At 71.2% G+C, this 56,926-nt stretch carries 47 protein-coding genes and 2 pseudogenes (2 of these 49 only partly in view); 26 read left to right on the top strand and 23 right to left on the bottom strand.

Going from position 1 to position 56,926, the window contains the following annotated elements; all coding sequences use genetic code 11:
* A protein-coding gene (locus tag ACFW22_RS05620; protein WP_386399297.1) for a class II fumarate hydratase crosses the window boundary here: on the bottom strand, window positions 1-1,292 show its 5' portion. The gene continues 109 nt to the left of window position 1, outside the view; the window shows 1,292 of its 1,401 coding nt (coding positions 1-1,292); its start codon is at window positions 1,290-1,292; its stop codon lies off the left edge, out of view.
* 138 nt (window positions 1,293-1,430) lie between these two features.
* Between ACFW22_RS05620 and ACFW22_RS05615 the strand changes: the two genes are divergently transcribed.
* On the top strand, window positions 1,431-2,960 hold the full coding sequence (locus ACFW22_RS05615; RefSeq protein WP_386399294.1) for a ricin-type beta-trefoil lectin domain protein: 1,530 nt from the start codon (window positions 1,431-1,433) through the stop codon (window positions 2,958-2,960).
* 124 nt (window positions 2,961-3,084) lie between these two features.
* On the opposite strand, the gene ACFW22_RS05610 is transcribed toward ACFW22_RS05615, so the two are convergent.
* From ACFW22_RS05610 to ACFW22_RS05600, 3 genes are all read right to left on the bottom strand, one after another.
* The gene (locus ACFW22_RS05610; protein ID WP_386399292.1) at window positions 3,085-3,723 is read right to left on the bottom strand and encodes a lipoprotein; all 639 of its coding nucleotides are present in this window, start codon (window positions 3,721-3,723) and stop codon (window positions 3,085-3,087) included.
* A 156-nt stretch (window positions 3,724-3,879) separates the two neighbouring features.
* On the bottom strand, window positions 3,880-4,509 hold the full coding sequence (locus ACFW22_RS05605; RefSeq protein ID WP_386399289.1) for an HAD family acid phosphatase: 630 nt from the start codon (window positions 4,507-4,509) through the stop codon (window positions 3,880-3,882).
* A 226-nt stretch (window positions 4,510-4,735) separates the two neighbouring features.
* Window positions 4,736-6,403 (bottom strand): fumarate hydratase, encoded by a 1,668-nt coding sequence (locus ACFW22_RS05600; RefSeq protein ID WP_384885200.1) that lies wholly within the window; start codon window positions 6,401-6,403, stop codon window positions 4,736-4,738.
* Window positions 6,404-6,930: 527 nt separating this feature from the next.
* Here ACFW22_RS05600 and ACFW22_RS05595 point away from each other — a divergent pair.
* The gene (locus ACFW22_RS05595) at window positions 6,931-7,629 is read left to right on the top strand and encodes a DUF1707 domain-containing protein (RefSeq protein ID WP_386399285.1); all 699 of its coding nucleotides are present in this window, start codon (window positions 6,931-6,933) and stop codon (window positions 7,627-7,629) included.
* Between the two features lie 262 nt (window positions 7,630-7,891).
* Window positions 7,892-8,263: a WhiB family transcriptional regulator gene (locus ACFW22_RS05590; protein WP_386399282.1), complete on the top strand. Its 372-nt coding sequence runs from the start codon at window positions 7,892-7,894 to the stop codon at window positions 8,261-8,263.
* Between the two features lie 260 nt (window positions 8,264-8,523).
* Here ACFW22_RS05590 and ACFW22_RS05585 read toward each other — a convergent pair whose 3' ends face one another.
* Window positions 8,524-9,027: a hypothetical protein gene (locus ACFW22_RS05585; protein WP_386399280.1), complete on the bottom strand. Its 504-nt coding sequence runs from the start codon at window positions 9,025-9,027 to the stop codon at window positions 8,524-8,526.
* A gap of 248 nt (window positions 9,028-9,275) precedes the next feature.
* Window positions 9,276-10,310: a class II fructose-bisphosphatase gene (gene glpX / locus ACFW22_RS05580; RefSeq protein WP_384885203.1), complete on the bottom strand. Its 1,035-nt coding sequence runs from the start codon at window positions 10,308-10,310 to the stop codon at window positions 9,276-9,278.
* Between the two features lie 162 nt (window positions 10,311-10,472).
* On the opposite strand from glpX, the gene ACFW22_RS05575 reads away from it, so the two are divergent.
* On the top strand, window positions 10,473-10,970 hold the full coding sequence (locus tag ACFW22_RS05575) for a DUF4245 domain-containing protein (RefSeq protein WP_386399277.1): 498 nt from the start codon (window positions 10,473-10,475) through the stop codon (window positions 10,968-10,970).
* A gap of 101 nt (window positions 10,971-11,071) precedes the next feature.
* Here ACFW22_RS05575 and ACFW22_RS05570 read toward each other — a convergent pair whose 3' ends face one another.
* The 4 genes from ACFW22_RS05570 to ACFW22_RS05555 form a co-directional block, all read right to left on the bottom strand.
* Window positions 11,072-11,662, bottom strand: a complete 591-nt coding sequence (locus tag ACFW22_RS05570) for a malonic semialdehyde reductase (protein ID WP_386399275.1) — start codon at window positions 11,660-11,662, stop codon at window positions 11,072-11,074.
* Between the two features lie 142 nt (window positions 11,663-11,804).
* Window positions 11,805-12,041 (bottom strand): exodeoxyribonuclease VII small subunit, encoded by a 237-nt coding sequence (locus tag ACFW22_RS05565; protein WP_386399272.1) that lies wholly within the window; start codon window positions 12,039-12,041, stop codon window positions 11,805-11,807.
* Window positions 12,042-12,097: 56 nt separating this feature from the next.
* Window positions 12,098-13,315 carry an exodeoxyribonuclease VII large subunit gene (gene xseA / locus ACFW22_RS05560; RefSeq protein ID WP_386399269.1) on the bottom strand — a complete coding sequence of 406 codons (1,218 nt, stop codon included), beginning with the start codon at window positions 13,313-13,315 and terminating at the stop codon, window positions 12,098-12,100.
* Window positions 13,316-13,444: 129 nt separating this feature from the next.
* Window positions 13,445-14,797 (bottom strand): APC family permease, encoded by a 1,353-nt coding sequence (locus tag ACFW22_RS05555; RefSeq protein ID WP_386399266.1) that lies wholly within the window; start codon window positions 14,795-14,797, stop codon window positions 13,445-13,447.
* 54 nt (window positions 14,798-14,851) lie between these two features.
* On the opposite strand from ACFW22_RS05555, the gene ACFW22_RS05550 reads away from it, so the two are divergent.
* Window positions 14,852-15,895 carry a 4-hydroxy-3-methylbut-2-enyl diphosphate reductase gene (locus ACFW22_RS05550; protein WP_386399264.1) on the top strand — a complete coding sequence of 348 codons (1,044 nt, stop codon included), beginning with the start codon at window positions 14,852-14,854 and terminating at the stop codon, window positions 15,893-15,895.
* A gap of 30 nt (window positions 15,896-15,925) precedes the next feature.
* A complete protein-coding gene (gene ppgK / locus ACFW22_RS05545) occupies window positions 15,926-16,669 on the top strand; it encodes a polyphosphate--glucose phosphotransferase (RefSeq protein WP_386399261.1) in 744 nt (247 codons plus the stop codon).
* Between the two features lie 85 nt (window positions 16,670-16,754).
* On the opposite strand, the gene ACFW22_RS05540 is transcribed toward ppgK, so the two are convergent.
* Window positions 16,755-17,459: a DUF6542 domain-containing protein gene (locus ACFW22_RS05540; protein ID WP_386399259.1), complete on the bottom strand. Its 705-nt coding sequence runs from the start codon at window positions 17,457-17,459 to the stop codon at window positions 16,755-16,757.
* Between the two features lie 162 nt (window positions 17,460-17,621).
* On the opposite strand from ACFW22_RS05540, the gene ychF reads away from it, so the two are divergent.
* Entirely contained in the window at window positions 17,622-18,731 is a 1,110-nt protein-coding gene (ychF, locus tag ACFW22_RS05535; protein WP_386399255.1) for a redox-regulated ATPase YchF, read from the top strand.
* A 369-nt stretch (window positions 18,732-19,100) separates the two neighbouring features.
* On the opposite strand, the gene ACFW22_RS05530 is transcribed toward ychF, so the two are convergent.
* From ACFW22_RS05530 to ACFW22_RS05520, 3 genes are read right to left on the bottom strand one after another with little or no spacing between them, the layout of a single operon-like run.
* Window positions 19,101-19,928, bottom strand: a complete 828-nt coding sequence (locus ACFW22_RS05530) for an Ada metal-binding domain-containing protein (RefSeq protein WP_386399252.1) — start codon at window positions 19,926-19,928, stop codon at window positions 19,101-19,103.
* The gene (locus ACFW22_RS05525) at window positions 19,925-20,719 is read right to left on the bottom strand and encodes a 2OG-Fe(II) oxygenase (protein WP_386399249.1); all 795 of its coding nucleotides are present in this window, start codon (window positions 20,717-20,719) and stop codon (window positions 19,925-19,927) included. Before ACFW22_RS05525 ends, ACFW22_RS05530 begins: the two co-directional genes overlap by 4 nt.
* Window positions 20,716-21,225 (bottom strand): methylated-DNA--[protein]-cysteine S-methyltransferase, encoded by a 510-nt coding sequence (locus tag ACFW22_RS05520; RefSeq protein WP_386399246.1) that lies wholly within the window; start codon window positions 21,223-21,225, stop codon window positions 20,716-20,718. The genes ACFW22_RS05525 and ACFW22_RS05520 overlap by 4 nt, the downstream gene beginning before the upstream one ends.
* A 769-nt stretch (window positions 21,226-21,994) precedes the next feature.
* Here ACFW22_RS05520 and ACFW22_RS05515 point away from each other — a divergent pair.
* From ACFW22_RS05515 to ACFW22_RS05465, 11 genes are all read left to right on the top strand, one after another.
* Complete coding sequence (locus ACFW22_RS05515) at window positions 21,995-23,002, top strand: 50S ribosomal protein L11 methyltransferase (RefSeq protein ID WP_386399243.1); 1,008 nt, start codon at window positions 21,995-21,997, stop codon at window positions 23,000-23,002.
* 92 nt (window positions 23,003-23,094) lie between these two features.
* Window positions 23,095-24,513 (top strand): iron-containing redox enzyme family protein, encoded by a 1,419-nt coding sequence (locus ACFW22_RS05510; protein WP_386399241.1) that lies wholly within the window; start codon window positions 23,095-23,097, stop codon window positions 24,511-24,513.
* Window positions 24,504-24,848 carry a Rieske 2Fe-2S domain-containing protein gene (locus ACFW22_RS05505; protein ID WP_386399238.1) on the top strand — a complete coding sequence of 115 codons (345 nt, stop codon included), beginning with the start codon at window positions 24,504-24,506 and terminating at the stop codon, window positions 24,846-24,848. The genes ACFW22_RS05510 and ACFW22_RS05505 overlap by 10 nt, the downstream gene beginning before the upstream one ends.
* Window positions 24,849-24,934: 86 nt before the next feature.
* Window positions 24,935-26,200 (top strand): acetyl-CoA carboxylase biotin carboxylase subunit family protein, encoded by a 1,266-nt coding sequence (locus tag ACFW22_RS05500; protein ID WP_386399236.1) that lies wholly within the window; start codon window positions 24,935-24,937, stop codon window positions 26,198-26,200.
* On the top strand, window positions 26,197-27,531 hold the full coding sequence (locus tag ACFW22_RS05495) for an MFS transporter (protein ID WP_386399233.1): 1,335 nt from the start codon (window positions 26,197-26,199) through the stop codon (window positions 27,529-27,531). Before ACFW22_RS05500 ends, ACFW22_RS05495 begins: the two co-directional genes overlap by 4 nt.
* Window positions 27,509-28,441 (top strand): alpha/beta hydrolase, encoded by a 933-nt coding sequence (locus ACFW22_RS05490; protein WP_386399230.1) that lies wholly within the window; start codon window positions 27,509-27,511, stop codon window positions 28,439-28,441. The genes ACFW22_RS05495 and ACFW22_RS05490 overlap by 23 nt, the downstream gene beginning before the upstream one ends.
* Window positions 28,438-29,700: an ATP-grasp domain-containing protein gene (locus tag ACFW22_RS05485; RefSeq protein WP_386399226.1), complete on the top strand. Its 1,263-nt coding sequence runs from the start codon at window positions 28,438-28,440 to the stop codon at window positions 29,698-29,700. Before ACFW22_RS05490 ends, ACFW22_RS05485 begins: the two co-directional genes overlap by 4 nt.
* On the top strand, window positions 29,697-31,058 hold the full coding sequence (locus ACFW22_RS05480) for a hypothetical protein (protein WP_386399223.1): 1,362 nt from the start codon (window positions 29,697-29,699) through the stop codon (window positions 31,056-31,058). Before ACFW22_RS05485 ends, ACFW22_RS05480 begins: the two co-directional genes overlap by 4 nt.
* A gap of 10 nt (window positions 31,059-31,068) precedes the next feature.
* Window positions 31,069-31,983, top strand: coding sequence for an alpha/beta fold hydrolase (locus ACFW22_RS05475; protein WP_386399220.1), 915 nt, complete (start codon window positions 31,069-31,071; stop codon window positions 31,981-31,983).
* Window positions 31,984-32,112: 129 nt separating this feature from the next.
* The gene (locus ACFW22_RS05470; RefSeq protein WP_386399216.1) at window positions 32,113-32,754 is read left to right on the top strand and encodes a LysE family translocator; all 642 of its coding nucleotides are present in this window, start codon (window positions 32,113-32,115) and stop codon (window positions 32,752-32,754) included.
* Window positions 32,755-32,865: 111 nt separating this feature from the next.
* The gene (locus ACFW22_RS05465) at window positions 32,866-33,615 is read left to right on the top strand and encodes a 2OG-Fe(II) oxygenase (RefSeq protein ID WP_386399214.1); all 750 of its coding nucleotides are present in this window, start codon (window positions 32,866-32,868) and stop codon (window positions 33,613-33,615) included.
* Window positions 33,616-33,949: 334 nt separating this feature from the next.
* On the opposite strand, the gene ACFW22_RS05460 is transcribed toward ACFW22_RS05465, so the two are convergent.
* Window positions 33,950-35,119, bottom strand: coding sequence for a hypothetical protein (locus ACFW22_RS05460; protein WP_386399212.1), 1,170 nt, complete (start codon window positions 35,117-35,119; stop codon window positions 33,950-33,952).
* Window positions 35,120-35,296: 177 nt separating this feature from the next.
* On the opposite strand from ACFW22_RS05460, the gene ACFW22_RS05455 reads away from it, so the two are divergent.
* The gene (locus ACFW22_RS05455; protein ID WP_386399210.1) at window positions 35,297-37,465 is read left to right on the top strand and encodes a DEAD/DEAH box helicase; all 2,169 of its coding nucleotides are present in this window, start codon (window positions 35,297-35,299) and stop codon (window positions 37,463-37,465) included.
* Between the two features lie 100 nt (window positions 37,466-37,565).
* Here ACFW22_RS05455 and ACFW22_RS05450 read toward each other — a convergent pair.
* The 3 genes and pseudogenes from ACFW22_RS05450 to ACFW22_RS05440 all read right to left on the bottom strand — a co-directional run.
* Window positions 37,566-38,018: pseudogene (locus ACFW22_RS05450) on the bottom strand (DUF6000 family protein); the annotation flags it as partial.
* Between the two features lie 3 nt (window positions 38,019-38,021).
* Complete coding sequence (locus tag ACFW22_RS05445; protein ID WP_386399207.1) at window positions 38,022-38,753, bottom strand: HEAT repeat domain-containing protein; 732 nt, start codon at window positions 38,751-38,753, stop codon at window positions 38,022-38,024.
* On the bottom strand, window positions 38,750-39,136 hold the full coding sequence (locus ACFW22_RS05440) for a CPCC family cysteine-rich protein (protein ID WP_386399205.1): 387 nt from the start codon (window positions 39,134-39,136) through the stop codon (window positions 38,750-38,752). Before ACFW22_RS05440 ends, ACFW22_RS05445 begins: the two co-directional genes overlap by 4 nt.
* Before the next feature lie 586 nt (window positions 39,137-39,722).
* Between ACFW22_RS05440 and ACFW22_RS05435 the strand changes: the two genes are divergently transcribed.
* The gene (locus tag ACFW22_RS05435; RefSeq protein WP_386399202.1) at window positions 39,723-40,859 is read left to right on the top strand and encodes a Fic family protein; all 1,137 of its coding nucleotides are present in this window, start codon (window positions 39,723-39,725) and stop codon (window positions 40,857-40,859) included.
* 102 nt (window positions 40,860-40,961) lie between these two features.
* Here ACFW22_RS05435 and ACFW22_RS05430 read toward each other — a convergent pair.
* Window positions 40,962-41,111: pseudogene (locus ACFW22_RS05430) on the bottom strand (CPCC family cysteine-rich protein); the annotation flags it as partial.
* 501 nt (window positions 41,112-41,612) lie between these two features.
* Between ACFW22_RS05430 and ACFW22_RS05425 the strand changes: the two are divergent.
* From ACFW22_RS05425 to ACFW22_RS05415, 3 genes are all read left to right on the top strand, one after another.
* Entirely contained in the window at window positions 41,613-42,050 is a 438-nt protein-coding gene (locus ACFW22_RS05425) for an NfeD family protein (protein WP_386399197.1), read from the top strand.
* Between the two features lie 29 nt (window positions 42,051-42,079).
* Window positions 42,080-43,189: an SPFH domain-containing protein gene (locus tag ACFW22_RS05420; RefSeq protein WP_386399509.1), complete on the top strand. Its 1,110-nt coding sequence runs from the start codon at window positions 42,080-42,082 to the stop codon at window positions 43,187-43,189.
* 389 nt (window positions 43,190-43,578) lie between these two features.
* Window positions 43,579-44,166 (top strand): hypothetical protein, encoded by a 588-nt coding sequence (locus tag ACFW22_RS05415; protein ID WP_386399194.1) that lies wholly within the window; start codon window positions 43,579-43,581, stop codon window positions 44,164-44,166.
* 60 nt (window positions 44,167-44,226) lie between these two features.
* Here the strand turns inward: ACFW22_RS05415 and ACFW22_RS05410 are convergent, their stop codons facing one another.
* Both ACFW22_RS05410 and ACFW22_RS05405 read right to left on the bottom strand, forming a co-directional pair.
* Window positions 44,227-44,874, bottom strand: a complete 648-nt coding sequence (locus ACFW22_RS05410; RefSeq protein WP_386399192.1) for a response regulator — start codon at window positions 44,872-44,874, stop codon at window positions 44,227-44,229.
* Complete coding sequence (locus tag ACFW22_RS05405) at window positions 44,859-46,076, bottom strand: sensor histidine kinase (RefSeq protein WP_386399189.1); 1,218 nt, start codon at window positions 46,074-46,076, stop codon at window positions 44,859-44,861. Before ACFW22_RS05405 ends, ACFW22_RS05410 begins: the two co-directional genes overlap by 16 nt.
* 152 nt (window positions 46,077-46,228) lie before the next feature.
* Between ACFW22_RS05405 and ACFW22_RS05400 the strand changes: the two genes are divergently transcribed.
* Window positions 46,229-46,999: an ABC transporter ATP-binding protein gene (locus ACFW22_RS05400; RefSeq protein WP_386399186.1), complete on the top strand. Its 771-nt coding sequence runs from the start codon at window positions 46,229-46,231 to the stop codon at window positions 46,997-46,999.
* Between the two features lie 5 nt (window positions 47,000-47,004).
* Window positions 47,005-49,407, top strand: coding sequence for an ABC transporter permease (locus ACFW22_RS05395; RefSeq protein WP_386399183.1), 2,403 nt, complete (start codon window positions 47,005-47,007; stop codon window positions 49,405-49,407).
* 36 nt (window positions 49,408-49,443) lie between these two features.
* Here ACFW22_RS05395 and ACFW22_RS05390 read toward each other — a convergent pair whose 3' ends face one another.
* Complete coding sequence (locus ACFW22_RS05390; protein ID WP_386399181.1) at window positions 49,444-52,245, bottom strand: AAA family ATPase; 2,802 nt, start codon at window positions 52,243-52,245, stop codon at window positions 49,444-49,446.
* A 346-nt stretch (window positions 52,246-52,591) separates the two neighbouring features.
* Complete coding sequence (locus ACFW22_RS05385) at window positions 52,592-54,892, bottom strand: S8 family serine peptidase (RefSeq protein ID WP_386399178.1); 2,301 nt, start codon at window positions 54,890-54,892, stop codon at window positions 52,592-52,594.
* 772 nt (window positions 54,893-55,664) lie between these two features.
* Here ACFW22_RS05385 and ACFW22_RS05380 point away from each other — a divergent pair.
* Window positions 55,665-56,926: the start of a BTAD domain-containing putative transcriptional regulator gene (locus tag ACFW22_RS05380; protein WP_386399175.1), read on the top strand. It continues 1,384 nt past the right edge of the window; 1,262 of the gene's 2,646 nt are visible here — the first part of the coding sequence; it begins with the start codon at window positions 55,665-55,667; the stop codon falls past the right edge of the window.

The following is a 56,926-nucleotide window of genomic DNA, read 5'->3' as shown; positions in this document are numbered from 1 at the left end:
CGCTCGGCGAGGGACCTCTTCGCGACCTTGGCCGCCTCCTCGTAGCCGAGGTACCCGTTCAGCGGGGTGACCACGGAGGGGGAGGACTCGGCGTACTCGCGGGCGCGCTCCGCGTTGGCGGTGATCCCGTCGATCGTCCGGTCGGCCAGCAGCCGGGAGGCGTTGGCGAGCAGCCGTACGGACTCCAGCAGGTTCTTGGCCATCACCGGCAGCATCACGTTGAGCTCGAAGTTCCCGGCCGCGCCCGCCACCGCCACGGTGGTGTCGTTTCCGGTCACCTGGGCGGCGACCATGAGGACCGCCTCGGGGATCACCGGGTTCACCTTGCCCGGCATGATCGAAGAGCCGGGCTGGAGGTCGGGGAGGTTGATCTCGGCGAGGCCGGTGCGCGGGCCGCTGGCCATCCAGCGCAGGTCGTTGGCGATTTTGGTGAGACCGACGGCAATGGTCCTGAGCTGTCCGGACGTCTCCACCAGGGCGTCCCTGGCGCCCTGTGCCTCGAAGTGGTCCCGGGCCTCGGACAGCGGTAGCCCGGTGGTGCGGGCGACCTCCTCGATGACGGCCGCGGAGAAGCCGGTCGGGGTGTTGATGCCGGTGCCCACCGCCGTACCGCCCAGGGGGAGTTCGGCGAGCCGCGGGAGTGCGGAACGCAGTCGCTCCACGCCGTACCTGACCTGGGCCGCATAGCCGCCGAACTCCTGGCCGAGGGTGACCGGGGTCGCGTCCATGAGGTGGGTGCGACCGGACTTCACCACCCGTGCGAATTCGGCCGATTTTCGCTCCAGGGCGGTGGCCAGGTGGTCGAGCGCGGGGATCAGGTCGCGGGTGACGGCGGCGGTGGCCGCGATGTGGATGGAGGAGGGGAAGACGTCGTTCGAGGACTGGGAGGCGTTGACGTGGTCGTTGGGGTGGACCTCACGCCCCTCGGGGAGCCGCTCGGTGGCGAGCGTGGCGATCACCTCGTTGGCGTTCATGTTGGACGAGGTGCCCGACCCGGTCTGGAAGACGTCCACCGGGAAGTGTGCGTCCCAGCGCCCCTCGGCCACCTCGTCCGCGGCGGAGGCGATCGCTTCCGCGCGGTCCTCCTCGATCACGCCGAGCGAGGCGTTGACCTTGGCCGCCGCGGCCTTGATCCGGCCCAGGGCCTCGATGTGGGCGCGCTCCAGCCGCTGGCCCGAGATCGGGAAGTTCTCCACGGCCCGCTGGGTCTGGGCCCGCCACTTGGCGTGGGCGGGGACCCGCACCTCCCCCATGGAGTCGTGCTCGATGCGGTGTCCGTCGTCCTTGTTCATGGGGTCGACCTCCTGGCCGTGTCCGTCGGGGTCCCTCGAACCCCCCCGAAAAAGATGAGCACTTGTCTTGTTCGATGTATTCCCAAGGCGCTTACCGGCCAGTAAAAACCGTGGGTAACCCCACTTCCAGGAGGCGCAATGCAGCGCACCAGGTACAGACTCCGCTGGCCCGTCGCCGCCCTTGCCGCAGCCGCAGCGGCTCTCGGCAGCATGACCGCCGCGGCCCCCGCCGGCGCGGTCGACACGAGCGCCGCGGCCGGAATCACCTCCGTGCCGCTCCCTCCCGAGCTGGAGGCGGTCCGGGCCGCCGAGGCCACGAAGATCTACGGCAGCCCCGAGGAACGCCCGCTCGCCGAGCGCAAGACCGGTCTGATCTCGCTCGGCGACAGCGAGATCTCCGGAGAGGGGGTCGGCACCTACGAGTCCCCCACCAACGGGCCCACCAACTGGTGCCACCGCTCCCCGGACTCCGCCATCCACCGCACCGGGATCCCCGCGGACCTCACCTTCAACGTGGCCTGCTCCGGCGCGTACACCGGCAACATCCGGATCGGCGGCTCGAAGCAGTACGCCGACGAGCTCGTCCAGAGCGACAACCTCGCCGTCAAGGCCCGCAACACCCGCATCAAGATGGTCCTGCTCGTCGCCGGTGCCAACGACGACCTGCAGTTCGGTCCGGTCATGACCGACTGCGTCCAGCGCTACGTGCTCAGCCAGGGCACCTGCGAGCCGAAGTACGCCCCCGGCTGGCAGGCCCGCGTCGACGGCCTCGTCCCCAAGGTCGAGCAGACCGTCCGCGACCTCAAGACCGTCATGCGCGACGCCGGGTACGCCGACGGCGACTACAAGCTCGTCGTCATGGGCTACCCCAGCCCGATCGGCCCGGACTTCCGGGACAACCCGAACTTCCCCGGCAAGCTCGTCTGCGGCGGCATGGGCTACGACTCCGACACCGCGTGGGGCCGCAACACGGCCGTCCCCGCCTTCGAGCGCGGCATGCGCCGGGCCGCCGCCGAGACCGGGGCCGTCTACCTGGACAACTCGCGCCTCTTCCACGGCCACGAGGTCTGCATGGAGGACACCTGGGCCCGGGGCCTCTACGTCGACCTCTCCAAGCCCGGCGGCCTCGACGAGAACTCCGTGCGCCAGTCCTTCCACCCCAACAAGAAGGGCCACGCGGCCTTCGCGTCCTGCCTGACCCAGATCTACGCCTCCGGCCTGCGCGAGGCGAGCTGCGCCGACGTCGACTCCTCCGGCACGCCGACGCTCTTCCCGCTCGCCTGGGACGACGCCTACCAGCCGCTGAGGAACCGGGCGACCGGCAACTGTGCGGACGTGGCGGCGGCCGAGTCGGCCAACGGCACCGGGGTGCTCGGTTGGGACTGCCACGGCGGCCGGAACCAGGGTTGGTGGCACGACCCCGCCCGGCAGACCATCCACACCGAGCTCACCCAGGACCGCTGCCTGGACGTCCCCGCGTCCTCGTACCAGGCGGGCAAGGCGCTCCTCGTCTGGAACTGCCACGGCGGCACCAACCAGAAGTTCGTCCGTGACGGCGCCACGATCCGGCCCGCCGCCGCGACCGGGCTCTGCCTCACCCAGGGGGCGGCGAAGGAGCCGATCCGGCTCCAGAACTGCAACGGCTCCGCGAACCAGGAGTTCGTGTAGCCCCTACCCCCACAAGCGCCGTGGCCCCCTGTCCGGTGCGGGACGGGGGGCCACGGCTCCGCCCGGGAGGACTCCGCGCCCGCCACCGGGCCCCGGGCCGCCACTCCCGTGCGGAAGCGGTTCCTCAGCGGGGCTTCACCGTGGTGCGGGCCAGTTCGTAGGCCGGGAGCATCTCCCGGTGCTCCTCGGTGTCGAACCCGCCGAGGTGCACGATGACGGTCCCGGCCGGGACGGCGACGGCAAAGGCCCGTTCTTCCTTGGGCCAGTCCATCAGGTCGTTGTGGACGGTGTACGTCACTTCGACCACGGGCACCGCACCCGCCCCGGTCTCCCGGTAGGAGACGTCCGTGCTCTTCGCCTCCGCCCGGACGAAGCCTTCGAGGGCCGCGCGAGCCGGCTCCGTCCCGCTCGTCCACACGCGCAGGTAGCCGATGTGCCCGGCCGGTTTGGCGTCCACCTCGCAGCGGACGACCGCGGGGCCCTGGTGGGTGAGCTCGGCCAACTCCGGGTCCTCCGGGTCCTTGACCGCCTTCGGCAGCCAGCCCTCCGCGAGGGCGAAGGACACGGGCAGCGCACAGGCGGAACCCGGACCGCCCAGGGTCGTGGACGCCTCCGCCCCGCCGGCTGCTTCCCGCGTCGTCGAGGTGCCGCCCGGAGCGGGGGCCCCGGGCCGCGGGGTGGTTCCGCAGGCGGTCAGCAGCAGCCCGGCCGCCACCAGGGCGGCGGGGGCGGTCGTGCGCGGGGCGCGTGTTCCTTCTCGCATGACGCCATGATCCCCGACCCGGATGCGCGGGACGCGGCCGGGCGGGCGAACCCGTGACGACCGTCGGACGGGGTGAACCGGGCCGGGGCGTCCCACGGGGGCGGGACGTGGTCCGCGGCTTCGGGAGGGCCGGAGTCCGCGGCGTCGGCGCCCGGCTCAGGACAGCTTGCCGCCGTAGTCCGGGAGCTTGAAGGTGCGCTCGGCGTGACCGCCGACGAGGTCGGACGTGTTGTTGCCGATGTTCGCGATGATCGTGTAGCCCTTCGCCTCGATCTCGGCGCGCTTCTCGGTCTTGTACGCGCTCACCTCGCCGAACAGGTCGGGCAGCGAGCGCACGTACAACCCGTCGACCGGGTATCCGGCCCTCTTCAGGTTCCAGTCCGTCAGGGAGTAGATGATGCCCGGGCGGGCGGTCACGAAGAAGACGGCCACCCCGCGCGCATGGGCGTCCCGGACGAGGTCCCGGACGTCCGCGATGGCCGGGGTCGGCAGCTCCCAGAAGGGGTGGAAGTCCGTCTCCAGGGAGCTGTTGTCGATGTCGAGGACGAGGGCCTGCTTCTCGCGGCCGGCCTCCTCGGCGCGGGCCTCGACGTAGGGGCGGGCCTCGGCGACGACGGCCGCCACGTCACGGCGCCAGGTCGTGTAGTCGACGTCCGCGAACGCGGCGGCCGAGGTCAGGTGCGCGTCGGGGGAGGAGGCGGATGCGGCCGGCGCGGGACCGACGACGAGCAGCGCCGTCAGGCCGAGGACGGCAGAGGTGGCGGCGGTGGCCTTGGTGGAGGACATGGGGGGCTCCCGAGTGGTCGACCGGCTCAGTGGTTGACATGCTCGCGCCCCATACTGGCCAGTAGGCGACGGGAAGGCTACCGGTCGGTAGCGGATTTCTGAGCGGAGATCGACACGGCGGAACCGCGACGCCCCCGTTCCCTCGGGGGCACGGGGGCGTCGCGGGCCCCGCACGGACCTCGTGGGAGCCGCACGGGATCCGGGCCCCTCAAGGGGGCCCGCAGGATCAGGCGAGACCGGGGCCGCGCACCGGGATGTGCGTGAAGGTGGGCTCGGGCGCAGGGTTCTGGAAGAAGTCGTTCCCCTTGTCGTCGACGACGATGAAGGCCGGGAAGTCCTCGACCTCGATCTTCCAGACCGCCTCCATGCCGAGCTCCTCGTACTCGACGACCTCGACCTTCTTGATGCAGTCCTGGGCGAGGCGCGCCGCCGGGCCGCCGATCGAGCCGAGGTAGAAGCCGCCGTGCGCGCCGCAGGCGTCCGTGACCTGCTTGCTCCGGTTGCCCTTCGCCAGCATGACCTTCGAGCCGCCCGCCGCCTGGAACTGCTCCACGTACGAGTCCATGCGGCCGGCCGTCGTCGGGCCGAAGGAGCCGGAGGCGTAACCCTCGGGGGTCTTCGCCGGGCCCGCGTAGTAGACCGGGTGGTCCTTCAGGTACCGGGGCATCTCCTCGCCCGCGTCCAGGCGCTCCTTGATCTTGGCGTGCGCGATGTCGCGCGCCACGACCAGCGGGCCGCTGAGCGACAGCCGGGTCTTCACCGGGTACTTGGTCAGCTCGGCGAGGATCTCGTCCATCGGCTGGTTGAGGTCGATCTTCACGACCTCCCCGGCCTCCAGGTGCGCGTCCTCGGTCTCCGGCAGGAAGCGCGCCGGGTCGGTCTCCAACTGCTCCAGGAAGACGCCCTCGGCAGTGATCTTGGCGACCGCCTGGCGGTCGGCCGAGCAGGACACGGCGATGGCGACGGGCAGCGAGGCGCCGTGGCGGGGGAGGCGGACGACGCGGACGTCGTGGCAGAAGTACTTGCCGCCGAACTGCGCGCCGATGCCGATCTTCTGCGTGAGCTCGAAGACCTTCTCCTCCAGCTCCTTGTCGCGGAAGCCGTGGCCGGTCTCGGCCGAGCCCTCGGCGGGCAGCTCGTCCAGGTAGTGCGCGGAGGCGTACTTCGCGGTCTTGAGCGCGAACTCGGCGCTGGTGCCGCCGACGACGATCGCCAGGTGGTACGGCGGGCACGCGGCCGTGCCGAGCGAGCGGATCTTCTCCTCCAGGAACTTCATCATGGAGGCCTCGTTCAGAACCGCCTTGGTCTCCTGGTAGAGGAAGGACTTGTTCGCCGAGCCGCCGCCCTTGGCCATGAAGAGGAACTTGTACGCGCCGCCGTCGGTCGCGTACAGCTCGATCTGCGCGGGCAGGTTCGAGCCGGTGTTCTTCTCCTCCCACATGGTGACCGGGGCCATCTGCGAGTAGCGCAGGTTCAGCTTGGTGTACGCGTCGTAGATGCCCTGCGACAGGGCCTTCTCGTCCTCGCCCCGGGTGAGGACGTTCTGGCCGCGCTTGCCCATGACGATCGCGGTGCCGGTGTCCTGGCACATGGGGAGCACGCCGGCGGCGGCGATGTTCGCGTTCTTCAGCAGGTCGAGCGCGACGAACTTGTCGTTGCTCGACGCCTCCGGGTCGTCGATGATCCGGCGCAGCTGGGCCAGGTGCGCCGGGCGCAGGAAGTGCTGGATGTCGTGGATGGCCTCGGCGGCCAGCGCCCGCAGCGCCTCCGGCTCCACCGTGAGGAACGTACGCCCGTCGGCCTCGAAGGTGGAGACGCCTTCGGAGGTCACCAGGCGGTAGGGCGTGGTGTCCTCTCCCAGGGGGAGCAGATCGGAGTACGCAAACTCAGGCATGACGGCGGCCATTCCTCACTCGGCAGACAGCGGCGTCGCCTCCGTTGGCGGCGCGTCCTCCAGCGTAAGACGCGCGCGCGGCCCCGATCCTGTGAGGTAAGGCTCACTGGGGGGCGGCACCCCGCCGGAACGGAGTGTTTCCACGGGTCGGGCCGGTGTGTCGTCGGGGCGCCGGCCCGGTGTGCCGTCGGGGGCGGACGGGGACGTGCGCGCCGGTGTCGTGCGACGGTGCGCTGCGGCCGGGTGCGTGGCGGCCGGGTGTGCAGTGCGCGGACGGCGGGGCTCGGTCCGCGCCGCGCCCGACCCGGTGGCCGTCCCCGGGCGGGGGCCGTGGGGGGCACGGGACCCGTCGTGAGGGCCAAGGCCCCGGTGGCGCGGGCGCGTTCGGGAGCGGGCGCTCCTCCCGTGCCCCGTCCTCCTTCTGTCCTCCTCCGTCCTTCCTCGTCCGCCCCGGTCCCGTCCCCTAGGGGACGGGACCGGGGATCTCCCCCTGGTCGCGATCTATCGCGTTTCGCTAGGCTGGCTCCGTGGACCTCGAAAAGCAGCCCGAACCCGAGAAGAAGCCGCAGCGGTCGGCGGCCCCCGCCGAGCCCGCCTTCGCCGATCCGCAGGGCTCGCTGCGGGCCTCGGACGCGGACCGGGACCGGATCGCGGACATTCTCAGGGACGCCCTGGCGGAGGGGCGGCTCGACGCGGAAGAGCACTCGGACCGGATCGACGCGGTCTACCGGGCCAAGACCGTGGGGGAGTTGGAGCCGATCGTCCGCGACCTGCCGGGCGCCCGCACCCCTCACGAGCCCGAGCCCGTCTTCAGGAGCGAGCCGGGTCTTCCCGAGGGGCCCGCGGACAACCTCGTCGCGATCTTCTCCAGCACCACCCGCAAGGGGCGGTGGCGGGTGGGCCGCCGGACGAACGCCTTCGCGCTCTTCGGGAGCATCGAGGTGGACCTGACCGAGGCGATCTTCGCCCAGCAGCTCACCACCATCAACGCCACCTCCATCTTCGGCAGCGTCGAGATCCGGGTCCCGGAGAACATCAGTCTGCGCGGCAGCGGCAGCGGCATCTTCGGCAACTTCGAGGTCGTGACCCTGGAGGGGGTCGACCCGCAGGCTCCGCTCGTCGTCATCAACGGCTACTCGGTCTTCGGGAACGTCGAAGCGAGACCCAAGCGCGGCAAGTGGATCACCGACATCCAGGACAAGCTCAAGAAGCGTTCCGGGGACTGACCCCGGCCCCTCGGAGACGGAGCCCCCCGCACCGGTGCCGATGTCATCTCGGCTTGCAGCGGCGGGCGTTGGGCGCAACGCGGGCTCCGGTGCATCGAGGGGACGCGTCCGGGGGCATCGGTTGACCGTCGGGTGGTGACCGGAATTCGTCCCCGGGGCTCCGCAGTGCGGAACGGAACGGCACGCAGTGCATAGGCGCGCGCACAGCGGGTAGGGCTGGGGCATCGCCGCTCGCTCGCGAAGCCGTCGTCAGGAGTAGACCGTGCTGCAACTGCCGCATCAGCCCCTCCAGGTCGCTGCCGTGCCCCCTCAGCGCGCCCCTGCCCGGGAGGACGAGGCCGGTCCTTGGCATGCGGAGGCGGTGTGCCGCCGGGACGAGGCCGGACTCTTCTTCGCGCCTTCCAAGGAGCCGACCGCCGCGCGGCTCGCCCGCGAGGAGGCGGCCAAGCGGGTCTGTGCGCGCTGCCCGGTGATGGTCGAGTGCCGCGAGCACGCACTGCTCCAGCCCGAGCCGTACGGAGTGTGGGGCGGGCTCACGGCCGCGGAGCGCCGCGTCGTCCTCGCCCGGCGGCGGCGGCGTGAGGTGGAGCTGCGGAAGGCCGCCGCGACCGAGCGGGTCGCCCAGGCGGGCTGACGGGATCGCGGGGCCTTCTCCGGCCGGTGCAGTTGCTTGAAGGCGGTGACGGGGTCGGGGACGGCTTGAGCACGGGTCTTCCCGTCCGCCGAAGCCCGGTCGTGCTCGGCTGTCGCCGCGTCGATCAGCCCGGCGGTGAACACCTCCATCAAGATCCCGATCCGCACCCGTTCCCCGATACGGCCCTGCCCCTCCACACGAGGTCAACAGCACTTGACGCCCTGGGGGCACGGGCGCATCGGGGCGGTCGCTCCTTGGCCCTAGCCGGTGTCGAGCGCTGAGACGACGCCCTCAAGGATCCCGACGAACTCCTCCACCGGGATCTCCGCCACGAAGACCGCGCCCGCATCCTCAGGATGGTCGAGCAGGTGTTCCTGACGCCAGAACTCCAGCGTGATCACCAAACGGTTCTCTTCACGAAACAGGTGTGTCGTCACGTTGTCGGTGGTGGGCCCCCACAGCAGGGTTCGGAACCGGCTACGCAGCCCGTAGTCGGCCTCGGTCTCATCGTCACCGCCCGCACGGTGCATGAGGCGCCGGTGCGTGGCTTCGGCAGACATGCCGGTGAACGGCATGGGGGAGCCTTCGCCCGATCGCAGCCAGGCGGCCGTGTCCAGCACGTCGCGGCGGAACTGCGGGACGTACGCCATGTTGTCGTCACAGGTCAGCCACTTGCCAGCGGCCCAGAGATCCACGCGGCGCAGCCGGCCCTGCTCGCCGACCTCGGCGGCGAACCTGAGCTTGTCTCCCAGAACCACGTTCACGTCGGTGACCGTCGCAGGTTCGGTCCTTCACGCACAACCGAATACCCCGGCAGCATCCGTTCGCATGTCATGCGGGGCGCACCGCCGCCTGTTCCGTGCGCAAAGCCGCGTGACGCGAACAGCCGGAGCAACTGCATGGGCCGCAGCCGGGCCCCCCGGCCCGTACGAGGAGGGGCGCCCCCACCGCACATGGGGGCGCCCCTCTTCGTGCCGTCCGTCCGCGCCTCGGCGCCGTCCGGACCGGCGGGCTACTTCGCCCGGTCGAAGTCGATCGCGCTGTAGGCGCGCAGCTTCGAGAGCCGGTGGGTCGAGTCGATCTGGCGGATCGTCCCGGACTTCGAGCGCATGACCAGCGACTGGGTGGTCGCGGTCTCGGCGCGGTAGCGCACCCCGCGCAGCAGCTCGCCGTCGGTGATGCCGGTGGCGACGAAGAACACGTTCTCGCCGCTGACCAGGTCGTTCGTGGAGAGCACCCGGTCCAGGTCGTGGCCGGCGTCCAGGGCCTTCTGGCGCTCGGCGTCGTCCTTCGGCCACAGCTTGCCCTGGATCACGCCGCCGAGGCACTTGATGGCGCAGGCGGAGATGATGCCCTCGGGGGTGCCGCCGATGCCCATCAGCAGGTCGACGCCGGTGCCCTCGCGGACCGCCATGATCGAGCCGGCGACGTCGCCGTCCGAGATGAACTTGATCCGGGCGCCGGTCTCGCGGATCTCCTTGACGATGCCCTCGTGGCGGGGGCGGTCCAGGATGACGACCGTGATGTCCTCGGGCGAGGAGTTCTTCGCCTTGGCGACCCGGCGGATGTTGACCGAGACGGGCGCGTTGATGTCGACGAAGTCGGCGGCCTCGGGGCCGGTGACCAGCTTGTCCATGTAGAAGACGGCGGACGGGTCGAACATGGTGCCGCGATCGGCGGCGGCCAGGACGGCGATCGCGTTCGGCATGCCCTTGGCGTTCAGCGTGGTGCCGTCGATCGGGTCGACCGCGATGTCGACCTCGGCGCCGGTGCCGTCGCCGACCCGCTCGCCGTTGAAGAGCATCGGGGCTTCGTCCTTCTCGCCCTCGCCGATGACGACGACGCCGTTCATCGAGACGGTGGAGATCAGGGTCCGCATGGCGTTGACCGCCGCGCCGTCCGCGCCGATCTTGTCCCCGCGGCCGACCCAGCGACCGGCGGCCATGGCGGCTGCCTCGGTGACACGGACCAGCTCAAGGGCGAGGTTGCGGTCGGGGGCCTCGGGAGAAACGACAAGCTCGGGCGGAAGGTGGTGGTGCTCGGTCATCGGAACGCACCTTTCTGTACGGCGACGGCCGGAAAAAAGAGGGTGCTGCGACTCTATCGGTAGGTCGACAAAATGAGCAGAGGGGCCCACGTATGAGCACGGCACCGTGATGCGACCATGGTGGGCGTGGCAGGTATGCGAGGCAGGCAGACGGTACGCGGGATGTTCCAGTCCCTCGGTGTGATCATGGTCGCCGCGGGCGTGATGTATCTCTTCGTCCCGCACGACGAGGACGCGGCCCCGGTCCAGGCGAAGGACTACCGGGTGGAGCTCCTCACGGCGCAGCGGGCGGCTCCCTATCCGGTGCTGGCCCCGGAGGGGCTCGGCGACGACTGGAAGGCGACGGTCGTCTCGTACCGGCGCGAGGACGGCGACGCCTGGCAGCTCGGCTTCCTCTCCCCGGACACCCAGTACGTGGCCGTCCACCAGTCGACGGCGGAGCCGGGGAAGTTCGTGCCCCGGGTCACCCAGAAGGCGAAGGACACCGGGAAGACCGAAACGGTGGCCGGCCAGGAGTGGCAGCGCTGGGAGGGGCCGAAGTACGACGCGCTCGTGCGCACCGACGGCGGTGCGACGACGGTGGTGACCGGCACGGCCTCGTTCGAGCAGCTGGCCGAGATGGCGGGCTCCCTCCGGTCCGAGGCGCCGCCGAAGGCCTGAGCGGTTCCGAAGGCCCGGGCGGTTCCGGCGGGCCGCAGACATGCGGGAGGGGCCCCGCACTCCTCCTTGGAGTGCGGGGCCCCTCCCGTGCGCCGTCGGGCTCAGACGGTGGTGACGACCTCGTCGTAGGACAGGCGCGGGGAGCGCGGGAACCAGGCGTCCTCGCCCGGCTTGCCGATGTTGACGACCATCAGCGGGGTGTGGTCGGCGTCCAGGAACTCCTTCTGGAGGCCGGCGAAGTCCACGCCGGTCATCGGGCCGGCGGCCAGGCCGGCGGCGCGGACGCCCACGATGAAGTACGCGGCCTGGAGGGCGGCGTTCAGCAGCGCGGAGCCCTCGCGGACCGGGCGCTCGGAGAAGAACATGTCCTTCGCCTGCGGGAAGTGCGGGAGCAGGGCCGGGAGCTCCTCGTGGAACTCGTTGTCGGCGGAGAGGATCGCGACCAGCGGGGCGGCGGAGGTCTTGGCCTGGTTGCCCTCGGCCATGTGCTTCACCAGGCGCTCGCGGGCCTCGGGGGAGCGGACCAGGGTGATGCGCAGCGGGGTCTGGTTGAAGGCGGTCGGGCCGTACTTCACCAGGTCGTAGATCGCCTGGACCTGCTCGTCGGTCACCGGCTCGTCGGTGAACGTGTTGGCGGTGCGGGCCTCGCGGAAGAGGAGGTCCTGGGCTGCGGGGTCAAGGGCGAGGGACATGCTGCGTACCTTCCGGACTGCAAGGGGGGGCTCGCTCGTAAGGGGTGCGAGCGATGACTCGACGGTACGCCCTTGATTGATGAAAATTCAACAAATCTATCCGGATAGTGATCCGCTTCACTCGAAAGTGTAGCGCCGGCCGCTACCCCTCCCCGTCCTCGCCCTCCTGCTCCGCCGCCAGCACGGCATCGAGCCGGGCCCGCGCCCCCTCCAGACGCTCCCGGCACACCTTCGCCAACTCCTCGCCGCGCTCCCAGAGCGCCAGGGACTCCTCCAGGGTCGTCCCGCCGGCCTCCAGGCGCCGTACGACCTCGATCAGCTCGTCCCGCGCCTGCTCGTACCCGAGGGCCGCCTCTTCCGTGCCCGTACCCGCTGCCATGAGCCGCTCCATCCTCCGCATCCGATTTCCTGTCGTGACGTCCCGCCCCGGACCGCTCAGACCGGGTCGTCCGTGCGCCGCACGGCGAACTCGCCCTCGGCCACCCGGGCCCGCAGCTCCTCGCCTGCCGCAACCTCCCCGGGGGAGCGGACCACCGTCCCGTCCGCCCGCTGGAGCACCGCGTACCCCCGCTCCATCGTCGCGGCGGGCGACAGAGCCCTGACCCGCGCCCGGGTGTGCGACAGCTCGGAATCCGCCCGGTCCAGCAAGTGCCCGAGGACCCGGCGGCTCCGGGCGAGGAGCGCCACCAGCTCCTCCTCGCGGACCTCGACCATCCGCTGCGGATGCTCCATGACCGGTCGTGCGAGCGCGTGCGCGAGGCCGCGCTCCTCCCGGTCCAGCAGCCCCTGCACGGTCCGCAGGGCCCGGTCCCGCAATCCGCGCACCCGCTCCAGCTCCTCGCCGACGTCCGGAACGACCTTCTTGGCCGCGTCCGTCGGCGTCGAGGCGCGCAGATCGGCCACCAGGTCGAGCAGCGGCGAGTCCGGCTCGTGCCCGATCGCCGAAACCACCGGCGTGCGGCACCCGGCCACCGTCCGGACGAGCTGCTCGTCCGAGAACGGCAGCAGGTCCTCGACGCTGCCGCCGCCCCGGGCGACGATGATCACGTCCACGTCTCCGTGCGCGTCCAGCTCCTGGAGCGCCCCGACGACCTGGGGGACCGCCTTCACCCCCTGCACCGCCACGTTCCGCACCTCGAAGCGGACGGCGGGCCAGCGCCGGCGCGCATTCTCCAGGACGTCCCGCTCGGCCGCCGACGCCCGGCCGCAGATCAGGCCGATGCACTGCGGCAGGAACGGGAGCCGCTTCTTCCGGTCACGGGCGAACAGCCCCTCGGTGGCCAGGCCCCGCTTCAGCTGCTCCAGCCGGGCGAGCAGCTCGCCGATCCCGACCGGCTTGATCTCCACCGCCCGCAGCGACAGCTGCCCGCGCGGCGCGTACCACTCCGGCTTGGCGTGCACCACGACCCGGGCGCCCTCCGAGACGACGTCCGCGACCGCGTCGAAGACCTTGCGGTAGCAGGTGACGCCGATGGAGACGTCGTGGGAGGGGTCCCGCAGCGTCAGGAAGACGACCCCGGCGCCCGGACGCCGGGACAACTGCGTGATCTGCCCCTCCACCCAGATCGCCCCGAGCCGATCGATCCACCCCCCGATCAGGCGGGAGACCTCACCGACGGGAAGCGGTGCTTCGGCGGACGTAGTCAGAGCCATGGACCGAGCGTAACCGCGCGGTACGACAACGTCAGGAGCGCAGGACGGCCGGAGGGACCGGAAGCGGGCCCGCGGTGCGGCCGGCAGCGTGCGGGGAGGCCCCGGCCCCGGACGGTCCGCGCGCTCCGTTCAGTCCTGGCCGGACGGCCGTGCCGCCCCCTGGACGGCCAGCACGACGAGGCCGATCCCCAACCACACCACGCCCACCACCTGGGCCGCCGGCGAGGCCTCGACGATCACCGCGACCAGGATCGCCGCACCGGTCACCGGCAGGACGGCGTGCTTCAGCCGGTGCGGCGGCCCCTCCGCCCGGCGCACCGCGAACCAACCCACCACGCTCGCGTGCAGCAGGACGAAGGCGGTCAGCGCACCGACGTCGACCACGGACACCAACTGGTCGAGGCCGTCGTCCCGACGCGCCGCCCACAGCGCCGCGACCATCGTCACCGCCGCCGACACGAGGAGCGCCACCCGCGGGACGCCCCCGTCGGTGCGGCCGAGCAGGTGCGGAAGGCGTCGGTCGCGCCCCATGGCGAACAGCAACCGTCCGCCCGCCGCCTGTCCCGCGAGCGCCGCGAAGGCCGCACCGATCGCCTTCGACACGGCCACCAGGTCGTGCAGCCACCCGCCGACCGAGGCGTCCACGGCGTCGTAGAAGGCAGAGCCCTGGGTGGCGGGGGCGACGGCCAGTTCGACCGAGGAGACGGGTTCGAGGAGCGCCACCAGCCAGGTCTGGGCCACGAAGAGGACGCCGGCGAGGGCCAGGCAGAACAGCACGGCCCCCGCCACCTTCCGCGAGCCCCCCGTGACCTCCTCCGCGAAGGAGGCGATCGCGTCGAAGCCCAAGTAGGACAGGACGGCCACCGACACCGCCCCGATCACCGCCGCGAGCGAGAACGCGCCGTCCCCGGTGAGCGGCGACCACCAGTCGCGCCGTGGCCCGTCCCGCACCAGCACCACCACCGCCGACACCACGAACACGAGGAGGACCGCGATCTCCAGCGCCAGCACGGCGAAGCCGACCCGGGCCGCCGCCCGCACGCCCCAGAGGTTCAACAGGGTGGTGACGACCACGGCGGTGCCGGTCCACACCCACCGGTCCACCTCCGGGACGAGCGCCTCCATCGCGATGCCCGCGAAGAGATAGGCGACGGCGGGGATCAGCAGGTAGTCGAGCAGCGCCATCCACCCGGCGACGAACCCCGGCCCCTCGCCGAGGCCCTTGCGCGCGTACGTGAAGACGGAGCCCGCCTGCGGCGCGACCCGCACCATCTGCGCGTAGCTGAACGCCGTGAACGCCATGGCCACGGTCGCCACGAGGTACACGAGGGCGACCGCCCCGCCCGACTTCGCGTCGAGCGTGCCGAAGACGCCGACCGGAGCCATCGGCGCGATGAACAGCAGGCCGTAGACGACGAGGTCACGGAATCCGAGATTCCGACGCAGCTCCGAGTGCCCCGCCACCTGCGTCTCCTCGCTCATGGCGCCAGTTTCGGCCACGCCACCGACCAAACCGCTCACCGACGCGGCCTTACGATGGGACGCATGACTGCAACGCCCGCGCCGACGCCCGAGTCCGCCCCCGCGACGAACCGCCCGAAGCGTGTCCTGCTCGCCGCTCCCCGCGGCTACTGCGCGGGCGTGGACCGTGCCGTGATCGCCGTGGAGAAGGCCCTGGAGCAGTACGGGGCGCCGATCTACGTGCGCCACGAGATCGTCCACAACAAGTACGTGGTCCAGACCCTGGAGCGGAAGGGCGCGATCTTCGTCGACCAGGCGACCGAGGTGCCGCCGGGCAACATCGTGATGTTCTCCGCGCACGGCGTCGCCCCGACCGTCCACGAGGAGGCCCGCGCGGGCCGGCTCGCCACCATCGACGCCACCTGCCCGCTGGTCACCAAGGTCCACAAGGAAGCCGTCCGCTTCGCCAAGGAGGACTTCGACATCCTCCTCATCGGCCACGAGGGCCACGAGGAGGTCATCGGCACCTCCGGCGAGGCCCCCGACCACATCCAGCTGGTCGACGGCCCGGAGGACGCGGCCAAGGTCGAGGTGCGCGACCCCTCCCGGGTCGTCTGGCTCTCCCAGACCACGCTCTCGGTGGACGAGACGATGGAGACGGTCGACGCGCTGAAGCAGAAGTTCCCCCAGCTGATCTCCCCGCCCTCCGACGACATCTGCTACGCCACGCAGAACCGTCAGACCGCCATCAAGGAGCTCGCCGGCCAGGCCGAGCTGGTGATCGTCGTCGGCTCGAAGAACTCCTCCAACTCGATCCGCATGGTCGAGGTCGCCCAGCAGGCCGGCGTTCCCGCCGCGTACCTGGTCGACTTCGCCAGCGAGATCGACGAGGCCTGGCTGGAGGGCGTGACCAGCGTCGGCCTCTCCTCCGGCGCCTCCGTCCCGGACGTCCTGGTGCAGGAGGTCCTGGAGTGGCTCGCCGAGCGCGGCTACGCGGACGTGGAGATCGTCAAGACGGCGGACGAGTCCCTGACCTTCTCGCTGCCCAAGGAGCTCCGCAACAAGGACCTGCGCGCCGAGGCCGAAAAGCTCGCGGCGACCGCGCCCGTCAAGGAGTAGCGCGCCGCGCCAGCCCTTACCGTGGGGTCCATGAACGTCTTCGGAGTGGACATCGGCGGCTCGGGCATCAAAGGCGCCCCCGTGGACCTGGAGCGCGGCGCACTCGCCGAAGAGCGCCACAAGGTACTGACCCCGCAGCCCGCCACGCCCGACGGCGTGGCGGGCTGCGTCGCGGAGGTCGTGGAGCACTTCGGCTGGACGGGGCCGGTGGGCGTGACGTTCCCCGGCGTGGTGACCGGATCCACCATCCGCACGGCCGCCAACGTCGACAAGTCCTGGATCGGCGTCGACGCCGCCACCCTGCTCGGCGACCGCCTCGGCGGACTCCCGGTGACCGTCCTGAACGACGCCGACGCGGCCGGGATCGCCGAGATGACCTTCGGTGCGGGCCGGGGCCGCAAGGGCACGGTCATCCTGCTCACCCTCGGCACCGGCATCGGCTCGGCCCTCTTCGTCGACGGCCGGCTCGTCCCCAACACGGAGCTGGGCCACCTGGAACTCAAGGGCCACGACGCCGAGACCCGGGCCTCGACCAAGGCCAAGGAGGACGAGGACCTCAGCTGGCACCACTGGGCGACCCGAAGGCTGCAGAAGTACCTCGCGCACGTGGAGATGCTCTTCTCGCCGGAACTCTTCATCATCGGCGGAGGGGTGAGCCGCAAGGCGGACAGGTTCCTGCCGCTGATCGAGGACATCCGCGCGGAGATCGTCCCGGCGGAGCTCCAGAACAACGCGGGGATCGTGGGGGCGGGCATGGCGGCACGGGCGGCCTGACGGACGGGCGGCTTGGCGGCGCGGGAGGCGTGGCGGACGGCCGGCCTGGCGGCCTGGCGGCCTGGCGGGCTCGTACGGTGGGGACTCAGGCGACGGGGCGGCGCCCGGAGGCGGGGGCCCGTCCGCCCGGCCCGCCGCCGGCCCCGGACCCCGCCCCGGAAGCGGTCCGGGCCGCCGCGCGCTGCTGGCGGCGGCCCATGTCCCGCACCTTGCGGACGCTGGCGATGAGGCCGGCGACGAGGGTCCCGCCGTAGAGCCATCCGGCGTGCACGGCCAGCGCCGTCACGACGGCCATGGCCTGTCCGCCGAAGCCGCCCGTGCCCCCCGCGATGGGGATGACGCCGACGGCGAAGGCGATGGGGACGCCGATCGGGGCGGTGACCAGGTCGGCGGTCCGCACCCAGAGTGCGGTGAGGGCGCTGACCGGCAGGAACAGCAGCCCGTAGGCGACGGGGGAGCCGTCCAGGAGCACCTGGTCGAGGAGACCGAGCAGCAGCATCGCGGCGGCGGCGAAGAGACCGGCGCCGAGCCCGGTGAGGCGGGGCGAGGGGAGCCGGCGCAGGGCGAGGACGACGGGCGGCACGGGCCGCCCGGAGCCGCGGACCGCCGCACCGTCGGGGGCACCCGCCCCGACGTCCCCGACCCGCTCCACACGGCCGCGCCCGGGAGCCCGCCCGGCCCTCCCCGTCACGCGGTAGACGGCCGCGCCCTCCACGAGCGCCCCGGGGGGCGTGGCGGGGGCCTGCGGGCTGCGGCGACCCCGCGTCTGACGTGTCCTGTGCTGCTCCACCCGACCAACGTAGGTCGCGGAGGGGTGGGAACGGGGTCCGGGACACGCCCTTTGGGTGACCTTGCTCCCGAGATCGACCGAAGGTCGGCGTCCCTGGCCGGTTCGCCCCGCCCGTAAACTGGGGGATCGGCCCACCATCCACACCTCCAGGAAGTCGCCACCGTGTCGCTCACGATCGGAATCGTCGGTCTGCCGAATGTCGGCAAGTCGACCCTGTTCAACGCCCTGACCAAGAACGACGTGCTGGCGGCCAACTACCCGTTCGCCACGATCGAGCCCAACGTCGGAGTCGTCGGCGTCCCCGACCCGCGCCTGAGCAAGCTCGCGGAGATCTTCGGCTCCCAGCGCATCCTCCCGGCGACGGTCGACTTCGTCGACATCGCGGGCATCGTGCGCGGCGCCAGCGAGGGCGAGGGCCTGGGCAACAAGTTCCTGGCGAACATCCGCGAGTCGGACGCGATCTGCCAGGTCATCCGGGCCTTCAAGGACGAGAACGTCGTCCACGTCGACGGCAAGGTCTCGCCGAAGGACGACATCGAGACGATCAACACGGAACTGATCCTCGCGGACCTCCAGACGATCGAGAAGGTCCTGCCGCGCCTCCAGAAGGAGTCCCGGATCAAGAAGGACGTGGCGCCCAAGGTCGCCGCCGTCGAGGCCGCCCAGGCGATCCTGGAGAAGGGCGACACCCTCTTCTCCCAGGGCATCGTCCAGGGCTCGGAGAAGGCGGAGCTCCTCCACGACCTCCACCTCCTCACCACCAAGCCGTTCCTCTACGTCTTCAACGTCGACGAGGACGAGCTGACGGACGAGGACTTCAAGGCCGAGCAGAGCGCGCTGGTCGCCCCGGCCGAGGCCATCTTCCTCAACGCCAAGCTGGAGGCGGACCTCGCCGAGCTCGACGAGGAGGACGCCATGGAACTGCTCCAGTCCGTCGGCGCCGAGGAGCCCGGCCTCGCCATCCTCGCCCGCGTCGGCTTCGCCACCCTGGGCCTCCAGACCTACCTCACGGCGGGTCCGAAGGAGTCCCGTGCCTGGACGATCAAGCAGGGCGCGACGGCCCCCGAGGCGGCCGGTGTCATCCACACCGACTTCCAGAAGGGCTTCATCAAGGCCGAGGTCATCTCCTTCGCCGACCTCGTCGCCACCGGCTCGGTCGCCGAGGCCCGCGCCGCCGGCAAGGCCCGCATGGAGGGCAAGGAGTACGTCATGCAGGACGGCGACGTGGTGGAGTTCCGGCACGGAGGAGCGTCTGGAAGCGGGAAGAAGTAGCTGCTCCCGGCCCCTTGACCCGAGGCCGCTCGATTCGGGCGCAGAAGGGGGCGGACCGTTCCGGTGCCGGTGGTGGACGCGGTCGTTTGCGGCGATCGGGTCCCCACCGACCCCGGAACGCTCCAGGAGCGGACACCCGGCCCGTGACCGCTGGAGCGGTCTCCACGAGGCCGGAGCGCCGCACGCCGTCGGCACCGGAACCGGCCGGCCGCGACTGACCGGTGAGGGAGGTCGGCTGCGGCAGCAGCCGACGAAGCAGGCCCTGGAGTCCGCCCGATCACGGCCTCCGGGCGGCCCGGCTCGCCCCGGGCGGTGAGGGCCCCGCGTACGCTCCGCGGGCGTCGCCCCCGCTCGGTGCCCCCGCTCCCCTCACCCCTCCCGAGCCCCCGGTGCGCCCACGGGCGGTACGGAGACCACCCAGCGACCGCGAACCTCCCAGGTGCCGCCGTCCGCGGTCGCCCCGCGCAAGCCGTGCAGGGTGGCCGGGCCCGCCAGTGCCGGGACCCGGGCGTCGGCCAGGGAGGCGAAGGCATAGCTGCGCGACGGGTCCCAGTCGGTGCTGTGACGCAGCCGGCGGGCCAGCTGGGCGAAGCCCGGGCCCGCGGCGGCCACCACCCACGCGTCGGGGGTCTGCGCGGTCAGCCGACGGGCCGCGCGCAGCCAGGAGGCGGCCGATTCCGGCCAGTCGACCACCGCCAGGACCTGCCCGCCACGGCCTTCCCATCCTGCGGCGAAGGCACGGGCGGCGGCCGTCGAGGCCGTGTCGCGGCTGTGGCCGATGACCACGGTGGAGATCCGGGACCGGGGAGCCGTCAACAGGCCGGTCAGCGCAGCCAGTTCGGCTTCCGTGTGCGGAGCGGGGAGGGGCAGTTCTCCGTACGAGCCCTCCTCGTCCGCGGTCAGCAGGGGCGAGGCCGGAGCCTCGTCGGGGGCGGGGAGCGGCGGCCGTCCCGTCTTCCAGGCCCGGTAGCGCTCCGGCAGGCACACGGCGCAGGGCCGGTAGCCCGCCGCCACCGCGGTGGCCTCGTCCGCGAAGAACACCCGCTCGCGCACGTACCCGCCGCGGGCCAGCGCCCGCAGGGCCGAGGGGCAGTCGAGACGGCCGTACAGCCGGCCCCGCCGGTGCCCGCCCAGGGTCCCCGGATCGGGGCTGCGGTACGGCTTTCCGTCCGGCCCGACGAGGGTGTAGGCCCTCATGACGCGTCGTGGAAGACCAGGCCCAGCGCGCGGCGCCGCCCGCCCCGGACGGTGCTCACCCCGTGCCGCACCGCGCCCGCCGACCAGCCCCGCTTGGTGGCCACCGGACGGTCCCGGGTGGTGAACACCAGCCCGTGGCCCTTCTGCAGGACACTGGTCGTGCCCCGTGACTGGGCCCGTGGCCGCTGCTCCACCAGCAGGAACTCCCCGCCCGTGTAGTCGCTTCCGTGCGCGTCGAGGCCGATCACCACCTGGAGGGGGAAGACCAGGTCCCCGAACACGTCCCGGTGCAGGGCGTTCCAGTCTCCCTCTCCGTACGAGAGCAGGATCTGCGCCGAGCGGTCCTGGCCGGCCGTGTGGCACAGTTCCAGCCACTCGCCCAGGTCGTCCGGCCACGGTGCCGGTCGTCCCAGCCGGGCCGCCCAGTCCCGCGCCACGGGCAGCAACCGGGGGTACAGGGCCGCGCGCAGCGCGGCCACCGGCTCCGGAAGGTCATGGGTGAAGTACCGGTACTGGCCCGAGCCGAAGCGGTGCCGGGCCATGTCGACCGTCGTGCGGAACAGCTCGGCGCGCTCGTAGAGGCCGGCGATCTCCGCGCACTCGTCGGGTGTCAGCAGCGGTCGGTCCGTGGAGGCGCACCCGTGCGCGTCCAGCTCCGCCGCCAGCGCCTTCCAGTCGCAGGAGTCGACCCGCTCGCCGATCTTCCCCGGCACGGGGAGTGCCCCGGGGGAGCCGGCGCCGGTGCGCCCCGTCGCCGTTCCGGTGGCCAGGTCCGTGCTCGACGTCGTCATCCGCCCAGCACCGCGCCCTCGAGGGTGAGCAGCGCCTGCTTGCGCTCCAGGCCCCCGGCGTACCCGGTCAGCGAGCCGTTCGCGCCGATCACCCGGTGGCAGGGGCGCACCACCAGCAGCGGGTTGGCCCCGATCGCGGTGCCCACCGAGCGCGAGGCGCTCCGAGGGGCCCCGATGCGGTCGGCGATCTGGCCGTACGTCACGGTCGTTCCGTACGGGATCCGTTCCAGTGCCGCCCACACATCGCGCTGGAACGGGGTCCCGGAGGAAGCGAACCGCAGCTCGAACTCGGTCAGTCCGCCGTCGAAGTACGCGTTCAGCTGGTCCGCCGCATGGGCGAAGGCGGCGTCGTCGCGGACCCCGTGCGCCTGCGCCGGGGCGCCGCCCCGCTGGCCGTCCATGGACAGCGACACCAGCGCGACACCTCCCGGCGCGCTCGCGGACGTCTCCCCGACCAGCAGCAGTTCTCCCATGGGGCTTTCCAGCGTGGTGTGTCGCGTGGCCATCGTCCCGTTCCTTTCGTCCTCGCTCCACCCTCGCCCGACCCCGGCACGACGTCTGGCGGCTTTCGGACATCGCGCTCCCGAGGTCGTATGGGAGAGGTGCCGAAAACGGTGCGCCGAGTCACGCCCGGAGCAACGTAGCGCCCCTCTGCGTCGCGGGAGAGTTCCTTCCGCAGTACGGCGTGATTGAGCCCTTTAACGCCCGCGACTGGCTGAAAGTCGACGGGAGATGTTCGGCCGCTGACGGGCCGTCATTCCGTCATTGACGGCGGCCTGCCGCCGGGTGTTCCCGGTCGAAGACTCGGTGAACGTTTCGCCGGAGCCCGACTGTCGGGGCGCCGCGGCCGCTGAGGTCGCCGCGTCCTGCGCCGTCGCCGCGAATGGTGCCGGTCGCGATGGCCCCCACTCCTGCCCGCACCCCTCTTGAGCTGCGCGGATGCCTCGGCGGTCAGAACGTGCGACCGCCGTGCCAACCCAGCTTCTCTGTGCACGAGTTGAGCAATCCGGCCCCCCGCGGGGCCGCCGGTCCGATCTCTTGCCCGTGGCGCATGCCTGTGATCTACTCTGGCACCGACCCCAGGAAACAAGCGGCTGATATCAGCCAGTACTTGCGCTTGCTCTTGTTCTTGCTCAGCGAAGTGAAATCCAGCAGTGCGTTAATTCAGAATGAATTTTCCACCGAGGGGGAACTATGCAGAGTGGCGTTACCGACAGGCGGATACCGGATAGTTCGGCTGAAGCCGTCGGTGAATTTTTTGCGGGAAACCGCCCGGTGAACTTCGAGGAACAGTTGACCCTCGCCTCGCTGCGGGCGGGCACGGCTGAGGTGGCCCGCATGTCGGCGGCCGTAGGTGAGGCCGTCGCCTCGTTCGCCGACGCGTCGACGGGGGCCTCGCGGAAGGTTCGCGACCTGGCCAGGAGCCTCGTGCCGCGCTGGCACTTCGCGATGCTCAACGACGTCGAGCGCAACGAGGCGTTGGCCACTGCGGTGGAGCGTCAGGTCAAGCCGGGCGACCACGTCCTCGACATCGGCGCCGGCACCGGTCTGCTGGCGATGCTCGCGGCGAAGGCCGGCGCGGCCAAGGTGACGAGCTGCGAGGCCAACCCGATGATGGCGGAGATCGCCACCCAGGTGGTCGCCGCGCACGGTCTTTCCGATGTCATCACCGTGATTCCCCGCAGGTCGGACGAGTTGACGATCGGCCGGGAACTGGAACGACCGGTGGACGTGATCGTCTCGGAGATCGTTGACTGCGGTCTGATCGGCGAGGGCATCCTGCCGACCATGCTGCACGCCAGGACCCATCTGCTGGCACCGGGCGGTCGCCTGATGCCGCCCTCGGCCCGGATCCACGGCGCACTGCTGCAGTCCAGTGTCATCGCGGGCCTCAACCGGGTCGACCACGCGCTCGGCTTCGACATCGGACTGATCAACTCCCTTTCCACCGCCGGGCATTTCCCGGTTCGGCTGCACACCTGGCCGCACACGATGCTCTCGGACCCCACCGAACTCGTGAGCTTCGACTTCGTGGACGGCCCGCTCGCCGACGGCAGTCGCAAGGTCTCCTTCTCCGCCACCGCGGACGGCACCGCCCACGGGATCGTCGCCTGGTTCGAGATGGACCTCGGCGCGGGGGTGACCCTGCGCAATTCCCCGAACAACGTCAGTTCGCACTGGATGCAGGCACTGATCTCCTTCGACGAACCGCTGGAGGTCGCCGCAGGCGACTCCGTCACCGTCGAGGTTCACTGGCAGGACGGCCTCCTCTCAGCCGTCTGAGCCGAACCAGACACCCTCGGATCGAACGGCGGTCCGCACCCACAGGTGCAGCCGTCCGTACCGCGTACTGCATCAATTCGAAAAGGTGAACAATGAGCCACGCACTTCCTCCGCACAAGCCGTTCGAGCTGACCCCCGAGCAGCTCAAGGAGTACGTCGTCCAGTACGCGACGAATCCCATCTACCTCGACAACGAGGAGTGGGAGAACGACGACAACCCGTATCGCAGGCAGCTTCGTCCGCAGGTGCTCCCGTACCTCGACTTCAGCCGGGTCCTCCCGCGGAACGAAATACTCCACTACGAGGGTCTCGCCGCGCAGCGCATTCTCACCTCGATATACGAGGCCGACCTGATGTTCCTCCCCAAGGCCGGGTTCAAGAGCAAGTGGGAGGACTTCAAGCAGTACTACAACCCGAGCAACCGGGTGCTCGGCGAGATCATCCGTCCCTCGCTCGAGAAGTTCGCCTTCGGGTTCCTCGACCAGGAGGTGGAGGTCTCGGGGAAGTGGACCAAGGACGAGCTGGAGACGTACCTCCGTGCGCTCGAAGACCGGGACCTGACGCAGCCCTCGCTCTCCGAGGTGGCGATCGAGAAGTCCGCGGACCCGGTCCGGGCCGCCCGGATGTGGCTCATCCAGTTCGCGCCGGACTTCCTGTCCGAGGCCTCGCCGATGCTGCGGAACGTACTGGGCTACTACGGCCCGGCGCAGTCCGAATGGTTCAAGATCATCATTGACGAGTACGGCTACGGCGTCCACAACACCAAGCACAGCAAGCTGTTCGAGCGGACCCTGGAGTCCGTCGGGCTGCGCTCGGACGTCCACCACTACTGGCAGTACTACCTCAACAGCAGCCTCATGGTGAACAACTACTTCCACTACCTGGGGAAGAACCACGAGCTGTTCTTCCGCTACATCGGTGCGCTCTACTACACCGAGACGGCCCTGGTGGACTTCTGCCGCCGCGCCGCGGAGCTGCTGACCAAGGTGTTCGGCCCGGAGGTCGACGTCGAGTACTTCACCGAGCACATCGGCATCGACGTGCACCACGGCCGGATGGCGCTGGAGAAGCTGATCCTCCCGCTCGTGGAGGAGCACGGCGAGGTGATCATCCCCGAGATCGTGCGCGGCTTCGAGGAGTTCCAGCTCATCTCGGACATCGCCGACCGCGACTTCGCCGATCAGATCGCCTGGATGGACGCGGGACCGGCCAACAAGGAGCTGCACGCGCCGGTCTGGGAGGCCATCTCCAGCGGCAAGGTGACCCCGCCGGTCGCCCACATCGTCGAGCCGTACCGCGAGCTGTCCAACACCCACTGCCACGACGGGGACGAGCTGTGTCACATCGTCTCCGGCACGATGAAGTTCGTCGCCGGATTCGACTCGCACCAGATCCTGGAGGCGGGTGAGGGCACGGTGATCAACCGCAACCGCCTGCACGGCGCGATCATCGAGTCCGAGGAGTGCGTCTACGAGATCCACTCGGTGGGGGATTACCGGGCATGCCTGTAGTGACCTTCGCGGTCGAGGGCCGCGACAACTGTGTGGTGCTGGGAGACTCCTCGTACGTCTACGCGCGTACGGAGTACGGCTCGTTCGTCCTCTCGACCCGGTGCCCGCACCGGGGCGGGCCGCTCAACCTGGCCGAGTTCGAGCCGGGGCGCAGCAGGCTGGTCTGCCCCTGGCACGAGCGGGCGACCTCGGTGACCAAAGCCATCAAGGCCGGCCTGCCGGCCGTTCGCCGGGGTGACCGGGTGACCGCCGTCCTGCCCGACCAGGACGGATCCGACTACACCCTCGAACACCGGCCGCTGGCCCCCGCTCTGGCGGGTTGCCGGACCACCTGATTCCACCTGCACCGCCCTTTTCCGGCAGGCCGGGCCACGACACCCGGCCTGCCGGCCTGCCACCTCCGCACTACCAGGAGACATCGATGACCAACCCGCTCCACGAGAGCGACGCTGCCGAGAAGCCGCTGATCATTCTGGTCAGCAGCGGTTACCACCTCTATCGGGAATACCTGCTTGACCTGGTGTCCGGCGCGGCGCGAGTCTGGCTCTTCCTGACCCAAGAGCCGACCTGGGAGAAGCGGTACATCGTCGGCCACACGGTCGTGGACACCCTCGACGTGCCCGCCATGATCGCCGCCGCCCGAGAGGTGACCGGCCGGCATCCGGTCTCCGGGGTGCTCTGCTGGGACGAGGTCCGGATGATCCAGACGGCTGAGGTCCAGCAGGCCCTCGGCCTGCCCGGATCGCCGCCCGAGGCGGTCGCCCGTTGCCGGGACAAGCACCAGACGCGGCTCGCGCTGGCCGACGCCGGGGTGCCGCAGGCCGTCTCCACCCTGGTTCCGTCGCTCGACCGGGCCCGCGAGGTCGCTGCGGAGATCGGCTACCCGGTCATCCTCAAGCCCCGTGCCCTGGGGGCCAGTTTCGGGGTCAACGCGGTCACCGGCGAGGAGGGCCTGGAGGCCGGCTACGCCGAGGCCAGGGGCGCCGAGGAGGACGGCGTGCCGTACTACGACGACGGCGTGCTGGTCGAGGAGTACCTGACCGGTGAGGAGATCAGCGTGGATGCCGCGCTGGTCGACGGCGAGCTGTTCCCGCTCTTCGTGGCCCGCAAGATCAGCGGCTATGACCCCTACTTCGAGGAGATCGGGCACACCGTCGACGCGACCGACCCGCTGCTCACCGACCCGGTGCTGCTCGACGTCCTGACCCGGGCCCACCGGGCCACCGGCTACCACACCGGGATCACCCACACCGAGCTGCGGCTCACCGACGACGGCCCGAAGCTCATCGAGATCAACGCCCGCCTCGGCGGAGACCTGATCCCCTACGTCGGTTTCGTCGCCACCGGTGTCGATCCCGGCCGGGCGGCGGTCGAGGTCGCGTGCGGGAAGCGCCCGGCCACCACCCCGACCCGGCGCGGCACCGCCGCCGTCCACTTCCTCTACCCGGAGTCGGACTGCACGGTGGCCGACGTGACGGTCGACGAGGCCGTGCTCGAGGCGAAGGTCAACGCGTACGGAGTGCTGGCCAGCCCCGGGCAGGAGCTGCTTCTGCCGCCCGCCGGCCATGTCACCAGCCGTTTCGGGTACCTCGTCGTCGAGGGCGAGTCGGCCTCCGCGTGCGAGAAGGTCGCGGCCGAGGCCAGCGAGGCCATCCGGATGCGTCCCCAGACGGCGGCCACCTCGTGACCTCCGCCAACGACACCTCCGCCAAGGACGGCCACCCTCCCGAAGCCGAGGCACCGGCCAACGCCCCGACCGCCCGACGGGACTTCCGCCTGCTGTGGACCGGCCAGTCGGTGAGCCTCTTCGGCGACCAGTTCATGACACTGGCGCTCCCCCTGCTCGCGGTGACCACGCTCGGGGCGTCACCCGCCCAGGCGGCCCTGCTCAAGTTCGCGCTGTTCCTGCCGTTCCTGCTGCTCGGACTGCAGGCCGGCGCCATCGTGGACCGGATGCCCCGGCTGGCCACCATGATCGGGGCCAACTCCCTGCAGTTCCTGGCCTTCGGCATGATCTGGGTGCTGGCCGCGGCCGGCTCGCTGCGCTTCTGGTCGCTGATGGCGCTGATCACGATCAGCGGCTGCGCGGTCGTGTTCTTCCAGGTGGCGTACACCTCGTACCTGCCGAACCTGTTCGGGAACCCGAAGGACCTGCACCGGGGCAACGCGCGGTTGGCGCTGTCGGAGTCCACCTCGCAGGCGGTCGGCCCGATGGCGGCCGGCCCGCTGATCGCGCTGCTCGGCGTGGTCGGCGCGGTGGCGGTCAACGTCTTCGGATTCGCCGCCTCCGTGGTGACGCTGGTGATGATGAAGCACCGGGAACCGCCGCGGGAGAAGGTCGCCCGTGAGCGGGGCTGGATGCGCAAGAGCATCGGCGAGGGCCTGAAGTTCGTGCTCCGCCACCCGATCCTGCAGCCGATCATGCTGTGCGGCACCACGTACGCGCTGTTCCTCACCATGGTCACCACCAGCCTGGTGCTGTACTGCCGCAACGAGCTCGGCCTCTCGCCGCAGTGGATCGGCGTGGTGGTCGGCGCCGCCGCCGCCGGCTACCCGATCGGCAACATGATCTCCGCCAGGCTCGGCGAGAAGCTGGGCTACGAGAAGGCCCTGGCCATCTCCGCCACCATCTCGGTGGTGGGCATCCTGTCGATGCCGGCCTTCGGCTCGCTCGGCGGCGTGGCCGGTGCCTGCGGTCTGATCTTCGGCTCCATCTTCCACTGCGTCGGCGAGGGATCGTACTCACCCACGTCCCTGACGCTCCGTCAACTCACGGCTCCACCCGAGCTCCTGGGACGCGTGGGCTCCGTCCAGCGCTTCCTGATGTGGGGCATGATCTCGCTCGGCAGCCTCTTCGCGTCCATCGCGACCGCGCTGGTCGGCCTCACCGGTGCCATGTGGATCGGGGCCGTGGGCACCGTACTCTGCCTCCCCGCCCTGCTGCGCCGGGGCATGCGGGACGCCGTCTTCAACACCGCACGATCGAAGGAGAACGATGCAGTACGCCCCGGGAATTGAGGAGTTCGTCGCCCGCAGCAACAAGGCGATGCCGCCCGACTTCTACCAGAAGCCGGTGGAGGAGCAGCGCGCCCTCTACCTGGGCCTCGGCCGTGAGTTCCCCTACGAGCTGCCGACCGGCGTCGAGATCACGGACGACGCGGTGGAGCACGAGGGCCGCCGGATCCCGCTCCGGGTCTACCGGCCCGCCGAGCGCGCGGGCCGCGGAGTGCTGCTGTACATCCGTGGCGGCGGCTTCGTGGTCGGCTCGCTGGAGACCCACAACACGGTCGCCGCCGAACTGGCCTCCAACTCCGGCCTCACCACCATCGCCGTCGACTTCCGGATGGCCCCGGAGCACCCCTTCCCGGCCTGCCTGGAAGACTGCTACGGAGCCCTGTCCGGCGTGGCCGCACAGGCCGAGCGCTTCGACATCGACCCCGACCGGATCGTGGTCTGCGGCGACAGCTCGGGCGGCAACATGTCGGTCGTGCTGTGCATGATGTCCCGCGACCGCCAGGGCCCGAAGATCGCCGGTCAGGCATCGATCAGCCCGGTCCTCGACTTCTCCCGCTGGCGCGACGGCGGCGAGGACGCGCCGCTGCTCACCGGTGGCGAGATGGAGTACTACACGGCCTGCTACTGCCCCGACGCCGCCGACGTGCTCCACCCGTACGTCTCGCCCCTGGTCCGCGGCGAGTTCCACGACCTGCCGCCCGCCTACATCATGGGCGCCGAACTGGACTCGCTGGTCGTCGACTCCACGACCTACGCCGACAAGCTGCGGGAGAACGGCACCGAGGCCGAGGTGGTCGTCGAGCCCGGCCTGGTGCACGCGGCCGTCCGCGCACGGCAGCTGTCGCCCGCCGTGATGGACGCCTGGCACCGCTTCTGCGCGGCCGCGGCCCGTCTCGCGGGAGCGAACCGGTGACCCGGTCCCCCTCCGACGGCCCCGTCGTCATCGTCGACCCGTTCTCCTCCGGCGGCATGTACGCCGCCGCGTTCAAGGACGCCGGCGTGCCGGTCGTCGCGGTCCTCTCGGGACCCGACATGCCCGAGGTGTACCGCGCCTCCTTCCATCCCGAAGACTTCCCCGAGCTCATCGTCTTCGACGGCGACCTCGACGCCGTGGTCTCCCGCCTGCGCCGGCTGTCGCCCCGTTGCGTGCTCCCCGGGGCCGAGTCCGGTGTGGAACTGGCCGACCTGCTCGCGGAGCAGATCACCGAAGACCTCGCCAACGTCCCCGAACTGCGCGAGGCCCGGCGGCACAAGGGAGAGATGGCCGAGGCCGCGCGCCGGGCCGGCCTGCCGGTCATCCGACAGATCTGCACGGACGACGCGGCGGAGGTCGCCGCCTGGATCGAGCGCGAGGGCCTGACCGGTCGCGACCTGGTGGTCAAGCCGCCGAAGAGCGCCAGCACCGACGGCGTGACCAGGGTCCGGGACGACTGGCGGGAGGCCTTCGAGGCCCAGCTCGGCAGGCACAACCAGTGGCAGATCGTCAACGACCGCATGGTCGTCCAGGAGTTCGTCACCGGGCACGAGTACGTGGTCGATGTCTTCAGCCACGACGGCGTGCACACGGTGACGGACCTCTGCCGCTACAGCAAGATCGACAACGGCACGCACATGGCGGTCTACGACGCCATGGAGTGGGTGGCGCCCGACGCGCCCGAGGTCGCCGGCCTCGTCGACTACACCCGCCGGTTCCTCGACTCGGTGGGCTTCCGCTTCGGTGCCGCGCACGTCGAAGTGATGCTCACCGAGGACGGTCCCCGGCTGATCGAGCTCAACGCCCGCCCGCACGGCGGCGGGCAGCCCCGGTTCTGCCGGGCGGCCACCGGGGACAGCCAGATCGACCGCGCGGTGCGCTACGTCACCGGGGGCGAGCTCCCCGAGCACTACGAGCTGCTGAACCCGACCCTGGTGGTCTTCCTGATCAGCAGGGCCGCCGGGATCGTGCGCAACGCCGCGTGCCTCCAGGAGATCGGCAAGCTCGCCACCCACTACGCCCATGTGATCGGCATCGAGGACGGTGACCGACTGGAGGTCACCAAGGACCTGCTGAACACCCTGAGCCTCGGCTTCGCGGTCCTGTCCGGACCCGACCGGAAGCAGATCTGGGCCGACTACGAAGAGGTCCGTCGCATCGAGGCCGGACTGATCGTCACCGAGGAGCCCACCCCGTGATCCCTGAGACCGATGCCGTCACCGCGCAGTACCTGAGGGAATGCCAGTCCTCGGACGGCGGGCTGCGCACCGCCATGCGGGAGACCGCCCTGCCGCCGGCGCTCTCGGCTTCCTCCGGTCAACGGCTCCTCCACCGGCCGCTCTTCCTCGAAGAGCGCGAGGTCCGGGCCTTCGCCGACGACGTCATCCAGGTGTACGAGCTGCTCACCTCCCTTCCGACCCGGCTGTTCGACGGGGACATCGCCCGCTATTGTGCCGCGCTCGGCTTCGACGAGCGCCGGGCCCGTCTGAACACCCGCCTCGGCGGGGGCAAGCCGCCGCTGTACGGCCGGGCCGACATGTACCACGACGGCACCGGCTTCAAGCTGCTCGAGTTCAACCTCGCCAGCGAGCTCGGCGGGGTGGACCGGGCCGGCGAGATCCCCCGACTGCTCCTCGGCGTCGAAGCCTTCGGACGCTTCGCCGAGCAGCACGCGCTGCGCTACGTCGACACGGGCCGCATGGTCGCCGAGACGCTGCGCACCGTCGGCACGGCGATCACCGGTGGCCGGGAGCCGGTGGTGGCGGTCCTGGAGGCCCCCGGCGGCCTGGCCGGTGGTTACGGCGCCTCGTGGCGGGCCTTCGAGGAGCTGATGCGCGGTTTCGGCCTCGACCTGCACCTCGGGGAGATCGGGGACGTCCGCGCCAAGGGCGACCAGGTCCTGCTCGGCGGGCGGAAGCTGGACGTGGTGCTGCGCTGCTACTCGGCCGACGAGATCCTCGCCCAGCCCGACGGCGAGTCGTTGGTCGAACCGGTGTGCCGGGCCCACGAGGCGGGCACCCTGGCGATCTGGACTCCCATGGAGTCGAATCTGGCCAACAACAAGGCGTGCCTGGCCATGCTCTCCGACCCGCGGGTCCACGACAGCTTCGACGCGGCCGAACTGGCCGTCATCGATCGGGTCCTGCCCTGGACCCGGGCCATCGGCGGCACCTTCGGGCAGCGTTTCGAGGCGGAGTTGTCCGAGGAGTGCGTGGCGCGCCGCGAGGAGCTCATCCTGAAGCCGAACGCGGGGTACGGAGGGTCGGGCGTCCTCGCGGGCTGGACCGTCGGCGAGGACGCCTGGAGAGAGGCGCTGGCATCGGTCGACGAGGGCGGGGCCATCGTCCAGGAACGGGTTCGGCCGAGATCGGAGCCCGTGATCGACCCGCAGACCGGGACCCTGGAAGAGTGGCAGGCGGCGTGGGGGCTGTTCGTCACCCCGCAGGGTTATGCGGGCACCTACGCGCGGGCCCTGCCCGCCGGCGAGAGCGCCGTGATCGGCATCGGCGCGCACCCGAAGACCCGCACCGCCGGCGTCTTCACGTACCAGAACTGAAAGGACTCCGATGACGAGTCAGCAGAGCGACACCGCCATCCACCACCCCGAAGGCCGGCACTACGAGGTGCGAGGCCGCCGGCTGTGGGTGGAGACGGAGGGCAGCGGCGACCCCGTCCTGCTCCTGTCGGGCCTCGGCCCCGCCGGGTCCCACCTGGTGTTCCATCCGTTCTTCTCCGCTCTGGCGGAGGACCACCAGGTCATCTACGTGGACCTCTTCGGCCGGGGCCGGTCGGACCAGCCGGCGGAACTGACGGACATCACCTTCCGCGAGGACGTGGCCGACGTGGCCGCGCTGATCGAGGCGCTGGACGTCGGTCCGGTCCACGTGTACGGATTCTCCTACGGCGGTCTGCTCGGCCAGGCGCTCGCACTCGACCACGCCGGGCTGGTGCGTTCCCTGGTGCTGGCCAACAGCCTGCACAGCCCGGAGATGTGGCAGCTCAATCACGCCAACATCAACCGGGAGCTGGCCCTTCAGGCGCCCGAGGTCTGGGCGCGGATCCAGGAACTGCGGGCCCAGGGCCTGGCGTCCACCGACGAGGAACTGCGCACCCAGTTCGCGGCGGCCACCAAGCTGGTGAGGTTCTACGACCCGGACAACGCCTCCCTGCTGCTCAACGAGCCGGGTGCGCGCAACATGGAGCTGTATCCCGTGTTCGTCGGGGCCGACGTGGACTTCATGATCGGCGGCGAGGTGGCCAGGATCCCGGACTTCCGGCCCCGGCTCAAGGAGATCACCGTGCCGACCCTGGTCCTCGCGGGCCGCTTCGACCGTGCTCTCTACCCGAAGCTCCAGCATGAATTCGTGCTGCACGCACCGCAGTTCGAGTTCCAGGTGCTGGAGCGGAGCGGCTCCTTCGGGCACGTCGAGGAGCCGGAGACGGTCTTCGCGCGACTCCGGGAGTTCTGGAAGGCCGGCTGACGCCGGTTGTCCCGGGGGAAGCTCCGGGGGAGTTCCGGGAGGGTTTCGAACGGGCCGTGCCCGTCCGGAACCCTCCACCCCGTCCGGCGCGCGGTCGCGCCACTGGCCCTCGACCACCTGGTGAATGACGTGATCAGCGGAATCTTCCTTGCCAGTTCCCTCTTCGTCATCGTCACCCCCGGGCCTGACGCCGCACTGATCACACGCCTGGCCCTCGGCGGCCGAGGCCGGGCCGCCCCGCTCTCCGCCGCCGCCGGAATGATCACCGCGGGCGGCCTCCAGGCGACGGCCTCCATCCTCGGCGTCTCGCTGCTGCTGACGGCCGACAGCGGGCTCTTCCGGGCGGTGCAATGGGGCGGTGCCGCCCTGCTCTGCTACTGGGGGCTGCGGGCCCTGATCGGCGCGATCCGCACATCGGCCGCCCCCGCGACCACCGCGGGCTCCGAGCCCGAGCCGGTGAGCCGCCCGCGCGCTTACGTCCAGGGGCTCGCGTGCACCGGCACCAATCCCAAGGTCGGCCTCTTCCTGCTGGCCTTCCTGCCGCAGTTCGTCCCGGCCGGCAGGCCGCCGGGGCCCTCGATGGCCGTCCTCGCCACGGTGTACCTGGCGATCGGTGCGCTCTGGCTGCTGGTCCTCACCGAGGTGACGGTCCGGATCGGCGCGTGGGCCGCCCGGCGCACCGTGGGGGGCCGGCACGCCCTGCTGCGCTGGGTGGACGTCGTCCTGGGCGTGGTGTTCATCGGCTTCGGCGTCCGGCTCGTCCTGGGCTGACGGCGCGGCCCCCTCCGAGCACGGCGTCGGTGCCACCCGACGGTGATGTCCGAAAGCCGCCGGTGGGGCAGCCGGGCGGAAGGCAGGATGGGGCGGTGGGAAGAGGGTCCGATGGATGAACTGACGTTGTTCGACCCCGTCGTGGAGGGGCCGCCGGTCGAGGGCGCGGCGGTCCGGGGCGTGGACTGGGTCCGCGTGGCCGCGGAGCTCGACGAACGGGGGGCGGCCCTGACCCCGCCGCTGCTGACGCGCGAGGAGTGCGCGGAGCTGATCGAGGGCTTCGGGCGGCCGGAGCTGTTCCGGTCGACCGTGGTGATGGAGCGGCACGAGTACGGCCGCGGCACGTACCGCTACTACGCCGACCCGGACGGCCTGCCGCTGCTGCGCCGCCTGCGCGAGGGCCTGTACCCGGGCTTGGCGTGGGTGGCCAACCGGTGGGCGGGCCTGCTGAAGGAGCCGGGCTTCCCGGACCGGCTGGCGGAGTTGCACGCGCGGTGCGCGGAGCAGGGCCAGCGGCGGCCGACCCCCCTGATCCTGCGGTACGGGCCGGGCGGCTACGCGTCGCTGCACCAGGACGTGTACGGGGACGTGGTCTTCCCGCTCCAGGTCTCGATCCTGCTGAACGAGCCCGAGGTGGACTTCACCGGGGGCGAGAGCGTGTTCGTGGAACAGCGACCGCGCGCCCAGTCGCGGGCCGTGGTGGTGCGGCCGGGGCTGGGGCAGGGCCTGGTCTTCCCCGTACGGGAACGGCCGGTGCGCGGCCCGCACGGGGTGCGCAGACATGCGGTGCGGCACGGCAGCGGCGAGGTGGGGCGCGGTGAGCGGCACGTCCTGGCCGTGATCTTCCACCAGGCCCGGTGAGGGACGGCTCCGGCACGTGTGAGCCCCGTCCGTGCCTCGTTCCGGCAGCCCGCCGGGCCGGCATCCGGAAACCGGTCCCGCGTCGCCCGTGAACCGTGCGGGCGCGCTCGATCGTCTGGAGGAGTCCTGCCGGGGCCTCCCCGCCCGCGCCGTCGCCCCGGGCCGGGGCGACGCGTCCGTCGACGCGGTGACCCGGGTCGCCCACGGGAAGGTCCCGCACGGAGGGCCGTGAGAGGGGACGCGTCGATCTGCTCCGGGGCGACCCCTTCGCCGTCACCGTGCTGGACGGGCGCCGGACGTCCTGACGCGGCGCCAACGCCGTTCGGATCCGGCTCTACCCGGCGGACGGTTCGAGCATCGGCTCGAAGGCGGAATCCTCTTCACCGCACACGGAGGGGAGGAACCCGTCGGGGACGGTGCGGGCGGCGGTGGCGAGCAGGCGGCCCAGGACCTGCTCCTCGGTGGCCGGGGGAAGTCGCAGCGCAGCGAGGAGGTGGTCACGGACGGCGGGGTGGTCCGGGTGGTCGACGAGGTGGTCGGAGCCGAGGACCGGGGGCCGGAAGCCGGCCAGGGCGTCGTGCCAGGACGGCAGGACGACGGCGAGGGTCAGGGCCTCGGCGAGCGACTCGGCGATGAGGGAGGCCCGGCCCTCGGAGTCGGTGTAGAGGACGGGGCGGGATCCGTCGCGGGCGGCCGGGCCGCAGAGGTAGTGGGTGCCGCCCGCGTTGCAGCCGGCGACGGGCTCCACCGGAAGGCCGTTGGGCAGGACGATCGACTCGATCGGGTCGGTCCGGGCAAGGTCGATCTCGCCGTCGCAGGACAGGTAGGAGGCGACCTCGGGGTGCGCTGCGATCCGGTGGAGCAGTGCGTCGTCCGAGAAGGCCGCCGGGTTGAGGGCTGCACAGATCGCAGGGGTGAGGGCACGCCCGGCGAGGACGTGGCGGATGGCGTCGAGGGGGACGGGGCGCTCGTAGTGGTCCTGGAAGTGGGCCTGGACGGCTTCGGGGGAGCGGTCCGTGAGGAGGGGGAAGAGGAAACCGGAGCCGTCCGGGTCCTCGACGTCGGCGGGGAAGGAGATGGCCGAGCCGGTGCGCCAGGTGGTGTCGTCGGTCTCCTGCCACAAGCAGGCGGTGATGCGAGGGGCGTCTATGCCCTCGTCGCAGAAGGCGGGATCATCGAGCAAGGGGCGCAGCGCCGCGGGTACTTCGTCGATGACACCGGGCCAGACCTGCTCGTCGTCCGTCCCGTACGGACTCATCTCCGACTCGTGGTCGAAACCGCGTATGAGCACGCCGGCCGGGGTGAAGAGGACGGAGAAGTCGTCACCCGAGCCGTTCTCCATCAGGGCCGCCTCCACACCGGGGCCCCAGCCGGTGTCGAAGCTGTAGCTGCAGAACCGCGGATCGTCACTGATCGTCGAGTCCAGGAGGGCCAGTGCGCGCAGGTGGGCGCGGAGCCGGACGGGGTCGGGGAGGAGGGCGGCGGTCTCGTGCACGGTGCTCATGACGCCATGGAACCAGTCGCCACCGACAATCCGATGGGGCCGGTCCGGATGCCGACCCCCTCCGCAGTCGTGCGCACTGGCCGTGTCGACGAACCGGCACGGTGCCGGATCGGCGCCTGTCGGGGCCCGGTGCGGGCGGTGGGAGGATGCGCGGAGGGTTGGAGAGGGGCGGGAAGAGTGGGGCGTGGCGAGCGGAACACGGTCGCGAGGGGAGCGCGGCTGTATGAGGCGGCACAGGCGCTGTGCGGTGATCACGACAGGGTCGTCGAGGCGGTACAGGCGGCATGGAAGCCGCTCCAGGACGAGGCGGTGGCTCGGGAGCTCGATGCGACCCCCGTCGCCCGGCTCGAGGAGGTCACCGAGGGCCGTCTGCAGTGGGGAGGCATGGAGCGGAACGGGCTGAGGACGGTGGGCCAGGTACTCGAAGCGGGCCCCTACCGCCTACGGCAGATTCCTGGGATCGGCCGACGGACCGCCGACCAGATCTTCGCGGCCGCCCAGCGCCTGTCCGAGGCGGCGCACGAGAACGTCGCCGTGCGCATCGACGTGGACCTGCCGGAGCCGCGGACCGCTGCGCTCGTCATCGCCCTGAACCCGTTGGTGGAGGCAGGACCGAACGGACGGCGGGCGGTCGGTACGGCCCAAGGCCTGGTACGACGGCTCGGTCCACTGCTAGCTGACGCCGGACCGGCCACCGGACGGTTGCGAATGCTCCTGGCAGGCCAAGAGAGGCGGTCCCGGGCGCTGGCCGCGGTCGACGGCATTCGGTCGCTTGTGGAAGACGCGGACCGGGTGGGGGTGCTCGAACTCCTCGCCCAGGCGTCGGTGGATCTGCTGCGTGAGCCCGCGACCGACAACGCGGCCTGGGTCGACTTCGAGCTGCGTTCCGCCGAGTACTACAGCCTGCTGGCCGAGATGCCCGGGCAGGTGCCGGACGTGGGCGCCACCCAGGGGTTCTTGCCCGACAAGCTCGCCGAGCGGGTACGACGCCAGCGCCTCGATGATTCCCGCCTGAGCGTTTCCCTGCGTGGGTATCAGGAGTTCGGCGCGAGGTTCGTCCTCGCCCAACGCAAAGTGGTGCTCGGTGATGAGATGGGGCTCGGCAAGACCATCCAGGCGATTGCGGCGCTGACGCATCTGGTCACCAAGGGGCAGAGCCATTTCATGGTCGTCTGTCCGCCGAGCCTCCTGGTGAACTGGGTGCGCGAGATGGAGGCCCGCAGCACGCTGAGGCCCGTTCTCCTGTACGGCCCCGACCGGCACGAAGGATTCGACGACTGGAAGAGGCAGGGCGGGGTCGGGGTGACCACCTTCGACGCGTTGCGTGGATTCCCCGCCCCGGGCAACGACGAGGTCGGGATGCTCGTTGTGGACGAGGCGCACTTGGTGAAGAACCCGAAGGCACTGAGGTCTCAGGCGGTCGCCCAGTGGGTGGAGCGCTCTGAGCGCGCCCTCTTCATGACCGGCACCCCGATGGAGAACCGGGTCGGGGAGTTCCGCAATCTGATCCGAATGCTCCGTCCCGGCCTTGCGGACTCCTTGACGCAAGGGGACGCCCTGACCGACTCGGTGGCCTTCCGCAAGGCCGTCGCGACGGTCTATCTACGGCGCAACCAGAAGGACGTGCTGGCGGAGCTGCCCGTGCTCCAGCACACCGACGAGTGGGAGGAGTTGAGTGTCTCTGACGAGGAGGTCTACCGAGAGGCGGTGCGCGCCGGCAACTTCATGGCGATGCGCAGGGCTGCGTACATGCGCCCCGAGAAGTCGGCCAAGCTGGAGCGGCTCCGTGAGATCGTTCGGGAGGCTGGTGAGAACGGGCAGAAGACGGTGGTCTTCTCCTATTTCAAGGACGTTCTGGGCGTGGTGGGGGAGGCCCTGGCCACCGGTTCTCCCGTCCACGGTCCGCTCACGGGCGGAGTCCCGGCCGCGCGACGGCAGCAGGTCGTCGACGACTTCGTGGCCGTGTCCGGGCCCGCGGTGCTGCTGGCGCAGGTGCAGGCGGCGGGCATCGGCCTCAATATCCAGGCGGCGTCCGTGGTCGTCATCTGCGAACCGCAGACCAAGCCGACCATCGAGCAGCAGGCGGTGGCTCGGGTCCATCGCATGGGCCAGCTCAGGCGGGTGCGGGTGCACCGTCTGCTCGCCACCGGCGGGGTGGACGAGAGCATGGTGAGGATGCTGGAGCGCAAGACCCGCCTCTTCGACTCGTACGCCCGGCGCAGCGTTGTTGCCGAGGCCACCCCGGACGCGGTCGATGTCTCCGATGTCGGGATCGCTCGCAGGATCGTCGAGGAGGAACAGGTGCGACTGGGCATGACGGACGAGGGGCCCACGGCAGCCGAGTGAGGCGGCGAGTCGCACAGTGGGCGGTGTCCACAGCACGGGCAGGGGCAGCGGGCTCTGTGAAGCGGTCGGCGTGGTGGGTGCCGAGGCGGGCGTCGAGGTGCAGGAGGGCGCCGAGGGCGGCGGGTTGGTCGTAGGGGAGGTCGGTGCGGGGGAGGTAGCGGTCGAGGTAGGCGGTGAGGACCTCGGCGTCGGCGTGGGTGCCGAGGCGGGCCAGGGCGAAGCAGTAGGCGCTGCCGGAGTAGCAGACCTCGCCGGCCAGGAGCAGGTCGCCGATGCGTGCCCGGAACCGTTCGCGGCGGTCGACGCCGATCAGCCAGCCGGCGGTGAGGCGCGAGCGCCATTCGTACCCGAGGAGGGCTGCCAGTTCCTCGTCGTTGATCGCGGCGGCGTCAGCGATCATGTGCCGGGTAAAGCGTGTGGTGTGCCACCACCGGGGGCCCAGGAACCGCCCGCCGTTCAGTACGAGATAGCGCGGGAGTCCCCCGTACGTCCTCGTCACGTAGCTCTCGACCACATGGCCGTAGCCGATCTCCTCGGGGCGCTGGGACGGCATCGGTCACCTCTCCGGGGACAGGTCGGTACGGTCGATCCAGGTGGGGGAGACGAAGATGTTGTCGCCGGCGGGGGCTTCGGAGGCTTCCAGTAGGGACCAGGTGCGGGACTCTTCGACCAGGTGCTCCCAGGGCGCGGTCCAGTCGAGTTCCCCATCCAGGCCGGGACCGGAGATGCCGTACGTGCGGCCGGCGTCCACTCGCCAGAACTGGGAGTAGAGGATCACCTGGGCGTGGTCGGCCAGGTCGTTGACGATCTCGGTGAAGTGGGCCGAGGGCCAGCCTGGGGCGTTGTCCGCAGCGGTGGGGCGTAGGCGTGCGGTGAGCGGTGGGACGACGGGGGTGCGTGCGCCGAGTTCGGTCAGCTCCCAGCGGATGCCGACGGACTCGGTCCAGTCCGGTGGGGTTGCCCGTTCCCGGCAGGCGCGGTAGGCGCGGCGCAGGGGCCCGACGGCACCGTTGATCTCCAGGCTCGCCAGGGCCATGGCCGCCCGTTCGCGGACGGTCGGGTTGTCGCTGTCCAGTAGGCCGATGAGAGCGGGGCCGCAACGGGGATCGCCCACCTCCTCGAAGACCTCGATGGCGCTCAGCTGACCGAAGCCGCCGAGGGAAGGCAGGCCATTGATGACGGTGGGTATGGCGTCGGCGCCGATCCAGATCAGCTCCGCGCGGGCGTCGTAGGACTCGTCGGCCTTGCCGTCGAGCTGCTGGACGAGTGTCTCGATGTGGGAGGTCATGACGCGGAGTGGTCCCGGCGCCAGAAGGTGGGAAGCCACCAGCAGAGCACCGAGCCGTCGTCGGGCCACGGAGCGCGGTCCTCGGCCGTCCAGTCCTCGAAGGAGTCCCGTGTCAGATCGATGGGGCGCCAGGCGGGGTCGAGCGGCTCGTCCTCGGCCGGAGGGCGGGCGTACCGGCGGCCGTGCTCGTCGCAGGCGCCGAAGTCCTGGTAGTTCCGCTGGGCCTCGATCAGGGAGACCTTGTTGGCCCCGCCAGCCACGGTGGGCCAGCGGAACTGGACCCCGTCGTCCTCCCAGAAGCAGACGGGGCAGATCTCGTACGAGCCGGGCATCGCGCCCAGCACGCGGTGCCCGCAGCACGGGCAGGGGTAGGAGTCGCTCACCTGCGCAGTCTCTTTGCAGGTCCTGCCGGTGTGCCAGGGATTTCGCTGCCTCGGAGCCCCCGGCCAGTCCGCAGGACACCCGTAAACGGCCGTCGGGAGCCAACGCATGCCAACCGGGAAATCCCAGGTCAGAGCCCTAGAGGGGGCTCCGCCGCAGGTCAGGATCAGCCCGCAGACATTCCGCTTCAACGTCTGATCGCATGTATGGAGGCAGCCTGACCTGCGGGAACGCGGGTCAGGCCGTCGCGCTGTCCGCATCAGTCCGTAGAACGGTTCGACGTGGCACGGCTGCGTCGTGCATTCGGGCCGCGGCAGCGACCTGGAGTCAACCGGCCGTCGCAACATCGGGTTCTAGTAGATGCTCGTTCGATCGCCTCGCCGTTCGCATGGCGCGCGACGCTCATGGGCGCCGTGACCGTCGTCTGGCCCCGTCTCTCACCAGCCGTGTCGCCATCGAGGCGCAGCCTACCGCCCCTGCCCTTCTCGTGGGCTCGACCTCTTCGTCGTTCCGGTGGACGATCGACGTCGAGGCGTCGATCAGCACTGACGCATTGACGTAATATTTACGTCACTCTAGGGTGGGGGCATGCTCTTCCCCACGCCTGCTCTCACCGCCGAGGATCAGCGCGTTCTCGGCGAGATCGAAGACCTTCGTCGCTCGTTGCGCCTCCAGGTCCGGTCCACTCCGGTGAAGTGGACCGAAGGGCTGCGCAAGTTCTTGACCGCGGATGCGGTGGCGGCCTCCAACTCGATCGAGGGTTTCAGGGTGTCCACGGTCGACGTCGAGGACTTGCTGGAGGGCGAGCGGGATGTTGACGTCTCCGAGGAGGATCGCGAGGAGACGCTGGCCTATCAGCGGATGATGACCTATATCCAGACGCTGCATGACGTCGCGGACTTCCGGTACAGCAAGGAGTTGCTCAACGCGCTGCATTGGATGCTGCAGGGACACCGGAACGCCCCGCGGAAGCCGGCCGGGCAGTGGCGCCGTGGTGCGGTGTACGTGACAGACGCCCGCGACCCCAGTATCGCGGCATATACGGCACCGGACGCAGTCGAGGTGCCTGCCTTGACGGGTGAACTGGTCGACTGGCTGAACACGGACGACGGCTCGCACCCGCTGGTGCGGGCCGCCATGGCGCATCTCCACCTCGTTGCCATCCACCCATGGGCGGATGGCAACGGCCGCATGTCCCGATCCCTCCAAACGCTCATGATCGCGAGACAGGGAGAACTGGCTCCCGAGTTCTCCTCGATCGAGGCTTGGCTGGGGCGCCCCGGCAATACCTGGGAGTGCTATCGCGAGTTGCAGCGTCGGGGGGCCACCTACCGCCCCGACCAGGACGTCTCCGATTGGATCCGTTTCAACCTCACCGCGTACCACCAGCAGGCGCAGACCGTACGCAATCGCCTGGATCGTTCGAGTCGGGTGTGGCTCCTGCTGGGTGAGTTCGCGGAGAGCCGGGGGCTGGACGAGAGGGTGGTTTCCGCCCTGCACGATGTGGCGATGTCCGGGCGGGTGCGTCGTACACGCTACGAACGAGCGGAGGACCTGAGTCTGCAGCGAGCCCAACGCGACCTGCGGGACCTGGTCGCGGGCGAGGTCCTGACATCGGTCGGCCGCACCCGTGCCCGCTTCTACACCGCCGGCCCCGCCTTTCCGGGGTCGGCTCTTGAAGCGGCCCGGACGCCGTTGGCACTGGCTGATCCGTACACGCACTGAGGGCATCTCGCGAACTGCCGAATCAGTCACGATGGGCGGTGCGGAACAGGCGCACTCGGGGCACGCGCAACTTGTTGTTCGCTCCGCTGTCCATGGCCGGCGGAGCTGGACCTCGTCGTCCTCCCGGAACCAGATCGGCCAGACTTCGTGCGAGCCGGGCATCTCGCCCAGCACGCGGTGCCCGCAGCATGGGCAGGGGTAGCGGTCGCTCACCTGGGCAGTTTCCTTGTGCCGGTCCCGCCCGTGTGTCATGGATTTCTCTGCCTCGGCACCCCCGGCCAGTCCGCAGCCAGTCCGCGGGACACCCGTAAACGGCCGTCGGGGGCCAACGTACGCCAATGAGGAGATCCCATTTCAGAGCCCTGGAGGGGGCTCCGCAGCAGGTCAGGATCGGGGTTCAGGTATTCCGCTTCAACAACCGACATATCGTCGACGACTGTGCCCGAACCGCTTGCTGGTGGGTCGATCACAGGCCCGTCCGTAGGGAGTCCTCGCCCCTGGGGCAGTGGCAGGTCTGGTCGGCGTGAGACCGCCTCAGACCTTGACGACCTCCACGGAAGGGCCGCACAGGAGTGTCAGCTCCTCATACGCCTCCGTCGGCCTCCGCCTCCTGGGGAAGGCCGACCGAGTCCTCGGACGCCGCCTCCCGTCGCCGTCCGGGCGTCCTGGTCGCAGACGGGTCCGGACGGGTGCCTTGCGTCCGCGTTCCGGGGGGTCGATTGGTGGGTAAAACCCCAGATGGAGGCTGATTCGATGCCGTGGTTCGTATGGCTGCTCGCCGCCGGAGTGCTTGGGGTCGCGGAGTTCTTCACCCTGACCCTGGTCTTCGGGTTGCTGGCGGGCGCCGCGCTGGTTGCCGCTGTGGTCGCCGGTGTCGGCATCGGGCTTTTCGGTCAGCTGGTGGCGCTCGGGGCAGCGGCGGCGGCGGGACTCGTCATCGTCCGGCCCGTCGCGCTGCGGCACATGACCCAAGCACCCCTTGCCCGTGAGGGCAGCGCCGCGCTGATCGGCGGGCGGGCCGAGGTCATGCAGGAGGTCACCGCGAGCCACGGCCTGATCAAGATCTCTGGTGAGGAATGGTCCGCCCGTGCTCTCGACGAGAGCCACGTGATCCCGGTGGGGGCGGTGGTGGACGTCATGGAGATCGAAGGCGCCACGGCGATCGTCTACCCCCGCGAACTTCTCCCATGAACGGCTGAACACATCCCCACGGAGGAATGGTGGATCCGGTTGTCATCCCGATTCTCGTCGCGGCGATCGTGGTTCTCTTCCTGGTGGCCGCCACGGTGCGGATCGTCCCGCAGGCGCGCCGCTACAACATCGAACGGTTCGGCCGGTACCAGCGAACGCTGCAACCCGGCCTGAACTTCGTCGTGCCGGTGGCAGACCGCGTCAACACCAAACTCGACGTGCGCGAGCAGGTGTATTCGTCCGATCCCAAGCCGGTGATCACCGAGGACAACCTCGTGGTGAACATCGATACGGTGCTCTATTACCAGATCACCGACCCGCGAGCGGCAGCCTACGAGGTCGCCGACTACCTGCAGGCGATCGATCAGCTCACCGTCACCACGCTGCGGAACCTCATCGGCTCCATGGACCTGGAGGAGACGCTCACCTCGCGCGAGGAGATCAACGCCCGGCTCCGTACCGTCCTCGACGATGCCACCGGCAAGTGGGGCATCCGGGTCAACCGCGTCGAGATCAAGGCCATCGATCCGCCGCATTCCATCCAGGAGGCGATGGAGAAGCAGATGCGGGCCGAGCGGGACAAGCGCGCCGCCATCCTGCACGCCGAAGGGGAGCGGCAGGCCAAGATCCTCACCGCCGAGGGCACGAAGCAGAAGGACATCCTGGAGGCCCAGGGCACGCAGCAGGCCATGATCCTGCGGGCGGACGGCGAGGCGAAGGCGGTGGAACTGGTCTTCCAGGCCGTTCATCGCAACAACGCCGACTCGAAGGTCCTGGCCTACAAGTACCTCGAGACGCTTCCGCATCTGGCGAGGAGCGACAACAACACGTTCTGGGTGATCCCGGGGGAGCTGACCGAGGCGATGCGCACCGTCACCAGCGCCTTCGGCGATCGGTCGACTACGGGTCTTCCCGGATCCGCGCAGCCGGAGGAAGCGACCGCCGGCGATGCCGATGGCGTGTCGGACGAAGGCGGGTCCCCGGAGCTTGAAACCGGCTCGCCGCTCTCGCTCGACGCCGCCACGGCTGCTGACGAGGTCGCGCAGCAGGCTGCCGCCGTGGTGAGCGACGCGAAGGCCGAGGCCGAGGCCGCCGGCGCGCCCCAGGTGCCGGGCCGGGGACAGAACTCCAGCGACTGAGCGCCGGAGGCAGAGCTCCGGGAACCCCGCTGTGACCACTCCCGCAGCAGGTCGCCGTCGGGGTCTCCGAGCGGGCCGGTTCCCTCACCGTGACCCTGCCCATGACGATTTCCTTGACCGGTGGGTGCTCGCCCGTCACCGCCGTGCTCGCCGCCGCACGCCACGACCGATGATCCCGGCGGAGGCGCGCCCCGACGATGGACGACCACGCTGGTCCGTCAGTCGTCTGTGACACTGTCCGGACTGCTCTCCGTACCGTTGTTCGTACCGCGAAGCGAGTGGCGCCGGACGCGAGCCCCGGCGAGTACGAGGACCGCCTCCGGGCGATCGCCGCGCAGTGGTGCCAGACCGGCATGGGGGGCGCCGACAAGGGGAGGGGACAGTAACCGATGGACAAGAAGTGGCTGCCGCTGACGGTCGTGCTCGGCGCCGCCGGGGTGGCCGTCGTGACGGCGAGCTTCTGGCCTGAAGGCGAGAGGCCGCCGCTGCCGCAGACGCTGTGTCACGGGGCGCTCAGCCGGCAGACGGCGGAACTGATCGACGACGGGAAGGGGGGCGAGGTCAGCACGGAGGAGTGGGAGAGCAAGGGCAAGAGCACCGATTACGCGGTGTTCAAGGGGTGCCACGTGCAGCGCGCCGATGCGGACAGCGACTACCCCCGAGGGGTCTACACCCTGATCATCGATGACAACCGGAACGACCCTCACTACAGGCCCAAGAACGCCGTCCCCCTTGGCCCCGGCTTCACCGGCTGGGTGCTTCCCGACAAGGCCGAGGCCAACCTGCCCGCCGGTTGTGCCGCCCGCATGGGCTCGACGGCGCCGAACATCACGGTGACGTTCATAGCGCCCTCGAAGAAGGGGGAAGAGGAGGAGAAGGACCTCGTCGACCCGGACGCCCCCGAGATCCGCAACAACGCGGCCGTCGTGCGGGAAGCCGCCACCAAGCTCGCCAGGAAGTACGGCTGCACCGCCTGACCGTCAGCTGACCGTGGACCGTGCACAACGAGCCGCGCTGCTCCCGCACGGTGCCGGCGCTCACGCCCGCAGATACGCCAGCACCGCGAGCACCCGGCGGTGCCCCTCCGTGCCCACCGGCAGGTCCAGCTTGCTGAAGATGTTGCCGATGTGCTTGTTCACGGCCGCCTCGCTGATGAACAGGTGCTTGGCCAGGCTCGCGTTGCTGCGGCCCTCCGCGACCAGCGCGAGCACCTCGCGCTCGCGGGCGCTGAGCCGCTCCAGCGGGTCCTGGTGCAGCCGGACCAACTGCTGGATGACCTCGGGGTCCACCACGGTCCCGCCGGCGGCGACCCGCTCGATCGCGGAGGTGAAGTCCGCCACCGCGCCCACCCGTTCCTTGAGCAGGTAGCCCACCCCTGCGCCGCCGCCCGAGTCCAGCAGGCGCAGCGCGTAGGACCTCTCCACGTACTGGCTGAGCACGAGCACGGGCAGTCCGGGGAAAGCCGTGCGCAACTCGACCGAGGCGCGCAGTCCGTCGTCGCCGAGCGACGGAGGCATCCGGACGTCCGTGACGATCAGGTCGGGCCGGTCGGCGCGGACCGCCTCGACCAGGGCGTCGGCATCGCCGACGGCCGCCACCACGTGGTGGCCGACCCGTTCCAGCAGCCCGACGAGGCCTTCGCGCAGCAGTACGGCGTCCTCGGCCACGATCAGGCGAAGCGACACGGGACCTCCACGTGCACCAGGGTGGGGCCACCGATCGGACTCGACACCCGCATCCGGCCGTCGAGAGCGGCGACCCGGTCCGCGAGGCCGGTCACGCCGCTGCCCGCGGGGTCGAGTCCGCCCCGGCCGTCGTCCGTGATGTCGAGGGTGAACAGGTCGGAATGGTAGCGACCGTGGACGTGCGCGGTCGTGGCGCCGCTGTGCTTGGCGACGTTCGTCATGGCCTCGTTGATCAAGTAGTACATCGTCGTCTCTAGTTTTCTGGGCAGCCGCTGGGGCAGCTTCAGGTCCACGGCCACCGGGATGGGAAAGCGGCCCGCGTAGTCCTCGATCGCCGCGACGAGTCCGTGGTCGGCGAGGACCGGCGGGTTGAGGCCCCGGATCAGAGCACGCAACTCCTGTTGTGCAGTGGAGAGTTGGTTCTCGGCCTTGGTGAGCAGTTCGTCCTGTGTGGAGCCCTCCTCGACGTCCAGGCGCATGAGGCCCAGGACCATGCCCAAGGACACGAGGTGCTGCTGGGCCCCGTCGTGCAGGTCACGCTCGATCCGCACCCGCTCGGCGTCGAAGGAGTCCAGCAGGCGCGACTGCGAAGCGCGCACCTCGCGCAGCTCCTCGCCCAGTTCCTTGTCCCGGGGAGCGAGGAACGTACGGGCCATGACGGCGCGGGCGCCGGCCCACGAGGTCACCGCGTACGGCGAGGAGAGCAGCACGATCACGGCGAACACCGTCCACGGCCAGGTCTCCGCGGACGTCGCGGCGATCAGCGTGGCCGGCACCCCGAAGGAGAAGCCGAGCACCAGGAGGTCGAGCCACCACAGGGCCGCCGCCGACAGCAGCGTGAACACCAGCTCCCGCCAAGTGGCCTGCTCCTTGAGCCGGGTGGCCACCCAGCCGCGCAGCCCCGGGGAGTCCGGCTTGCGGTGCGGGTCGGCCAGCCGGTCGAGGTCCACCAGGCGCAACCGCCGGCGCTCCACCGTGGCCACCACGGTGGAGGCGAGGACGAGGCCGACCAACGGTGCCACGCCGATCAGCACGACGAGCAGGGCCACGCCCGCCGCCAGGCCGAGCGCGAAGACGAGGACCGCCGCGGCACCGACCAGGACGCCGCCGGTCAGATACCCGAGGGACCGCCAGGGCCAGCTGGAGGTCAGAAAGCTCAGGGGGTGCTGAGCCATGGCCTGCCAGGCCGTCGTGGGTTGCATGCGATCAACGTACCCAGGAGATCTCCACCGGATCCCCGCGGCATCGGAGTCCCCGCGCCGGGCCGTCCGGGGCGTGGGGGTAGAGCTGGCTCTACCTGAGGAGTAGAGAGCGGGCCAGTGCCCCGACCACCCCCGCACGGTGAGATCGATGCATGACGACGACGAGCCGCAGCACCCCCGCACAGAACGCGGTCGAACTCCACGGCCTCCGCAAGGTGCACGGCACCGGCGGACGACAGGTCACCGCTCTGGACGGTGTCTCCCTCGGCTTCCCCCGCGGCACCTTCAGCGCGATCATGGGCCCCTCCGGTTCCGGCAAGTCGACCCTGCTGCAGTGCGCGGCCGGCCTCGAACGGCCTTCCGAGGGGAAGATCGTCCTCGCGGGTGCGGACATCGGCCGGCAGAACGAGAAGGAGCGCACCGAACTGCGCCGCAAGCACGTCGGGTTCGTCTTCCAGGCCTTCAACCTGGTCGAGTCCCTGACGGCCGCGCAGAACGTGGAGCTCCCGTCCCGGTTCGCCGGCCGCAAGGTCAGCCGCGAGCAGGTCGAGCAGGCGCTCGCCTCCGTGGGACTCGCAGAGCGCGCCGGACACCGCCCCAGTGAGCTCTCCGGCGGTCAGCAGCAGCGCGTCGCCCTCGCCCGTGCCCTCGTCACCCGCCCCGACGTCCTCTTCGCGGACGAGCCGACCGGCGCCCTGGACACCGTCACCTCGCGCGAGGTGCTGCGGATGATGCGGATGCTGGTGGACCAGGAGGGCCAGACCACCCTGATGGTCACCCACGACCCGGTGGCCGCGGCCCACGCCGACGTCGTCATCTTCCTCAAGGACGGTCGCACCGCCGACCGCATCTCGCTCGACCGCCAGGCCGGTGTGAACAACGCCGCCGCGATCGCCACCCACATGGCCCGGCTGGAGGCCTGAGAGACATGCTGATTCTCGCGAACGTCCGTGAACGCCGGTCCGGCTTCCTCGGCGCCTTCGTCGCCGTCCTGGTCGGCGTGGCCCTGATCACCACCACCCTGGTCATCTACGACTCCGCCAAGGCCAAGGTCCAGCCGCGCTACGAAGGCACCGCGGCCCTTGCCCTGCCGCCGCAGGCCGTCGACACCGACGGCAGCCCCGAGGACCGGATGCCCTGGAACGCGTCCGAGGCCGAGCCACTGGTTTCCGGCCTGGAGAAGGTCCCGGGCGTGGCCGACGCGGTGGTGGACCGCTCCTTCTACGCCCAGGCGATCAGGGACGGCGAGCCCGTCACCGACGAGGGCGCCCTGGAGTCCGGGCACGGCTTCTCCAGCACGCAGATGGCACCGTACGAGCTGGTCTCCGGGCGGGCTCCCGCCACGACGGACGAGGTCGTCGTCGACCGCGCCCTCGGTGCGACGGTCGGCAGCGAACTCACCGTCAACACCACGCAGGGCCGAAAGCAGTTCAAGGTCGTCGGCACGGTGGACGGTCCTGGCTACTACTTCAGCGAGGAGTTCGCCGCCGGGCAGCAGCCCGGTGTCTCCACCATCGCCCTGATCCCCGACGAGGGCGCCGACACCGGTGCCGTCGTCGCTGTGGCGAAGAAGGTCGTCGGAGACCACGGCAGCGTGGTCTCCGGTGACGGACGGGCCGAGCTGCAGCCCGCGTACATCGAGCACAAGCGCTTCCTCGGCGTCCAACTGATCAGCGCCATGGCCCTGCTGGGCCTGTTCACCACGGTGTTCGTGGTGGCCTCCATGCTGGTCCTGTCGACCGGCATGCGCCGCCGCGAGATCGGCCTCCTGCGCACCATCGGCGCCTCGCCGAAGCAGATACGCCGCATGATCCTCGGTGAGGCCGCCGTGGTCGGCCTGGCCGGCTCGGTCGTGGGCTGCGTGGCCGGCGTGGCCGCGACGCCGCTGCTGCTCTCGACCCTCAAGGGCCTGGACGTCACCCCGCCCGGCATGCAGATCGGCATCGCCGCCTGGCCGCTGCTGGTGGCCTCCGTGATCGGCATCGGCGTCAGCGTGATCGGCGCCTGGAGCGCGGGCCGCAAGGCCACCGAGGTCGCCCCGATCGAGGCACTGCTCGACAGCCGCTCGGCCAACAAGGGCAGGGGGCGCGGTCGCTGGATCGCGGGCCTGTCCGTCCTCGGCCTCGGTGTCCTGCTCGCCATCGGCACCGCCACGACCACCGCCGACAGCCGCATCAACACGGGGATCTTCGCCACCATGACGCTGATCGTCGCGGCGGCCCTGCTGGCTCCCGTCTTCGTCGGACCCGTCGGACGGCTCCTGACCGCCCCGTTCCAGCGCAGCGGCAGGGCCACTCCGGTCCTGGTCCGGGCCGAACTGGTCGCCAACCCGCGCCGCGCCGCCTCCCTGGTGGCACCGGTCATCGCCGCCGTCGGCTTCGCGGTGCTGCTCAGCGGCATGGTCGAGACGATGAGGGTCGCCTACCCGGCCGGTGAGGCACTGAAGGTCGCAGGCCAGACGATCGTCACGCCGGACGGCACCCCGGGCAACACCGACGAGGTCGTCGCCGCCAACCCGGTCGGCAAGGCCGCCCTGCCGACCCGCGCGTTCGTCGGGGCGGAGAGGGCGCAGGACGGCGAGGGCGCCGGTGCGGCCACCGTCCTGGACGTCCTGGGCAGCCGGGACCCGAAGTGGAACAAGCAGGGACAGGCGGTCCTCGGCAAGAGGACGGCCGGCGAGCTGGGCCTGAAGCAGGGCCAGGAAGTCCCCGTCCGGTTCGCGGACGGCGCGACCGTCACGCTCACCGTCGCCCAGGTGCTGCCCGACGACCCGGCCCGCGGCGACTTCGTGGTCGCCCGTGACCTGGTCCGCGCCCACGACCCGGCCGCGCTCACCGACGACGTCTTCGTCCCCGCCGACGCCGAGGCCTCGGCCGCGGTGCCCGGGGTGATGCTGCACGACGCCGCCGCGTTCGCCCTGGCCGATTACAACACCGACGCCGAGCTCACCGACTCCCTCGCCACGATGCTGATCGTCATCGCCGTCGGCTACAGCGTGATCGCCGTCGCCAACAGCATGGCCATGGCGGCCCACGGCCGGCGCCGCGACTTCGCGGTGATGAAGTCGGCCGGCGGCACCGTCCGCCAGCTCCTGTTCACCTCGGCCGGCGAAACCACCCTGGTGGTCGTCATCGGCGCCGCCCTCGGCGTCCTGGTCACGCTGCCCCCGCTGGCCGGCATGGCGGCGGGCCTGTCCGAGGCCACCTCCTCGGACGTGAGCCTGCACCTGAACTCCGGCTCCGTCGTCACCGCAGTCATCGGCACGCTGGCGGCGGCCGTGCTCGCGGGGATCGCGGTCACGGCGAAGACGCTCAGGCGGCAGGCGGCGTAAGGCTCCCAGGGGGCGAGGGACCGGAGCGCGGCGCCCTCACTCGCGCGCCGCGTGCAGCAGTGAGCCGAGCTGGGTCCGCGAGCGGACACCGAGCTTGCGGTACACGCGGGTCAGGTGGTTCTCGACGGTCTTGGCGCTCAGGAACATGCGCGCCGCCACCTCGCGGTTGCTGGCGCCCTCGCCCACGAGCGCCGCGATCTGTCCCTCCGCGGGCGTCAGGGACTCGAAGAGCCGACGCACCGGTGCGGCCCGGTCGTCGGTGCGCGACTCGCCCGGGCGGCCGGTGCCGCAGCGTTCGAGGGCGTCGGCCGCCTGCTGCCGCCAGGGGAGGGCGGTGCAGTCGGTGAACAGCGCCAGCGCTGCGGAGGCGGCCTGTCGGGCGGGCGCGGACCGCCGCCTCCGGCGCTCGATCGCGCTTCTGACGAGCAGGCATTCCCCCTGTTCGAGCGGCTGGGCAAGCATCGAGAAGCCGCGCTCGGCCTCGCCCAGCAGCGCGATCGCTCGGTCCGGGTCGCCTTCGGACGCCTGGAGCACGGCCTGTGCCCTGTGCAGTTGGAAGGTCACGGCACAGGCGGACGGATCGGCGACGTCCCGGGCCAGTTCGGTGCGCGTTTCGGCGATCAGTTCCGACGCTTCCCGCAGTCTGCCGAGGCGGGCCAGCCCGGTGGCGAGGTCGGCGTGCCACCGCAGGACCACGGGGGCCTGCAGTCCGTGCGTGCGCTCCGCCTCGCGCACCCGCTCAAGCATCGCCGTGCCGCGCGGGACGTCGCCGGAACGCATCAGGGCCTGTCCGAGCACGTGCAGGCCGCGCCCCAGGAAGATGGTGTCCTGCTCCTGCTCCGAAGCACGGACGGAATGCTCGGCGAAGGACGTCGCGCGCTCCAGGCAGCCTCCGGCCAGCTCGGCCACCGCGAGGCTGTACCAAGCCGGCCCCGGGCTCGTACCGAGTTCCCGTACGACGCGCACGGCGCGGTCGGCGAAGTCGAGTGCTTCGCCGCACCGCCCCATCCGGGCCGACGTCTCCGCCACGGAACGCAGCACCACCACCAGTTCGTCGTCCAGACCGCGTTCGACCTGGGCGAGCATGCGGAGCAGGTCGGTGCGCGCCTCGACGAGCCGGTCGTCGAAGAACGCGAAGCGGGCCGCGTTGAACCGCGGCGTCACGTGCAGCAGCCCGGGGGGCGCCACGTCCGGCAGGGCCAGGGCGGCGGTGAGCGCCCGCTCGGACTCGGCCGGGCGACCGGTGACCCTGGCGGAGACGGCCTGCATCGTCAGGGCGATCGCCTCGGTCGTGGCGTCCCCTGCCGTACGGGCCAGCACGGCGGCGGTCGCGGCCTCCACGCCGCTGGCCTCGTGCATGCCCTTGACCATCGCCGCCCATGACAGGCGCAACCGCACCGGAGCCAACAGCGCCGGGTCGTCCCCGGCGTCCACGAGGGCACCGGCGAACACCTCGTCCATTCCCGCGAGGGCCTGGCCGGAGAGGTCGATCAGCGCCTGCCGCACCCGAACCCGTTGGGAGGGGTGCGCGTCGGCGGCCAGCACGGCGTCCGCGGCCCGGTGGACGATGTCCGGCAGGGCGCCCGCAGCCCCCACTTCCGCGGCGCAGACCAGCCACTCCAGCCGTTCGGCGTCGCGGTCGGCCGGGGTGCGGTCGGCGGCCAGTAGGTACAGTTCGGCTCCCAGGGCGCGGGCCCCGTTGCGGCAGGCGGTCTCGGCGGCGGTCACCAACGAGCGGGTGAGGGCGGCGTCGGGACTCGACGAAGCCAGGGCCCGGTGCCGGACCCGACTGGCGGCGTCACTGACCACGGAGGCCAGGGTGAGGTGCGCGCGCCCCCGTTCGGCTGCCGACGCCAGGTCCGCCACGACACCGGCGACCGTCGGCGGCGTGAAGCGGATCGTGCCGTCGTCGTCCAGGAGCAGTCCCGCCGCGGCGGCGGCCACCACATCGGCGTGTTCGCGCCCTGCCCTGCGCAGCAGGTCGACGGTGGGTCGGCCTGCCAGGGCGGCCGTCAGGACGGTCGTCCGCGCCTGCGCGGGCAGCAGGCCGAGCCGGTCGGCGATCAGCCGGTGCAGCAAGGGGGGCAGCGGTACCGGGCGACGGCCCCCCGGAAGCCGGTCGCCGAAGGCTCCGGCGAGCGCCAACGCCAGGAACGGGTTGCCCCCGGAGTCGGCGTGCAGCTTGTTGGCGACACGCTCGTGCAGCGCGTACTCCGCCAGGAGCTCTGCCGATTCCGCGGGAGTGAGCGGCGGTACGGGGATTTCCTCGGTGTCCGGGAGGACCCGTGGCCCCGGGCGGGCGGCGGCGACCACGCGGAACCGGTCGCCCCTCACGCGGCGGATGGCGTAGGCGAGGACGTCGGAAGAGGTCGTGTCGATCCACTGGGCGTTGTCGAGGAGCAGCAGCACCGGCTCTTCGGCGGCGAGGCGTTCGAGCAGGGCCTGCCACGCCAGCCGGCTCTCGCGCGGCTCCGGGGCGCCCCGGGTCGCGCCGCCGTGCGCCCGCAGGGCCGTGACGTCCACGGATGCCCGCAGCCGTTCCGGGACCTGACGGACGAAGCGGTGGGGGATCTGCCGCAGCAGATCGGCCAGTGCCGTGCCGGCCATCCACCGGTCGTGCTCGGCACCGGTGACCTGAAGCACCCGTCCGCCCGCACGGCGGGCCGCCACGGCCAGGGCATCGAGCACGGAGCTCTTGCCGATGCCGCTCGGACCGGTGAGGAGCACGCGCCGTCCGGCTGCGGTGCGCGTCTCGACGGAGTCCAGCAGCTCCGTCCTGCCGATGAGGAACGGCCCGTCCGCGGGCCCGTTGAGCGAGTTCAGGGCGTGTTCGATCATGTGGCCCGCCCCCTTGGTTCCGGCGTCGGGAGGTCTGCCGGTTGACCATAACCAGTGGTGGTGGGGGGTGCAATGGCCGGTGAACGCCCGGCGTGCGGGGCCCCGGGGACGGGGCCCGGCCGCCGGGGGGGTGGGGAGGGGCGGGGGGGGTGTGTTTTTAAAAACATAAGCTGCCCGCCACACTTAGATTGTTTATATAGGGGGGTGGGGGGTGTTTTTTGTCCTCCCGGGGGGGGGGGGGGGGGGGCGGCGGGGGGGGCGCGCCGGGGGGGGGGGGGCCGGCGGCCCCCCCCCCCCCCCCGCCGGGGAGGTCGTCAGGGACGGGGGTGCTCCTGACGGATCCGGTTTACGGCTGGTAGTCGGCGACGTCCAGTGTCACGTCGTCGACCAGGAAGGCGGTCGGGAGGCTGGAGTCCTCGCTGCCGATGAAGCGGATCATCACGGTCTGGTCCGCGAACGGCGACAGGTCGACGCCGTGTCGGACGTAGTCGGCCGACTGCTCGATGTTCGTGTGCGTCTTCAGGGTGTCGAGCAGCGTCCCTTCCTCGGACCACACCTGGACCCGGAGGAAGTCCCAGGCCCGGGTGTTGCCCTCCATGCTGGCCACGCGCAGCGAGTAGTTGAGCGTGGCGGGCCCGCAGCCCGCGGGGATGCGGACGTTCTGGGAGAACCTGTCCGTTCCCGTGGTGCCGCGGCCGTTGAGCGACGCGTACCACTGGCCCGTGTGGGGGGCGTACGTCGTCGTGTCGTCGGTGATCACGGACTCGGGGCTGGCCGTCCATCCGGTGGCGCCGTCCTCGAAGCCGGGGTTGACCAGCTTCTGGCCCTTGTCACAGGGGCCGCCGCTCACGGCGAGCGTGTAGGAGACGGCGTGCCGGGCGGAGGGGCTGGTGCCGATGATCGTGATCGGGTAGGTGCCGTTGGGGGTGGCGGAGGTGGTGGCGATGGTCACGGTCGAGCTGCCGCCCGCGGTGACCGATGCGGGGCTGAGGGTGATCGTGGCGTCCCTCGGCATGCCCAGCGTCGTGAACGCGATGTTCTCGGCCTCACCCCGCACGATGGTGGTCGCGATGTCGGTGGTGACGGACTGGCCGACGGTCACGGCGCCCGAGGAGGAGCTCAGCGACATCGAGAACTCGTTGGCGACGTTGGACGCCGTGGTGCGCAGCAGCTTGTTGGGCGAGCCCGTTCCGGGCGAGGTGACGATGCCGGTGGTGGCCTCGTTGACCATGACGTCCCGGACCTGCTGCGGTGTCCAGGTGGGGTTCTGCCCGAGGATCAGGGCGGCGTTGCCCGCGACGTGGGGGGACGCCATCGAGGTCCCGTTGAGCGTGCTGGTGGCCGTGTCACTGGTGTTCCAGGCCGAGGTGATCACGCTGCCGGGCGCGAAGATGTCCAGGCAGGTGCCGAAGTTGGAGAAGGAGGAGCGCGCGTCGCTGGAGGTCGTGGCGCCGACGGTGATCGCCGAGGGGGCGGAAGCGGGCGAGACTCCGCAAGCGTCGGCGTTCTCGTTGCCCGCAGCGACCGCGTGGCTGATGCCTGCGGCCGTCGACCGGGCCACGGCGTCGTTCATGGCCACGCTGGACGTACCACCCAGGCTCATGTTGGCCACGGCGGGCTTGACCGCGTTGGCGGTCACCCAGTCGATGCCCGCGATGACACCCGCGGTCGTTCCGCTGCCCGAGCAGTTGAGCACCTTGACGGCGACGAGGTTCACCCCCTTGGCGACGCCGTGCGCGGCGCCGCCGACGGTGCCCGCGACATGGGTGCCGTGACCCTGGCAGTCGGAGTCGACTCCGTCACCGGTGGTGTTGGTGCCCCAACTCGCGCGGCCACCGAAGTCGGTGTGGGTGGTCCGGATCCCGGTGTCGATGATGTAGGCGTGAACGTTGGTGGCCAGGACCGGGTACGCGTACGAGGAGTCCAGCGGCAGGCCGGCCTGGTCGATCCGGTCCAGTCCCCAGGACGGCGGGTTGGCCTGGGTGTCGCCGGGGCCGGGGCCGGTACCCGGGTCGGTGGGGGTCGGGTCGGTCGGCGTCGGGTCCGGGGTCGGGTCGGTCGGCGTCGGGTCCGGGGTGGGGTCCGTCGGCGTCGGGTCGGTGGGCGTCGGGTCCGGGGTGGGGTCGGTGGGCGTCGGGTCCGGGGTCGGGTCCGTCGGGGTCGGCTCCGGGGTCGGGTCCGTCGGGGTCGGCTTGGGCTTGGGACCGTTGCCGTTCCCGTTGCCGTTCCCCTTGCCCCGGGTCGAGGCGGCGGGATCGATCAGGCTGACGGTCTGGTTGGCCTCGACGCGGGCGACCGCCGGGTCGGCGGCCAGCGCGCGGGCGTCGTTCTCGCTCATGGCGAGGGAGAAGCCCTGGAGCGCCTCGCGGTAGACGTGCTCGACCTTGCCCTTGTGCTTCTTCGCGAGGCGGTCGGCGTTGGACGCCGGGTTCTGGCCGTCCTTGAGGGTCACGATGTAGCTGTCGGCGATGCGCTCGGGTGCGTCGAGGCCCTGGATCGCGGTGGTGCTGCGTGGCGCCGGGTCGGCTGGGGCCGCCGACGCCAGCGATGCCACGCCGACCGTCGTCACCGCGAGGGCGGTGGCGACGGCGGTCGACAGGAGGACACCCTGCAGGGTTCTCCCCGGAGGGATTGGTGACTTGCGCATGACAAGACCTCGGGATCTCTGGTGCCCGGCACCGTGTGCCTGCGAGCTGTTGGTGGGGAGGGCCGCCTCCGCCTTTCGGGAGGGGAAGCGGTGCCGATCACCCTAGGGACGCGACCCCTTGGAGGAATCAGGGAAACCCCCTGCATGCCCCGCTCGGTCTTCGCTGACCGCGGCTACGACCTCGACGTCTACCGCGACCGGGTCCAGGCCCGCTCGCTCCTCCGCACCCTCGTCTTCGCCGCCTACGGGGTTGAGGGCCGGGCGGCCCCGGCGAGCGGGCGACGTCCGCCCATGCGCGGGTCCAGCCGTTGGCGAAGTCGCACGGGAGGCCTCCGTACGTCCTCGTCACGTAGCGCCCGACCACGTGGTCGTGGCCGATCTCCCCGGGGTGTCGGGACGGCATAGGTCGATCCTCCGGGTCCTTTGTCGGGGCGGGTCACCCACGGCGGGGGCGGGGGTGGTGACGGCTCATCCGTGCAGTCCGATCGACCCGCCGTGCCCGGAGCCACGCCTTTTCGTCCGGTGGCGACCCGGCGGCGGGGGCCCCTCCCGGCGGGGCGCGCACGTGGTGCCCCGGCCCTTTCCGGTCGTTCTTCCGGTCGCCCCGGGACGACCGCCGCATGCGGTGCGACGGACGGCCGCACCGCCCTGACCACGGCCTTTCGGAGGCGGCGGAGCCGTGGCCGGACCGGTCGCGGGTGCGGGGGCCCCACCCGTTCCCCGTATCCTCGACCACGGGGAAACGGGGGAGAGAAACGGCGGAGGTACACAGGTGGAGTTCCGGCTGCTCGGCTCCGTTGCGTTGGTGACGGAGGGCGGGGACGTGGCCCTGGGGCCCGCCAAGCGGTCCAGTCTGCTCGCCGTGTTGCTGCTGCGGCCCAACAACGCGGTGAGCTCCGGCCAGTTGATCGAAGCCCTGTGGGAGGAGGAGCCGCCCACCCACGCCAAGACCGTCCTCCAGGGACACGTCTCGCGGCTCCGGGCCCTGCTCGCCGAGCACGGTGCCGAGGCGTACGGCGTCGAGCTCGCCACCCAGGGGTCGGCGTACGTCCTGCGGATGCCCGAATCGCTCGTGGACGCGCACCGCTTCGAGGAGCTCGTCGGGCTCGCCGGGATGCAGCGCCGGCCCGCCGACACCGTGCGGATGCTGCGGGAGGCGCTCTCGTACTGGCAGGGACCCGCGCTCACCGGCACGGTGCACAGCAGGCCCCTGGAAGCCGCCGCCGGCGCCCTGGAGGAGATGCGCCTCGCATCGGTGGAGGCGCTGGCCGGGGCGTACGGGGAGCTCGGCGAGCACGGCAGGGCCGCTGCCGTGCTCCGCACCGAGGCCGTCGCGCACCCGCTGCGCGAATCCCTCGCGGCAGCCTTGATGCTCGCGCTGGCGCGCTCCGGCCGTCAGTCGGACGCCATCGACTGGTACCACCGGACCCGGCGGCTGCTCGCCGAGGAACTGGGCGTCGACCCCGGCGAAACGCTCAGCGATGCGTACGCGACGCTGCTCCGCGCCGCCGCCCCCGCCCCCGCACCCCGCCCCGCCGCCAGTGCACGGGCGTCGACCCCCGAGGGGCTGCCGCGGGCACCGCGCGGTTTCACCGGGCGCGGTGCCGACCTGGCCGCGCTCGACCGGGCGGTCCGCGCCGGGGACGGCCCCGTCTGTCTCGTCACCGGACCCGCCGGCGTCGGCAAGACCGCCTTCGCGGTCCACTGGGCGTACGAGCGGCGTGCCGACTTCCCCGGTGGGCGGCTCTTCGCCGACCTCCGCGGTTTCAGCGACACCCCGGCGCCCGAGACCGCAGCCGTCCTGCGGGAGTTCCTGCTCGCCCTCGGCGTCACGCCGCAGCGGATGCCCGAGACCGTCGACGCGCGCGGTGCGCTCTTCCGTTCCCTCACCGCCGACCGCCGGCTGCTCGTCGTCCTCGACAACGCCCGCTCCTCCGAGCAGGTCCGGCCGCTGCTGCCCGGCGGCGAGCACTGCGCGACGCTCGTCACCAGCCGCGACCGGCTCGGCGGCCTCGTCGCCTCGGACGCGGCCGC

Source organism: Streptomyces sp. NPDC058872 (assembly GCF_042743065.1).
Lineage (GTDB): Bacteria > Actinomycetota > Actinomycetes > Streptomycetales > Streptomycetaceae > Streptomyces.
Note: the sequence above shows the minus strand (reverse complement) of the source record. Positions and strands in the feature narration are given on the sequence as shown.

What these genes read in the sequence shown, in the direction of transcription:
- ACFW22_RS05615 (WP_386399294.1), top strand. Translation starts at nt 1,431, where the DNA reads ATGCAGCGCACCAGGTACAGACTCCGCTGGCCCGTCGCCGCCCTTGCC.
- ACFW22_RS05610 (WP_386399292.1), bottom strand. Translation starts at nt 3,723, where the DNA reads ATGCGAGAAGGAACACGCGCCCCGCGCACGACCGCCCCCGCCGCCCTG.
- ACFW22_RS05605 (WP_386399289.1), bottom strand. Translation starts at nt 4,509, where the DNA reads ATGTCCTCCACCAAGGCCACCGCCGCCACCTCTGCCGTCCTCGGCCTG.
- ACFW22_RS05600 (WP_384885200.1), bottom strand. Translation starts at nt 6,403, where the DNA reads ATGCCTGAGTTTGCGTACTCCGATCTGCTCCCCCTGGGAGAGGACACC.
- glpX (WP_384885203.1), bottom strand. Translation starts at nt 10,310, where the DNA reads ATGACCGAGCACCACCACCTTCCGCCCGAGCTTGTCGTTTCTCCCGAG.
- ACFW22_RS05575 (WP_386399277.1), top strand. Translation starts at nt 10,473, where the DNA reads ATGTTCCAGTCCCTCGGTGTGATCATGGTCGCCGCGGGCGTGATGTAT.
- ACFW22_RS05570 (WP_386399275.1), bottom strand. Translation starts at nt 11,662, where the DNA reads ATGTCCCTCGCCCTTGACCCCGCAGCCCAGGACCTCCTCTTCCGCGAG.
- ACFW22_RS05565 (WP_386399272.1), bottom strand. Translation starts at nt 12,041, where the DNA reads ATGGCAGCGGGTACGGGCACGGAAGAGGCGGCCCTCGGGTACGAGCAG.
- xseA (WP_386399269.1), bottom strand. Translation starts at nt 13,315, where the DNA reads ATGGCTCTGACTACGTCCGCCGAAGCACCGCTTCCCGTCGGTGAGGTC.
- ACFW22_RS05555 (WP_386399266.1), bottom strand. Translation starts at nt 14,797, where the DNA reads ATGAGCGAGGAGACGCAGGTGGCGGGGCACTCGGAGCTGCGTCGGAAT.
- ACFW22_RS05550 (WP_386399264.1), top strand. Translation starts at nt 14,852, where the DNA reads ATGGGACGCATGACTGCAACGCCCGCGCCGACGCCCGAGTCCGCCCCC.
- ppgK (WP_386399261.1), top strand. Translation starts at nt 15,926, where the DNA reads ATGAACGTCTTCGGAGTGGACATCGGCGGCTCGGGCATCAAAGGCGCC.
- ACFW22_RS05530 (WP_386399252.1), bottom strand. Translation starts at nt 19,928, where the DNA reads ATGAGGGCCTACACCCTCGTCGGGCCGGACGGAAAGCCGTACCGCAGC.
- ACFW22_RS05525 (WP_386399249.1), bottom strand. Translation starts at nt 20,719, where the DNA reads ATGACGACGTCGAGCACGGACCTGGCCACCGGAACGGCGACGGGGCGC.
- ACFW22_RS05520 (WP_386399246.1), bottom strand. Translation starts at nt 21,225, where the DNA reads ATGGCCACGCGACACACCACGCTGGAAAGCCCCATGGGAGAACTGCTG.
- ACFW22_RS05510 (WP_386399241.1), top strand. Translation starts at nt 23,095, where the DNA reads ATGAGCCACGCACTTCCTCCGCACAAGCCGTTCGAGCTGACCCCCGAG.
- ACFW22_RS05505 (WP_386399238.1), top strand. Translation starts at nt 24,504, where the DNA reads ATGCCTGTAGTGACCTTCGCGGTCGAGGGCCGCGACAACTGTGTGGTG.
- ACFW22_RS05500 (WP_386399236.1), top strand. Translation starts at nt 24,935, where the DNA reads ATGACCAACCCGCTCCACGAGAGCGACGCTGCCGAGAAGCCGCTGATC.
- ACFW22_RS05490 (WP_386399230.1), top strand. Translation starts at nt 27,509, where the DNA reads ATGCAGTACGCCCCGGGAATTGAGGAGTTCGTCGCCCGCAGCAACAAG.
- ACFW22_RS05475 (WP_386399220.1), top strand. Translation starts at nt 31,069, where the DNA reads ATGACGAGTCAGCAGAGCGACACCGCCATCCACCACCCCGAAGGCCGG.
- ACFW22_RS05465 (WP_386399214.1), top strand. Translation starts at nt 32,866, where the DNA reads ATGGATGAACTGACGTTGTTCGACCCCGTCGTGGAGGGGCCGCCGGTC.
- ACFW22_RS05460 (WP_386399212.1), bottom strand. Translation starts at nt 35,119, where the DNA reads ATGAGCACCGTGCACGAGACCGCCGCCCTCCTCCCCGACCCCGTCCGG.
- ACFW22_RS05445 (WP_386399207.1), bottom strand. Translation starts at nt 38,753, where the DNA reads ATGACCTCCCACATCGAGACACTCGTCCAGCAGCTCGACGGCAAGGCC.
- ACFW22_RS05435 (WP_386399202.1), top strand. Translation starts at nt 39,723, where the DNA reads ATGCTCTTCCCCACGCCTGCTCTCACCGCCGAGGATCAGCGCGTTCTC.
- ACFW22_RS05425 (WP_386399197.1), top strand. Translation starts at nt 41,613, where the DNA reads ATGCCGTGGTTCGTATGGCTGCTCGCCGCCGGAGTGCTTGGGGTCGCG.
- ACFW22_RS05415 (WP_386399194.1), top strand. Translation starts at nt 43,579, where the DNA reads ATGGACAAGAAGTGGCTGCCGCTGACGGTCGTGCTCGGCGCCGCCGGG.
- ACFW22_RS05405 (WP_386399189.1), bottom strand. Translation starts at nt 46,076, where the DNA reads ATGCAACCCACGACGGCCTGGCAGGCCATGGCTCAGCACCCCCTGAGC.
- ACFW22_RS05400 (WP_386399186.1), top strand. Translation starts at nt 46,229, where the DNA reads ATGACGACGACGAGCCGCAGCACCCCCGCACAGAACGCGGTCGAACTC.
- ACFW22_RS05395 (WP_386399183.1), top strand. Translation starts at nt 47,005, where the DNA reads ATGCTGATTCTCGCGAACGTCCGTGAACGCCGGTCCGGCTTCCTCGGC.
- ACFW22_RS05390 (WP_386399181.1), bottom strand. Translation starts at nt 52,245, where the DNA reads ATGATCGAACACGCCCTGAACTCGCTCAACGGGCCCGCGGACGGGCCG.
- ACFW22_RS05385 (WP_386399178.1), bottom strand. Translation starts at nt 54,892, where the DNA reads ATGCGCAAGTCACCAATCCCTCCGGGGAGAACCCTGCAGGGTGTCCTC.